We start from the raw sequence: 56,496 nt of genomic DNA on the forward strand, positions 1-56,496 counted from the left end.
CACTTGCGCTTACGATCTCTCGTTAGCGGGAGGCGAATTCTACAGCGTTACACGCTGCTGTCAACACCTCTTTTTCAACTTCCTTTTGGCTTCGATGAACTGAAGCAACTTGCTGCCGAAAACTTCGTAACTCGTTGTTTACCAAGGAGTTTTCCGTTTCGGCTGCGCCGGAAGTGGGGCGAATTATAGACAGATATAAAACGCCGTCAACACTTAATTTAGATTCTCTATCAAAAACCCCAAAAAGCCCTATCCCTTTCTATATAAAGAGGACAGCAACCAGAGCTGAGCAATATATTGCTCAAAAGCCGCCAGTTAAGCATCATAGCCGCTCTGCTTCTTTACCACGACTTCGGACACCCGCCCCAATGACCACTCCACCTCGCAGCCTGGCCTCGGCATTGTTCCCGGTCGGCCTGCTGTTGATCGCCATGGCCTCCATCCAGTCGGGTGCCTCGCTGGCCAAGAGCATGTTCCCCATCGTCGGCGCACAGGGCACTACTACTCTGCGGCTGATTTTCGCCAGTGTGATCATGCTGCTGCTGTTACGCCCATGGCGCGCCAAGCTCACGGCCAAGTCCCTGCGCACTGTCATCGTCTACGGCATGGCATTGGGCGGCATGAACTTCCTCTTCTATATGTCCTTGCGTACAGTCCCCCTGGGCATCGCAGTAGCGCTGGAATTCACCGGCCCGCTTGCCGTGGCTATCTATGCCTCGCGCAGGGCGGTGGACTTTGTATGGATCGGTCTCGCGGTCGCGGGCCTGCTGTTGTTGATCCCCACCGGAGAAACCAGCACCGGCATCGACTTGATCGGCGCCGCTTATGCACTGGGCGCTGGCGTTTGCTGGGCACTCTATATCCTGTTTGGGCAAAAAGCCGGCAACGACAACGGCGTGCAAACCGCCGCCCTCGGCGTGATGATCGCCGCTTTGTTCGTGGCGCCGATCGGCATCGTCCATGCCGGCGCCGCACTGCTGACGCCCTCGCTGATTCCCGTTGCTATCGGTGTAGCCATCCTGTCCACCGCTTTGCCCTATACCCTGGAAATGGTCGCGCTTACTCGCCTGCCCGCTCGCACCTTCGGCACCTTGATGAGCATTGAGCCCGCATTCGGCGCGCTCTCCGGTCTGTTCTTCCTGCAGGAGCACTTGTCCCTCGCGCAATGGCTGGCAATCACCTGCATTATCTTCGCCTCCGTCGGTGCCACACTGACGATGCGCAACGAATCCAAACCGTTGGTGCCAGCCGATTGATTCTCATCGCAGGCAGCTCTGGCATTTGCCGCTCATTTAGGCCATGTTTAAGCCGTAAACGAATGTCTTTCATGGAGAATTTCGACAGGGACAGCTGAACGCTACAATCGAGAGCGAGTTAAGCCTGCATCGAGCCTTTTTGCGACGCGGCTATAAGGATAGTAATGAAACGAATTTTGATACTGTTACTGGTCGTGGGCATTGCTGGCTGTGCTGCGACCACCAAGACAGAAGTGAAACGGGGCAAAAAAGGCATGCACATCAACTGTTCCGGCCTGTCCTCCTCCTGGGACCAGTGCTACACCAGTGCAGCCAACTCCTGCGGCGCCAAGGGCTACCGGGTTATCGCCAAGTCCGGTGACAATTCCGAAGAGCCAGGCGACTATCCTTTCGGTATCAACCCTGCCGGCTACACCAGCCGCAGTATGATCGTCATCTGTAAATGACCGCCCGAGCAGTCCTCTTCCGGCTGCTCCTTTCTCTTTACACGCCCTTCGCTCTGCTGCGGCTACACTCCTGCCCGACACTCGAGCAACGGAGTTCCCATGACACCCAACAAAAAAATCGTATTGGTGGTTGGTGCCGGTGATGCAACCGGTGGCGCCATTGCCCGACGCTTTGCCCGTGAAGGCTATGTAGCCTGCGTCACCCGTCGCAGTGCCGATAAACTACAGCCCTTGGTCGAGAGCATTCAGGCGGCGGGCGGAGAAGCCCACGGTTTTGCCTGTGATGCGCGCAAAGAAGATGAGGTGATCGCGCTGGTTGAGCAGATAGAAACCGAGCTTGGCCCCATCGAAGCTTTCGTCTTCAATATCGGCGCCAACGTGCCGTGCAGCATCCTCGAAGAAACCGCGCGCAAATATTTCAAAATCTGGGAGATGGCCTGCTTCTCCGGGTTCCTGAATGCCCGCGAAGTCGCCAAACGCATGGTCACCCGCGAACGCGGCACTATTGTGTTCACCGGCGCCACTGCCGGGCTGCGTGGCGGTGCAGGGTTTGCCGCATTTGCCGGCGCCAAACACGGTATCCGTGCGCTCGCGCAAAGCATGGCGCGGGAATTGGGGCCCAGGAACATCCATGTGGCCCACGTGGTGGTCGACGGCGCTATCGACACAGATTTTATTCGCGACAATTTCCCGCAAAAATACGCGCAGAAAGATCAGGACGGCATCCTCAACCCCGAACACATCGCCGACAACTATTGGTACCTGCATAGCCAACCACGCGACGCCTGGACCTTCGAACTGGACCTGCGCCCCTGGAATGAACCCTGGTAGGCACGCCGCCTCCGATCAAGAACAACAATAAGCAGCGAGAATCGACGATGAGTAAAACCCTGGAATTTTTTTTCGACCTCGGCAGCCCGGCCACTTACCTGGCCTATACACAATTGCCTGCGCTTTGCGCCGAGACCGGTGCACAACTGGTGTATCAACCCATGCTGCTGGGTGGCGTGTTCAAAGCCACCGGCAACGCCTCCCCCATCAGCGTGCCGGCCAAAGGTCGTTACATGTTTGATGACTTGGCGCGATACGCCAAACGCTACAACGTGGCGCTCAAGTTCAACCCGCACTTCCCGATCAATACCCTGGTGCTGATGCGTGCCGTCATGGGTATCCAGATGCGCCAGCCCGAGCGCTTCCAGGCCTTCATCGACTGCCTGTTTCGCGCCATTTGGGTCGAAGGTCGACATCTGGGCGACCCCGCCGTCGTGGCCGCCGTGCTGAGTGAGGCCGGTTTCGACCCAGAGGAAGTCCTGAACCTGGCCAACGATGAAAAGGTAAAAGCCGCCCTCAAGGACAAAACCGAACAGGCTGTTCAGCGCGGGGTATTCGGTGCACCCAGTATGTTTGTAGGCAATGACCTGTTCTTCGGTCAGGACCGTCTGGAATTTGTGCGCGAAGCGCTCCGCTAAAACTCGATCGCCAGGCGCCCCTGAGCGCCGCTTGCGAGCAAATCGCAAGCGGCGTTTACCGTATGCCGGTCGAAGCGGTGCGGATCCATGTCACGTTGCGTATCGGCGAATTAGGTGGTGTCGGCCCCCAATCGACGCCAGCCGGCCAGGGGCAAGGCCCCTGAACGGCAACCGATCAGATAGCGGCGGTACGCACCTGCAGCCATTCCAAGGCTGCACCACTGAGCAGCGGGCTCAGGCGTTCACGCACCTCGGCGTGGTAAGCGTTGAACCATTCGCGCTCATCCGCCGTCAGCAACGACGGCTGCAGGCAACGGGTGTCGATCGGGCACAGGGTCAGGGTTTCAAACCTGAGGAACTCACCGAACTCGGTCTTGCCCGCTTCGCGGTTCAACACCAGGTTCTCGATGCGCACGCCCCAGCGACCCGGGCGATAGGTACCTGGTTCAATCGAAGTAATCATCCCCGGCTGCATTGCGGTTTGCGGTGCGGTGGCGGCCTGGTAGGCGATCACCTGCGGACCTTCGTGCACATTCAGGAAATAGCCTACGCCATGACCTGTACCGTGGCCGTAGTCCACGCCTTCGGCCCAGATCGGCGCACGGGCGATGGCATCCAGCAATGGCGAGAGAATGCCCTTGGGGAAATGCGCACGCGACAAAGCAATCACGCCCTTGAGCACGCGCGTGCAGTCGCGTTTCTGCTCGTCGCTTGGCGTGCCGATGGGCACCATGCGCGTAATATCCGTGGTGCCGCCCAGGTACTGGCCGCCGGAGTCGATCAGCAACAGGCCATCGCCTTCGATCAACGCATGCTCTTCTTCGGTGGCGTGGTAATGCGGCATCGCACCGTTGGCGTTGAACGCTGCGATGGTGTTGAAACTCAGCGACACATAATCGGGGCGACGGGTACGCGCGGCGGTCAAGTGCTCGTCGATGGTCAGCTCGGTGATGCGCTCACGGCCCAACGCACTGTCCAGCCAGGCGAAGAATTCACACAGCGCCGCGCCGTCTTGCTCCATGGCTTGGCGGATATGTTCGGCGTCCGCCAGGCTTTTGCGCGACTTGGCCAGCGTGGTCGGGTTCAAGCCCTCGACCAGCTTCACGCCGGCATCGAGGTTTTCCAGCAAACCGGTGGTGACGCGTGCCGGATCAACTTGCAGGCTAACACCCGCCGGAACTGCACGCAGCGCATCCGTCACTTCGCTGTAGTCGCGCAAGGTCACGCCGTCCCGCTCCAGTACCGCGCGCAGCTCGGCATCGACCTTGCTCAGCGCCACAAACAGCGTGGCCTGCTGTTGATTGATCAAGGCAAAGGACACAAACACCGGGTTGAACGACACATCACCGCCGCGCAGGTTGAACAGCCAGGCGATGTCATCCAGGGTCGCGATGAAGTGCCAATCGGCGCCCTTCTCTTTCAAGCTGGCACGCAGGGCGGCGAGTTTGTCGCCACGGCTGACCGTCGCCTGCGGCGGCAGGTGTGGGTAGATCGGCTGGTTCGGCAAGGCCGGGCGGTCTTGCCAGACTTCATTCAACAGGTCGATATCGGTACGCAGGCTCGCACCGCGCTCGGCCAGCTTGGCGCCCAAGGTACGTGCCGAGGCCACGGCCATCACCGCGCCGTCCACTGCGACCACGCCGCCTTCCGGGGTTTGCTCGGCCAGCCATTCCAGCGGGCCGGGTTGGCCCGGTTGCAGCTTCACCAATTCGATGCCGCTGCCCTTGAGCTCCTTGGTCGCCTGTTCCCAGTAACGGCTGTCGGCCCACACGCCGGCAAAATCCGCGGTGACAATCAACGTGCCTACCGAGCCATAAAACCCCGACAGCCATTGCCGCCCCTGCCAGTAACCCGGCAAGTACTCGGACAGATGCGGGTCGGCCGACGGCACCAGCAGGGCATGGATGCCCTCGCGGCGCATCAGTTCGCGGGTATGCGCCAGGCGCTGGGGAACCGTTCCATGGGTCAAAGGCTGCGTGCTCATCATGTCTCCTGCTAACCACTCATAATTGTTATGTGTTGTGACTGAAAAATCAGACCGCCCAGAACGCCGGCGCACTGACCAGTGCGGCCTTGATCAACTGCACGGCTGCATCGATATCCTGCTCGGTGGTAAACCGGCCCAGGCTCAAGCGAATAGTTCGACCGGCGCTGCGTGCGTCATGGCCCAAAGCTAGAAGCACGTGTGACGGCGCATTACTCGCCGAATTGCACGCCGAGGTGGCCGAAAACGCGATACCTACGCTCAGGGCCTGGGAATTAAATTCACCCTCGGTGAACGTGAGGCTCAGTGTATGGGGAATGCGCTGGGTGGCGCTGCCATTGAGGCGCACGCCGGCAATCGTTTCCAACTGATTGAGCAGCCGCTGACGCAACGCGACGATAGCGGCTTTTTCTTCAGCAAAGGACTGCGCCGCCAAGGCGAAGGCAGTTCCCATACCGGCAATCTGGTGAGTCGCCAGGGTACCGGAGCGCAATCCGCCTTCGTGGCCGCCACCGTGAATCTGCGCCAGTACCTTCTGCTGCGCGCGCGGGCCAACATACAGCGCACCAATGCCCTTGGGGCCGTACAGCTTGTGCGCAGAAAACGACATCAGGTCCACCGGCCATTCAGCCAGGTCGATCGCGACCTTGCCCGCGCCTTGCGCCGCATCCACATGCAGCAGCGCGCCGTGCTCACGTACGCGCGCACCAATGGCGGGGATGTCATTGAGGGTGCCCAACTCGTTGTTTACCAGCATCAGCGACACCAGGAAGGTGTCTTCGCGCAAGGCTTCACTGACTGCCTCGGCGCTGATCAAGCCTTCAGCGTCCGGCACCAGGTAGGTCACGGCCACGCCGGCGTCCTGCAACTGCCGCGCGGTATCCAATGTGGCCTTGTGTTCGATCTGGCTGGTGATGATATGCCCACCTGCCACACCTCGCGCCTGGGCCACCCCCTTGATCGCCAGGTTGTTGGATTCTGTGGCACCGGAGGTCCAGACGATTTGTTCAGGTTGGGCGCCGACCAGTTCGGCCACTTGGCGCCGCGCCTGCTCGACCGTGTGCCGGGCCGCCTGGCCAAACGCATGGGAGCTGGACGCAGGGTTGCCGAAGTTGGCATTAAAACCCAGACACTCGACCATCACTTGAATGACCCGCTCATCCACCGGCGTGGTGGCGGCGTAGTCGAAATACAACGGACGTTTATTCATGACGTTAAGACTCGCAGAGCGTATTCCCCAGGACAGCGCCTCGGGAGGGCATCGACCGGAACAGAGGTCGTCAGGTTTAACCCGTCGGATGCCATAAAAGAAGGACCACTTTATGCAAATGTGCGTAGGAACGCTCCTGAAATTCAGCTTAACAGGCTGAAGTATCCCAATGGCAAACAAAAAGCCCGAGGTTCCTTAAGGGAATCCTCGGGCTTTTTGCCACTTGGCGCCGGCTCAACTGGGGCGACCGTGCATCACCACACTGCGTTCGGCGTTCATTTCGCCCTGGTGGTCGAAGCCGAACGGCTTCTGTGGCTGCCCGGTCAACGCGGCGCGCTGCTGTTGATATTCATCAAACGACAGGCCACGACGACTCAAGGCTTCAAGGGCCAATTGCCTGGTTTCTTCGGCGGTATAAGGACGCGACTCAGGCGAAGGATGGGTCGCACATCCGGCAAGGACAGCGCTGACAACTATTAAGGAAACAGCCAGAAAGTGGTTCATGGTGAAGGCCCTGCGAAGGAGGTTTGTAGTCAATGAACACAGGCTACTCCCGCCCTCGCACAGTGAAAAATCATCCGCCGTGATAGTCGCTATCAACCGTTCCGGCATGCTTGATAGCCGCCCACTCATATTCATTTAAGATCTATAAATATGGAAATACGTTCATTTACGGCATAACCATAACCTTCTATAAATGGCCCTGCGCGCAACCAACACTGTTCGCCACGCAACTGTTGCCCAGGCAACAGTCATTCAACAAAACCGCAACCAGGCAACAGCTCCTTTTTCAACAGTTCGTCTGCAGCCCTCGCCAATCAAGGCTTGCAGCCATTGGTACAGCTCTTGCTCAACACGCTCCACTTAACCTGCTACCCACCCCTGTTGAAAAAGGAACTGTTCTATGTCCCGTCCCCTGAATGTCGTTGCCCTCTCTGGCGGAACCTGGCGCCCATCGCGCACCTTGGTATTGACCCAGGCCGTGCTGGCCGAACTGGCCACGTTGCTGCCGATCCAGACCACCCTGATCGAATTGGGTGACATTGCCCGCCCCTTGGGCGGCGCACTCTCACGCGATGAACTGCCGGCCGAGGTCGAAACGCAACTGTTGGCCATCGAACAGGCCGACCTGCTGATCGTTGCCGCGCCGGTGTATCGCGGCTCCTATCCTGGCCTGCTCAAGCACCTGTTTGACCTGGTAGGCCTCAACGCCTTGATCAACACTCCGGTGTTGCTCGCGGCCACCGGCGGCAGCGAGCGCCATGCACTGGTCCTCGATCACCAGTTACGTCCGCTGTTCAGCTTCTTCCAGGCCTTGACCCTGCCGATCGGTGTGTACGCCACCGAAGCTGACTTCACCGACTACCAAATAACCAGCGAGTTATTAAAAGCCCGCATTCAACTGGCTGCAGAACGCGCAGCGCCGTTGTTTGCCGCGCACTCCCCCTCTCTGCTGAAAATCGCTTAAGGATTTGTCATGGATGTTTTCTGGTTTCTGCCCACACATGGCGACGGCCATTTCCTCGGCACCACCCAAGGTGCGCGCCCGGTCACCCTCAATTATCTGAAGCAGGTGGCGCAAGCGGCTGACAGCCTCGGTTACTTCGGCGTGCTGATTCCTACCGGGCGCTCGTGTGAAGATTCCTGGGTAATCGCCTCGGCGCTGGTACCGCTGACGGAACGCCTGCGTTATCTGGTGGCGATTCGCCCGGGGATCATCTCGCCCACGGTGTCGGCGCGCATGGCCGCGACCCTGGACCGCTTGTCCAACGGCCGATTGCTGATCAACGTGGTCACCGGTGGCGACCCCGACGAAAACCGTGGCGACGGCAGCTTCCTCGACCACAGTGAACGCTACGAAGTCTCCGACGAATTCCTACAGATCTGGCGCCGTGTGTTGCAGGGCGAGTCGGTGGATTTTGAAGGCAAGCACCTGCGTGTGCAGAACGCCAAAGCGCTTTACCCGCCGGTGCAGAAGCCGTATCCGCCGCTGTATTTCGGCGGTTCGTCGGATGCTGCCCACGACCTGGCCGCCGAGCAGGTCGACGTGTACCTGACCTGGGGCGAGCCGCCCGCCGCCGTTGCGCAAAAACTTGCCGACGTGCGTGAACGCGCAGCGCGCCATGGGCGCACCGTCAAGTTCGGCATTCGCCTGCATGTAATCGTGCGCGAAACCGAAGAAGACGCCTGGAAAGCCGCCGCCAAACTGATCGAACACATCAGCGATGAAACCATCGCCGCGGCGCAAAAATCCTTCTCGCGCTTTGATTCCGAAGGCCAGCGGCGCATGGCGGCGCTGCATGACGGGCGCCGCGACAACCTGGAAATCGCCCCCAACCTGTGGGCCGGTGTCGGCCTGGTACGCGGCGGTGCCGGCACCGCGTTGGTGGGCAACCCGCAGCAGGTGGCCGAACGCATCCAGGAATACGCCGACCTTGGCATCGAGAGTTTCATCTTCTCCGGCTACCCGCACCTGGAAGAAGCCTATCGCTTTGCCGAGCTGGTGTTCCCGCTGTTGCCGGAACCTTACGCCAGCCTCGCCGGGCGCGGCATCACCAACCTCACGGGGCCGTTTGGCGAAATGATTGCCAATGATGTGTTGCCGAACACCAAAGCCTGAGCGCGCTGAAATCCCCCCCTATGTGGACACTGCTCTCCTGTGGGAACCGGGCTTGCCCGCGATGCAAACGACGCGGCGTTTCAGTTGCACCACAGCGATGCTATCGCAGGCAAGCCAGCTCCCACATTTGAACGTGATTGCCAGACAGACATTGAGGAACCCCGCGTGACAGCCAACCCCCACAGCGTCCTGCCTTCACCCTTGCAGACCGCCAAGCTGCTGGCCGCCGAATTTGCCCTCACCGCCGTTGAACGCGATGAGCGCGGCGGCACGCCCAAGGCCGAACGGGACGCGCTGCGCCAAAGCGGCCTGCTGGCCCTGAGCATCCCCACGCAATACGGCGGCCTCGGCGCGCGCTGGAGTGAAACCCTGGGCATCGTGCGCGAGTTCGCCAAGGTCGACAGCTCCATCGCCCATGTCTTCGGCTTTCACCACCTGATGCTCGCCACTGTGCGCCTGTTTGCGCGCCCGGACCAATGGCAGCCGTGGTTCGAACAAACTGCGCGTAAAAACTGGTTCTGGGGCAACGCCCTCAACCCGCTGGACACGCGCACGGTGGTCAAGGATTTCGGCGGCTGGCGAGAGTTTTCCGGCAAGAAGAGCTTCTGCTCCGGCGCCAGCGATTCGGAAATGCTCATCGCCTCGGCCGTGGACGAAAGCGCCGGCGGCAAACTGCTGATCGCCGCGATTCCCAGCGGGCGCAGCGGCATTACGTTGCACAGCGACTGGAACAACATCGGCCAGCGCCAAACCGACAGCGGCAGCGCCAGCTTTGAACGGGTGCGCGTCGAAGAGTCCGAGTTGCTGCTCGATCCCGGCCCGTTGAGCACGCCCTTCGCCTGCCTGCGCCCGCTGATCGCGCAGTTGACGTTCACGTATATGTTTCTCGGGATTGCCGAAGGCGCCTTTGAAGAAGCGCGCAACTACACCCGCACCGAAACCCGTGCGTGGCACAAATCCTCGGCGGGCGATGTGCGCCAGGACCCTTACGTGCTGCACCACTACGGCGAATTCTGGGTGGCCCTGGAAGGCGTGCGCCTGCTGGTCGAACGCGCAGGCGAATTGCTCGACCAGGCCTGGGCCAAAGGTGCCAGCTTAAGCGAACAGCAACGTGGCGAACTGGCCATCGCCATCGCCACCGCCAAAGTCGCCGCCACCCGCCAAGGCCTGGACCTGTGCAGCCGCCTGTTTGAAGTCACCGGCGCGCGCTCGACCCATGCCTCACTGCGCCTGGATCGCCACTGGCGCAACTTGCGCACGCAAACCCTGCACGACCCGGTGGATTACAAACTCCACGAACTGGGGGACTGGGCGTTGAACCAGTCCCTGCCGATCCCGACGTTCTACTCCTGAGAGAGGTGCCCATGCAGCTGTTAACCTTACCGCCCTCGCCCGCCCTCGCGACCTCGATTCGCGCTACGGCCCAGGTCTTCGAAGACCCCAAATCCCAGGCGCTGCTCGACCATATCCAGCAAGTGGCGCCCAGCGAAGCGAGTGTGCTGATCATCGGCGAGACCGGCACCGGCAAAGAGCTGGTGGCACGCCATATTCATAACCTCAGTGCGCGGCGCAACCGACCCTTTGTGGCGGTGAACTGCGGCGCGTTCTCCGAATCCCTGGTGGAAGCCGAATTGTTCGGGCATGAAAAAGGTGCGTTTACCGGCGCCCTCAGCGCCAAGGCCGGCTGGTTCGAAGAGGCCGACGGCGGCACCTTGTTCCTCGATGAGATCGGCGATTTGCCGATGGCGATCCAGGTCAAACTGTTGCGCGTACTACAGGAGCGCGAAGTGGTGCGCCTGGGTTCGCGCAAGAGCATTGCGATTGATGTGCGCGTGCTGGCGGCCACCAACGTGCAGCTGGAAAAAGCCATCAACGCGGGGCACTTTCGCGAAGACCTCTACTACCGCCTGGATGTGGTCAGCCTCGAACTCAGCCCATTGCGCGAGCGCCCCGGCGATATCCTGCCGCTGACCCGGCATTTTATCGAAGCCTATAGCCAGCGCCTGGGCTACGGCCCGATCACCATCAGCCGCGAGGCCGAGCACAAGCTCAAAAGCTACAGCTGGCCGGGCAATATCCGCGAGCTGGAAAACGTGATTCACCACACCTTGCTGATCTGCCGTAATGGCGTGATCGAGCGTGATGATCTGCGCCTGTCGAACATGCGCATCGAGCGCCAGGACGACAGCCAGCACGGCACCGACAACAGCGCCGAAGCCTTGCTGGCCCGCGCCTTTCAAAAGCTCTTCGAAGAACAGGCCGGCGCCCTGCATGAAAAGGTCGAAGACGCGCTATTGCGCGCCGCTTACCGTTTCAGCCATTACAACCAGGTGCACACCGCGAACCTGCTGGGTTTGAGCCGCAACGTCACGCGCACGCGCCTGATCAAGATCGGCGAGTTGGCGGTAAACAAACGCCGCCCCGGCGAAAATGTGCAGGGCGAGCGCATGCTGCATTTATCCATTTAGGCGGCAGTGCAACGCGTTGTCATGGCTGCGCTCGAAGCTGCGCAGCACCTGGAACGAACCGAAGGTCACCGCCGTGGCCTGGTGGGCGCGAATCAGCATCCAGAAGTCTTCCTCGCCGTGCTCAAAACACTTGAACGCCGCCTCGCCGTCCTCACGCGAGCGCCATTGCAGGTAATTGAGCACCCGCCGCCCGTCGTCGCTGACTTGCACACTGGCATTGATAAAACCGCCATGGCCCTGGGCCAGACGCTCGCTCTGGGTGGACAAGGCCGCTACCAGGGCAAATTGCTGCCGGGGCTCGATCTGAAACTCGATCAACTGAGTGAAGCTGCGATTTTTCTCTGATACCTGCATGAACACTCCCCTCTCTCTGTAGGCAGAATCTTGCGATTCGATGCCACGCAGGGTAAAACCTCTAGTTAAGTCAAGGTCAAGCGCTTATCTGGAGTTTTTTATGCTTACCAAGGAACTCACCGTTGGCCAACTCGCCGCTCGCAGTGGCGTGGCGGTTACGGCGCTGCACTTTTATGAGTCCAAGGGGTTGATCAAGAGCAACCGCAACGCCGGTAACCAACGGCGCTACCCACGGGATGTGTTGCGGCGCGTGGTGGTGATCAAAATCGCACAACGTTTGGGGATTCCATTGGCGACCATTGGCGAGGCGTTGCAGACCTTGCCGGACGGGCGCACGCCCACTGCACAGGACTGGGAACGCTTGTCGGCGCTGTGGCGCGAGGATCTGGATGAACGCATTAACAAGCTGATGCTGCTGCGCGACAAACTCAGTGGTTGTATTGGTTGCGGGTGTTTATCGCTGGAGGCGTGTCCCCTGCGTAATCAGGATGACAAGCTGGGGGAATGTGGGCCCGGCGCGCAATTACTTGAGCCCAGCCCCGAAACCTGACCTGAAAACCCAATCAATGTGGGCGCTGGCTTGCCTGCGATGCAGACAACCCGGCCTGTCAGTTAAACCGAGTTGCCAACACCTCGTCGGTTACCTGCAAGCCACGGCGGGCGTGGCCTATAGTGAAAAGGCCGGACCTTCACAACCCCACCTGAGGAGAACGATATGAGCGTTAAGCCAATCCCTGAGGGTTATCACAGCGTCACGCCGTATATGGGCATCGATAACGCCGCCGAGGCTATCGAGTTCTACCAGAAAGCCTTTGGCGCTACCCAGGTCATGCGCCTGGACATGCCCGATGGCAAGGTCGGCCACGCCGAGCTGCGCATCGGTGACTCGGCGATCATGCTCGGCTCGCCTTGCCCCGAAATGGCCTTGCGCAACCCTGACGAACACACCAGCGTCGGTTTGCACCTGTATGTGAGAGACGTGGATGCGCAGTACCAACAGGCCATTGATGCAGGCGCCCTTTCGGTGTCTGAGCCAAAAGATCAGTTTTACGGCGACCGCTCGGCTAGCGTGAAAGACCCCTTCGGTCATCTGTGGTTTTTGGCTACGCGCAAGGAGGACCTGACTGAAGCGCAGATTCGCGAGCGAGCCACGGAAATGTTCAAGCAAGGCTGAAGTTTCAATAACCCTGCACATCCAATGTGGGAGCTGGCTTGCCTGCGATAGCATCAACTCTGTGTGCCTGATACACCAAGGTGTCTGCATCGCAGGCAAGCCAGCTCCCACAGAAAAGCAGATCTTCGGTGTATGCGGATCCGCTTTAGCTTTTGATCTAACCACTCAGGTCGGCTTTCAGGCCGCTGTGCTCTGCTTTTGATCTGAGGCGCCCCGTTAACCACGATGGCCGAACGCAGGCTTGAATCCGTGACCCGCCGTAAGGGCGGAACCCTAAGTAGCCGTTACCGCAGCAACGGATATGTACCCCGCTCCTACACACTTCATGAACAACCCCTCCACGCTTTCCCCCTTGCCCCGAACCCCACGTGATTCCACGATGCAAGCACTTACAAAGAGGAGTCATTCCATGTTCGCCGGATTCCAAAAAGACCAGTGCCACGTCAACGGCGTGGACATCAGTTACCGCAAAGGCGGTACAGGTCCCGGTCTGCTCCTGCTGCACGGGCACCCGCAAACCCACGTCATCTGGCACAAAGTCGCCGAACAGTTAGCCGAACAATTCACCGTGGTCGCCGCCGACCTGCGCGGCTATGGCGACAGCAGCAAACCACCCGCCAACGACCACCACACCAACTACTCCAAACGCGAAATGGCCCGCGACGGCGTCAAGCTGATGCAAGCTCTGGGCTTTGACACCTTCTCGGTACTGGCCCACGACCGTGGCGCTCGTGTGGCCCACCGCCTGGCCCTGGACCACCCCGCCGCCGTTCAGCGCATGGTGCTGCTGGATATCGCGCCCACCTTGTCGATGTACGCCCAGACCGACGAAGCTTTCGCCCGCGCCTACTGGCACTGGTTCTTCCTGATCCGTCCGGCGCCATTGCCTGAAGCGCTGATCGAGAGCAACCCCGAGTTGTACCTGCGCAGCGTCATGGGCAGCCGCAGTGCCGGGCTCAAACCGTTTACCGATGAAGCCTTCGCCGAATACCTGCGTTGCCTGCAACTGCCAGGCACCGCTCGCGGTATCTGCGAGGACTACCGCGCCGCCGCCGGTATAGACCTGGAGCACGACCAGGCCGACATCGACGCCGGCAACCACCTGAACCTGCCGTTGCTGGTGATGTGGGGCGCCGAAGGTACCGTCGGCCGCTGCTTCGAGCCACTCAAGGAATGGCAGAAAGTCGCCACCGACGTGCGTGGCAAGGCGCTGCCGGCCGGGCACTACATTGCCGAAGAAGCCCCTGAGTTGTTGCTGGGCGAAGTCCTGGCCTTCCTGCGCTGAATGCACTGACACACTGATCTGAAACACCCGCCTCGCAGGCTGCCAATGGCCTGCGACGGGTTCGCTTTGCCCAAAAAACATCCCGAGATAATAACAATGACAATCCGAAAACTGCTGGGAACCCTGTATATCCAGGTGCTCATCGCCATCGCGCTGGGTGTGTTGATCGGCCATGTCTGGCCGCCAATCGGTATCGACCTCAAGCCGCTGGGCGACGGGTTTATCAAGCTGATCAAGATGATCATCGGCCCGATCATCTTCTGCACGGTGGTGTCCGGCATCACCAGCATGCACGATGTAAAACAGGTGGGCCGGGTCGGCGGCAAGGCGCTGCTGTACTTCGAGATCGTTTCCACCATCGCCCTGCTGATCGGCCTCCTCGCCGCGCACCTGCTGCAACCGGGCGTGGGTTTCAACATTGACGTGAAGACCCTCGACAGCTCGGCCATCGCCGGTTTTGTCGGCCAGGCCGAACATGGCGAAGGCATCACCGGGTTCCTGCTGCACGTGATACCCACCACGTTTTTTGATGCGTTCTCCAAGGGCGAAATCCTGCCGGTCCTGTTTGTCTCGGTACTGTTCGGTGTCGGCCTGGTGATGGTCGGGGAAAAAGGCCGGCCACTGGTGGGCGTGATCAACCAGGCCAGCGAAGTGTTCTTTCGCATCGTCGGCATCATCAGCCGCGTGGCGCCCATCGGTGCGTTTGGGGCGATTGCCTTCACCATCGGCAAATACGGCGTGGGCTCGTTGCTGCCGCTGCTGAAGCTGGTGGGTACGTTCTACCTCACCGCGTTTTTCTTTGTGGCCGTGGTGCTGGGCAGCATCGCGCGCTACGCCGGCTTCAGCATTTTCAAGCTGATGGGCTATATCAAATCGGAGCTGTTGATTGTGCTCGGCACCAGTTCGTCGGAGTCGGCGCTGCCGCAACTGATCCAGAAACTCGAAAGCCTGGGTGCGTCCAAAGGCGTGGTGGGCATCGTGGTGCCGACCGGCTACACCTTCAACCTCGACGGCACCAACATCTACATGACCCTGGCGGTGTTGTTCCTGGCGCAGGCCACCAATATCCACTTGCCGCTGGAGCAACAATTGACCTTGCTGGCGGTGGCCATGCTCACCTCCAAGGGCGCCGGTGCGGTGGTCGGTGCAGGTTTTGTGGCGCTGGCCGCGAGCCTGGCCGTGGTGCCCACGGTGCCGGTGGCGGCGATGGTGCTGATCCTGGGTGTCGACCGTTTTATGGCCGAGTGCCGCTCGCTGACCAACATCATCGGCAATGCCGTCGCGGCATTGGTGGTAGCCGCATGGGAGGGTGAGTTGGACCGCGAAAAAATGGCCCCTATCGCCCTCAAGCATGGCCGCCATGCGCGGGCTGCCGCGCAGGCGAAGATCGCCGCCGAGTAAGCTTTAAAGACAATCACCTTGCTCCCGCTGGGCTGCGCAGCAGCCCCAGAATCCTGGGCACACCCACCAGGTCCAGCGGCACCAAGCTCCCTCACCACACCGGTGCTATTCTGGCGGCTCATGCCGCCACGTCTGTCTCTGATGACTCATAAGAAAGATACCGTGCCTCTACCCGAAGACCTGCGGGTGTTCCTCACCGTGATCCGCAAGGCCGGCTTCGCAGCCGCCGCCGATGAACTGGGGCTGTCGCCTGCGTATGTGAGCAAGCGCATTCAGATCCTCGAATCCACACTGGCCACGCGCCTGCTGCACCGCACCAGCCGCCGCATCGCACTGACCGAAGACGGCGAGCGAGTACAACGCTGGGCTGTGCGTATCCTCGAAGATTTCCAGCAACTGTCCGATGAACTCAGCGATGCCCACGACAGCCCGCGCGGGCATCTGCACCTGTGCAGCAGCTTCGGTTTCGGCCGCAATCATGTGGCGCCGGCCCTGTCGTTGCTGGCCGAGCAGTACCCGGACCTGGAAATCCGCCTGGACCTGTTCGACCGCGTGGTGGATATCGTCAGTGAAGGGTTTGACCTGGAGATTCGCGTCGGCGATGACATCCCCGGCCAGCACATCGGCAGGCGGCTGGTGAGCAATCGCCGCGTGCTGTGCGCGGCACCGGAATACCTGCAACGCAAAGGCACGCCGCAACAGTTGAGCGACCTGGAGCAGCACGACTGCCTGGTGCTCAAGGAGCGCGACAACGCCTTCGGTATCTGGAACCTGGAGCGTGACGGCGCGCCCGAAAGCGTGCGCGTGCGCGGGCCGCTGTCATCGAACAATGGCGAGATCGTGTTGCAGTGGGCTTTGGACGGGCGCGGTGTGTTATTGCGCTCGATGTGGGACGTAAAACCGCTGCTGGAACAGGGCAAGCTGGTGCAGGTGCTGCACACCTACACACAGAGTGCCAACGTGTGGGCGGTGTACCCGACACGTTTGGCCTACTCCGGTAAATTGCGCGCCTGCGTGGAGTTTTTGCAGGAGCACTTCAAGGGGTTGTCGATCTGACGCCCCGCGTGGCGCTGACACCCAGCCATACCGTCATGATCACCAGGGCCGTCAATGGCAACCCGTGGAACAGCACGATCACCTGGGCAGGCGTCCACGTCAGGTAGAACGGCCCCACCACCAGCATGCCCACGCCAAAGCCGGCCATCTGGATCAGCGTCAACAAGCTGAACAGCGGCAGGCGCAAGCTATCGGGTTCGCTTTGTGCGCGGGAAACCAGCGCCACCTCGGAGATGCCATCGCCCAGCCCGGCCCACACCACCAGCAGCAGCGCCAGCCACAGTTCGGTTTGCTGGAAGGTCAGGATAAAGCCGCTGGACATCAGCGCCACACCCGCCATGAACCAGCGCTCCATGCCTTGGGTGCCACGGCCCTTGAGCAACGCACTGGCCAGGCGCGCGCCGATGAACTTGCCGCAGGCCCACACCGCCAGCAGGTAGCCCATGACGGTTTTCGCGGTGTCCGGCGAAATGTATTGCGACAACACCGGCCAGCCGACGTTATGTGCCGCGCTGCCGAGGGTGTCGAGCATGCTGATCAACAACATCGCCGCCAACACCGGTGCACCGCGCAGGCCTTTGGTCAACTCATGCCATTCGGCCGCAAGCCCACGATGCGCGGCCACGGCGACTGAATACAAGGCGCGCAACGGCAGGATCAGGCAAGCCGCCACCACGTAAGTGCCGATGTTGACGGCAAACACCGCCTCGAATCCGCCCGTGGCGATCAGCACACCGGAAAGCAAGCTGCCAAACACCGCACCGGTAGCCGCCGCCGAGGTGATCCAGGCATTGGTGCCCACCCGCTGTTCAAGCGCCACCCAGGTCGGCAACTGGCTGTTCAGGCCAATGGCAAACAGCGAATTGCACAGGCCGATGCCGAACGCGATAAACGGCAGCACGTTAAGTTGATGCGCCGGGATCAGCACCAGCAGCGGCACCAGTAACAGCGCGCGGGCCAGGTCCAGCCCGGCCAAGGTACTGCGCCCCGGGAAGCGCCGGAAAAACGGGATGCCGAACAGGCTGGCGACAATCCCGCCCGTGACCCGGCACGCCAGGAACACACTGACAAACACCACGCTTTGGCTGAGCCAGTAAACGTAGGTCGAGAGCGCCACCATGTTGAGGAATGCGCCGAAGTCCGACACGCCCCGCGCAAAGATGATCAAGCGGGCGTTGCGGGTCGACAGGCCCAAGGGCTGAACGTCGCTCATGCCGGTTGTACCTCGTCTTCTACCCGTGCGTCATCAGCCGCCACGCCGCGCAGGCTCACCAGCAGCACATCGCGCCAGGCCGGTGCCGAATCGGCCTGCGCCCGCACGGCGCCGGCGCGGTGATATAGCCCACGGTCGTTGATCACGATGGTTTCCAGGAACTGCTCCATCGCCAGGTCCAGCACGCGGCTATGCTCCGCCTCACCGGTAAACACCTCGGACACCACCGGCACCGTGTTGCTCTGGCCAATGAAGTGCATGAACACCCAGTCCAGGCCATCCTGATGAATACCCGAGGTGGTGGGGCTGGCTGATGGCCCCTCTGCACGCACGCGAAACTGGTGGATATCAATGGTGTAGGCATGCGGGCCAAGGTGCGGTTCGAGCACCGCCAGGTCGGTGGCGAGCAATTTCTGCATCAGTGGGTGCTCGATAAAGCCCTCCTCGCTGTAGCTCAAGTGGTTCACGCCCTGGCGATAGTTGACCGCATAGGTGACCGGCGACTTGAACGCGCTATTGCGATCGATCTGCAACTGCCGCGTCGGGGATAAACGATAGCGCAGGATCCGCCGTTCGCGATGCGTATATGCCTTGAACGCCTCATCGCGCACCAGGTTCGCCCAGTAGGCGCGAAAGCTTTGCTCCTCGCCGGGCTCAACCTTGAGCAACTGGCCAAAGTCCCGACGGTGACAATAGTGGTGCTCGCGCAAGTACGCGCCAATCTGTGGGATATCCATATCGCTAACCCTTATTGTCGATAATCACGCGCAGATTGTGCCGTATTGCATCATGCACCGCATGGGCGTGGGCAGCATCGTCGACCCTGGCCCAGCACTTGAGCAAGTAATGCTCTTCTATATCGGCATCAATAGAGTGACCGGACTCCTGTTGGGCATATTCCAGCACCGCCGGCTGTTGAGCGAGCCATTCAAGGCCTTCAATACCCTTGAAGTGGCCACTGTGCTCCGGATAGATCGCCAGCATCGAGTAGTGTTGCGAGGCCTGCGCGACCTGGCGTGCGCCGGCGTCCAACTGCGCATTCACACCTGGCTCACCCAGCAGCAGCGACAGATACAGCTGGTACGGGTCAATACCCGCCAAGTCACGGAACGCGGCATTGACGTACAGCCCGCCGACGCGTGGGTTGATTTCGATCACCACCGGCCCCGCGTCCGTCATGCGGAACTCGAAATGCACCACGGCATTGGTCAGGCCCACCGCGCGCAGGCACTCCACGGCGTACTGGCGGATCTGCTCACACTGGGCGTCGGTAAAGGACGTCGGCGGCGAAATCAGCAGGTTCTCCAGGACGGTGCCACTGCGCTCGGTCAACATCAGTTTTTCATTGATCAGCAGCGGGTGAACCTGCTCGCCCACCACCACACACTCCACGCTGCCTTCAATACCTGGGATGAACCCTTCAAGCAAAAGGCTACGCCCCGGCAGGTATTCTCGTCGCTGCCCACCCTCTTCCGGCAGCGTGTGGGCGCAGCCGTAGAAATCCGCATAGGCTGCGCTGGCATGATCTGCCAGGAAATGCGCGTAGTGGCTGCGCAACTGCGCCCAGTCAGAGCATTTCTTGATAAACGCCGATGCGCCGCCAAAGGGTGGCTTGGCGATCAGCGGGTAACCCACTTGCTCGGCACCTTCGCGCAGTTGCTGTTCGTTGTTGCACAACGCAAACGGCACCGAACGCACGCCGTGTTTTTTCAGCGCTCGGCGCATCAGGAACTTGTTGTTACACGCAGCAATGGCAAGTGGGTCGCTGTGCACCAGGCCCAGCCGCCGACAGGCCTGCGCCACGATGCAGCCGACTTCGCCCTGCGCAGACGGGTGGCCGGCCTGGCAGAAGATTGCGCGGATCTGGTACTGCCCATCCAGCCGCCCCACCAAATCCAGAATCGATTGTTCATTCAACGCGTCGAGCAGGAACACTGCATCACTGTCGTCCCGCAGCCGCTGCAGGTGCTTGCGTCCGGCCACACCCGCCGTCAAGCAGGCCAGGCCTTGGGCACGGGCCGCCGCGAAGTGCGGCTCGCGGTAGCAATAGCGAACAGAGGCACTGTCATCAATATCAATAAAAAGAATGGCATCTTGTTTCATCATTAATACCGCCTCATGCGTCAGTCACTTCAGGCATCCTGCCAACTGCACCACTGCCCTTCCCAATTACGGAAGCGGTAATGACGTTGCCCATCGCGCACTTCAAAGTGCGGCAAGTCTTGTGGCTTTTCAAAGTCCAGCAGCGGCACGGTAAACTTGCCCTGTGCATGCGGCAGCACATATTCCGGCATGGCTATATTGGACACGCGCCGCTTGAGGCGATCCATAATAGCGATGGCGTGGCTGATCGATGCTTTATATTCCGACGCCCCCGGAGAAAACGGCATGAAGTGGTACAAGTAATATGGCTTTACGCCCAACCGATAAAGATCAATAAACAGTTTATGCAAGGTGGCTTCATCATCATTCACGCCCCGCAACAGCGGCATGTTGGAGAACACAATCGGCACCACACTTTGGATACGTTTAACCGCCACGGCAAAGTCCGCACTCAGTTCCAGCGGGTGGCACACATGTACGCCAAACGCATTGACCTTGTACTTCTCCAGCATCGCCAGTAACTCATCGGTGACGCGAAACGGGTTAAAGCTCAAGGCCCGTGTGTGCAGGCGAATCAGCAGGTCGTCGCGGATGCCACGCAGGGCGGCGAGGTTCTCTTCGAGCTTGCGGTCGGCGAGCATCAACGGGTCACCACCGCTGAGAATCACCTCTTCGATGGCCGGGTTGTTGCGGATGTACTCGAGCGAGTCCTTGAACGAGTCGGCGCTGGCATTGGCCTTCTCGGTACCCACTTGCAGGGTGCGCAGCGCTTCGAAGCAAAACTGGCAATAGGCGTTGCAGGTGTTGGTCATGCGCAGGATCACGCGGTTGTCGTATTTGTGCTGGCAAATCGGCGTTTTCATTTCGTGGCCAAGTTCCCAGTTCTCCGAGGTGCCGTCGTAATCGCCAGCGACCTGTTCGCTCCAGTAGGGCACTACTTGGCGCCACAGCGGATGGTCCATCACCTCGCCATCGGTGAGAGAGCGCTTGATCAAGTCAATGTAATAAGGGGTTATCTGCAGCTTGCGGTCTTGCAAGTTGTGTTCGATATGCGCGCTGGTTTCCTCGCTCCAGCCACCGCAGGCAGCCCGCAATGCCGGTTCATCGCGGATGGCATTCTTCTGCTGCCAACGCCAATCCTGCCACTGTACCGAACGGTGGATCGCTTGATCAAAAATCGACATGAGTTTGAACTCTCTGTGTTCTGAACGAATGTTAAGGCATCGGCATACGTGCCTTTTCACACTGGAAAAGACCGTAATATCCGCAACAACGACAACTGATTGACAGGTGGCAGAAGTCGATCAAGTTACCCACTCGATCACCGGCACCAGAGAGATATAAATGACCACTAATTCACGGGGCATGGCATCAACTTCCTTTTCTTATAATGTGCGACTTTCCAAGTCAGCATCCACTTAAGCCGATGACCTACAAGGTGTCAACAAATACCCTTGTATTTTTTCAGGGCTTCATCCACTAACGCTACACCGCCCTTGCAATCACTGAGGTTACGCGGTGCAACCGGCGTTATTTGAAAAGTAAATAGCCCCCCAAAAAAAACGCCCCCCAATAACTGGAGGGCGTTTGCTCTACTTATATAACTACGTAGTTACCCCATTAAGGTTTTCAACCAAGCCAGGGGTTGGCCGCCAGATGCTGGCGCTCGAAGGTTTTGATCTGCTCACTGCGTTGCAACGTGCTGCCAATCGCATCCAGGCCGAGCAACAACGCGGTCTTGCGCAAGGTGTCGATCTGGAACGAGATCACCTGGCCATCGGCCAAGCGAATCTGTTGCGCCTCAAGGTCCACGCTGATCTGCGCCTGCGCAGGCTGGCTGACCGTCTGCCCGAGTGTGTGCAGCACCGCCTCGTCCAAGGTAATCAGCAACACTCCGTTGCGCTGGCAGTTGTCATAAAAGATCCCGGCAAAGCTGCTGCCGATCAGCGCGCGAATGCCCATCTGCTTCAAGCCCCACACCGCGTGTTCGCGGCTGGAACCACAGCCGAAGTTGGGCCCCACCACCATAAAACTCGCGCCCTGCCAGGCCGGCTGGTTCAATACGAATTCGGGGTTGGGTGCGCCATTGGGCAAAAAGCGCAGGTCAAAAAACAGCCCGCGATCGAGGCCGGCGCGGTCGATGCCTTTGAGAAATTGCTTGGGCATGATCACGTCAGTGTCGATATTCGCCGCCAGCATCGGCGCGGCCTGGCCGGTGACCTGGGTAAACGGTTGCAGGCTCATGGGCGGTCTCCAAAATGACGGATATCGGTGAGGCGGCCGGTGATGGCCGCGGCGGCGACCATCGCCGGGCTCATCAAGTGAGTGCGCGCCCCGGCGCCCTGGCGACCTTCGAAGTTGCGGTTGGTGCTGGACGCGCAGCGATCACCGGGCGCCAGCACGTCATCGTTCATCGCCAGGCACATCGAGCAGCCTGACTGGCGCCATTCGAAGCCGGCGTCGATAAAGATCGCCGCCAGCCCTTCGGCTTCGGCCTGGTCACGCACTTCGGTGGAGCCCGGCACGATCATCGCCCGCACATGCTCGGCCACCTGCTTGCCGCGCACCACACTGGCGGCGTCGCGCAGGTCTTCAATGCGCGCGTTGGTGCAAGAGCCGATAAACGCGTGGCTGATCACAATGTCGCTGAGCGGCATGCCGGCTTCCAGGCCCATGTAGTTGAGGGCGCGGCGCATGTCCTGGCGCAGGATCAGGTCGCTGACGTCTTGCGGGTCCGGCACGCGGGCACCGATGGGCGCGGCCTGGTCGGGGCTGGTGCCCCAGGTAACCATAGGCTCCAGGGTGCTGGCGTCCAGCTGCACTTCCTGGTCGAACACCGCGTCGGCGTCGGTGTGCAACGTGCGCCATTGCACCAGGGCTTGTTCCCACAACTCGCCCTTGGGCGCACGCGGCTTGCCTTTGAGGTAGGCGAAGACTTTTTCGTCGGGTGCCATAAACGCGCCCCGCGCGCCAGCTTCCACCGCCATGTTGCAGATGGTCATGCGCGCTTCAACACTCAGCGCATCAATGGTGGCGCCGCGAAACTCGATGGCGTAACCGGTGGCCCCGGACGCGCCGATCTTGCCGATCAGTGCCATGATCACGTCCTTGGAAGTCAGGCCGTTGCCCAGGGTGCCGTCTACCGTCACGCGCATGCTTTTCAGGCGTTTGTACACCAGGGTCTGCGAGGCCAGCAGGTGCTCGATTTCCGAGGTGCCGATGCCAAACCCGAAGGCGCCGAGGGCACCGTAGGTGGTGGTGTGGCTGTCGCCGGCGGCAATCACCATGCCCGGCAGGATAAAGCCCTGCTCCGGGGCAATCACGTGTTCGATGCCTTGGCGTTTGTCGAGGATGTCCAGCAGCTCGATACCGAAGTCCTGGCAGTTTTCCGCCAGGTACGAGACTTGCCGCGCGCCGCCTGCGTCAGGCATCGCGGCAATGCGCATGGGCGTGGTGGGGTTTACGTGGTCGACCACCGCCAGCGCGGTGCCGGGGCGCCATACGCCACGCTTGGCCTCGCGCAGGCCGCTGAACGCCTGGGGGCTGGTGTATTCGTTGATCACCTGGCGGTCTATATACAGCAGCACATGGCCCTGGTCATCCAGGGCGCACACCGTGTGGGAGTCGATGTGTTTGTCGTAGAGGGTTCTGGCAGTCATGTTTGTGGACTCACTTTTATAAGCGCTCGCTCAACGGTATGACCCCATCCTACGCAGCCCCCCGGCCCCATCAATGGCACCTGGGTGATGGCTTGGAACATGTTTCGTGTTCAATCCGGCAACGCTGAAACATTTTCTTTCATATCCCGCTTAGGGATTTCTCATTCTCATCCGTCTTAACTTAGATACAGCCCGTCGCGTCAGCAAAAGCTACGACTGGCCTTTTCCGGGCCTCCTTCGCCCTCCTCCGATCAAGACCCGCATTCACATGTCGAAGAAGTCACGCTCAAAACTCTGGTTTCTGGTTCATAGCTGGTTGGCGTTGCCCATCTGGTTTTTTGTACTGATCGTCTGCGTCACCGGCACCCTGGCGGTGGTCAGCCAGGAAATCGTCTGGCTGGCCAACCCGGACATCCGCGCCAGCAAGCCGTCGGACGATGCCGAACGGCTGAGTTACGACCAGGTCATCGGCGCCATCAAGCGCAACGAACCCCAGGCAATCGTGCAGTCGATCACCCGCCCGGACGAGTCGCACTTCGCGCTGAGTGTCGACCTCAGTTACCCCGACGGGCGCTCGGTGGAGGTCTACGTCAACCCGTATACCGGCGTGATCCAGGGCATCAGCCCAGCGTTCAACTTCCAGCAATTTACCCGTGCCTTGCACGGTTGGTGGCTGGTGCCGTTTACCAATGGCTACAGCTGGGGTTGGTACCTGGTGTCGGCGCTTGGCATACCGCTGCTGGCATCCCTGGTCACCGGGCTGGTGGTGTACAAGCGTTTCTGGAAAGGGTTTCTGCGCCCGACCCTGCGAATCCGCCATGGCGCGCGGATCTTCTGGGGTGACTTCCATCGTTTGAGCGGTATCTGGTCGATCTGGTTTATCGCGGTAATTTCCATCACCGGCATCTGGTTCCTGATCCGGGCAATTCTGGGCGACAACCAGATTTCCATCTCCAGTGAGCCCATCGTGCCGGTAATTGCCCGGGAGAAGGTGCCTGTGTCAGCACCGGGCGTACCGGCTCCAATGATCCCGATCGATCGGGCCATCGAGATCGCCACGCAGCGCATTCCCGGGCTGGAGGCCAGTTTTGTGTTCCTGCCCAGCAACGCCTATAGCCACCTGCAGATCGGCGGGCGCGGCTGGTACCCGTTGATGTTCCAGACGGCGCAGCTCAACCCGTACGACGGTGAAATTGCCGTGTCGCACCTGCTGTCCGACCGCTCGACACTGGAGTTCGTCACCGAATCCATGCGTCCGCTGCACACCGGCGACTTTGGCGGCCTGTGGGTCAAACTGATCTGGGCATTCTTCGGCCTGATCATGAGCATGATGGTGTTGAGCGGTCTGCTGATCTGGACCAAACGCACCGCACTGGCCACCCTCAACGCCTTCAAGCGCGAGGCCAAGACGCAACGCGCGCCGGCCCCCGCCACGGCCAGGCAGGCTGAAACCTCGGAGGCCAATTGATGAGCAAACGTGCGACCACCACACCACCTTCGCCGCTGCGGGCCTTTTGGCTCAAGTGGCGCTTCCACATCAATGTCCTGCTGTTGCTGGTGCCCCTGGGGTTCATGCCCAAGTACTTTGCCGACGCTGCACTGTTTCGCGGTGACAGCGGCATTGGCGAGCGCGTGGCCGGCGAAGTGCAGGTGGGGCCGTGGAGCCTGACCCTCGCAGAGTTTCGCAACGAAGGCCCGCGCCCGGACCCGGCCGGCCCGATGAAATTTTTCAACGCCGCCCTGTGCGACACCTGCGCCGAGCAGGTCAAGGCCACTTACCTGCGTATCGGCAAACCGCGCAGCCTGCGCGCGGCCGGGGTGATTTTCTTCGGCACGCCGTACCGCATGGGTGCGGTGTTGCCGGTGCCGGAACGCACACCCGTGGATGCCGAAGTGTGGGTGACCATGGAAGGCTGGGACGGCTCCATGCACCAGGGTTCCATTCCGCTGAGCCAGGCCTCGCCTGCCACCATTGCCTGGCTGAACAAGCAAGGAGTTAAACCATGACGTTAATGCGCCTGACTCGCGCCGTTTTATTGCTCTGCGCCGGCTTCAGTAGCGTCGCCCTGGCCCATAACCCGATGTGCGAATGCAAGGAAATCCCCGGCGAACAGATCCAGTGCACCGGCGGCTTTTCCGACGGCAGCGGCGCGCCGGGCGTGACCCTGGACGTGATCGGCTACGACGAAACCATCCTGCTGCCCGGCAAGCTTGGCCAGGACTCGACCCTGACGTTCAAAAAGCCCTCCGCCGAGTTCTATGTGCTGTTTGATGCAGGCCCCGGCCACGTGGTGGAAATCGACCAAGCGGATATCCAGCCCCAATGAGCACCACACAGGTTGTACGCCCGGCCGGAGCCGGCCATGAAACCCTCTACGTGTTGCTGCTGTGCCTGATCATCCTCGCGGTGGCTGGCACGGTGGTGGCGCTGCACGGTGAAACCCAGGAGGTCGCCGCCGTGCCCAGCCACCAACTGGACGCACGCCGTGACCTGAGCGCTGCCGAGCAAGGCATCTACGCCGACCTGCGCGTGACCCTGGATGAAATCCAGCTGTTGCAGCAGGAGCAAAACGCCCTGCCGACGCCCACGCAACTGGCCGAAGAAGGCTTCGCACCGTTTGCCCAGGACGCCAGTTCGGTGAGCCGTGGCGACCATCGCTGGCAGCTGCTTGAGCCTGTGGCCTACCTGGGTTTGAGCCAAGCGCCAAGCACCAGCGGCTCGGTGCTGATGCGCGTGCAAGGTGACGAGCCGGATGTGTGGCTCAACCGCCAGGCCAACCTCGCCGCCCCTGCCGACCTCACCGACGCGGCGCTGATCGCCGCCGGCTGGCGCCAGGTGGTCACGCAATTCGATGCCGGCGTGACCCGCCAGCACCGTCACTGAACCAGAAGACCGAGTGCCCATGTCTATTTCATCGCCCCTGTTACGCCTGTTGCTGGTTGGCCTGTTCAGCCTGATGCTCGCCCCGCTCGCGAATGCCGAAGCGGCCAAGCGCCTGCGCATCGGCATCACCCTGCACCCGTATTACAGCTACGTGGCCAATATCGTCGGCGACAAGGCCGAGGTGGTGCCGCTGATTCCCGCCGGTTTCAACCCCCACGCCTACGAACCGCGCGCCGAAGACATCAAGCGCATCGGCACCCTGGACGTGATCGTGCTCAATGGCGTCGGCCATGATGATTTTGCCGACCGCATGATCGCCACCAGCGAGCGCCCGGACATCCCGGTGATCGAAGCCAACGCCAACGTACCGCTGCTGGCCGCCACCGGTAACGCCGCGCGCGGTGCGGGCAAGGTGGTCAATCCGCACACCTTCCTGTCGATCAGTGCGTCGATTGCCCAGGTCAACAACATCGCCCGCGAACTGGGCAAGCTCGACCCGGACAACGCCAAGACTTACACCCAAAACGCCCGCGCCTACGGCAAGCGCCTGCGCCAGATGCGTGCCGATGCCCTCGCCAAGCTGACCAGCGCGCCGAACCCGGACCTGCGCGTTGCGACCGTGCACGCGGCCTACGACTACCTGCTGCGCGAATTTGGCCTGGAAGTCACCGCCGTGGTCGAGCCCGCCCATGGCATCGAGCCCAGCCCCAGCCAGTTGAAAAAGACCATCGATGAACTGCGCGCACTGGATGTGAAGGTGATCTTCTCGGAGATGGATTTCCCGTCTACCTACGTCGAGACCATCCAGCGTGAATCCGGGGTCAAGCTATACCCGCTGTCGCATATTTCCTACGGCGAATACACGCCAGAGAAATACGAAGTGGAAATGACTGGCAACCTCAACACCGTGGTACGGGCGATTCAGGAGTCAGGGGCATGACGGCAGCGCAGCAATTGAAAGTCGCCAGCATTGGCCCGACCCTTGAGTTCGACACGATCTCCCTGACCTTGGGCCGCACAGTGATTCTCGACGCGGTGAGTTTTGAGGTCGAACCAGGCAGCATCCACGCCCTGGTCGGCCCGAACGGCGGCGGCAAAAGCTCGCTGATCAAGACCTTGCTGGGGCAGACCCCGCACCAGGGCCAATTGCGCCTGCACTGGCCGAACACGCCAGGCACGGTCGGCTATGTGCCCCAGGCGCTGGAGTTTGATCGGGGCTTGCCGATGACCGTCGACGATTTCATGGCCGCCATGTGCCAGCGACGCCCGGCATTTCTCGGCCTGTCCCGGCATTACGCCGCTGCGATTGGCGAAGCACTGGAACGGGTCGGCATGCAGGACAAACGCAAGCGCCGCATGGGCGCGTTGTCCGGCGGTGAGCGTCAGCGCGTGCTGTTGGCCCAAGGCCTGATTCCGACGCCGCAGTTGCTGGTGCTGGATGAACCGATGTCGGCACTCGATGAAGCCGGTATCCAGGTGTTCGAACGGCTGCTCAATGACTGGCGCCTGGCCGGGATCACCGTGCTGTGGATCGAGCATGACCTGGAAGCTGTGGGCCGCCTGGCCGATCGCGTCACCGGCCTGAACCGTCGCGTGCTGTTCGACGCCACGCCGAAAGAAGCGCTGACCCCGGACCGCCTGCTGACCCTGTTTTCCACCCATCCTCGGAGCGCGGCGTAATGAGTTATGAAGCCTTTCGTTTGATGGTCCAGGGCTGGGCTTCATCCGGGTACCTGCCGGAAGCACTGGCCTATGGGTTTGTGGTGAACGCCTTGCTCGCCGGCTTGCTGATCGGCCCGGTGCTGGGGGGCCTGGGTACACTGGTAGTGGTCAAGCGCTTTGCGTTCTTCTCTGAAGCCGTCGGGCACGCCGCGTTGACCGGCGTGGCCGTGGGCATTCTGCTCGGCGAGCCCTATACCGGGCCTTACGGCAGCCTGTTCGGCTACTGCCTGTTGTTCGGCATCCTGCTCAATTACCTGCGCAACCGCACCGGCTTGGCGCCAGACACCCTGATCGGCGTGTTCCTCTCGGTGTCCCTGGCGCTGGGTGCGAGCCTGCTGTTGATTCTGGCGGGCAAGATCAATGTGCACATTCTGGAAAACGTACTGTTTGGCTCGGTGCTGACGGTTAACGGCAATGACCTGCTGGTGTTGGCGGTCGTCGGCTCACTGGTGATGGCCCTGGCGTTGCCGCTGTACAACCGCATCATGCTGGCCAGCTTCAACCCGCAATTGGCCGCTGTGCGTGGCGTGGCCGTCAAAACCCTGGATTACCTGTTCGTGATCCTGGTGACCTTGATCACCGTGGCGGCGGTCAAGGTGATCGGCGCCATTTTGGTCGGCGCCCTGCTGGTGATTCCGGCGGCGGCAGCGCGCCTGTTGAGCCAGTCGCTCAAGGGTTTTTTCTGGGTCTCGGTGGTGATCGCCACGCTCAGCACGCTGTGCGGCATTCTGCTGCCGATCATCTTCGACCTGCCCATCCCGTCCGGTGCCGCGATCATTCTGGTGGCCGGTATCGCCTTCGCCGTTGCCGCCATCGCGCGCGGCATCGTGCCCAGCCTCAAAGGGAATCTTGGATAATGCGCTCTGTTTTTCATCCGCTGGCCCTGGCCATTGCCTGTTTATTCACTGCGCCGTTGATGGCCGCTGAAGCTGCAAAACCTGCGGTTCACGCCGCCAAACCGGTGAAAGTGCTGGCCTCGCTGCCCATCACCTACGGCCTGGCCGAGGTGCTGCTCAAAGGCACCGATGTACAGCTTGAGCGCGCAGCACCGGCCAACCTGCCCGGTTCGCGGCAGGTGTCCTACTTCACCGGCCGGGGTGCGCCGGCCTTGGGCAGTTTGGCCCAGGACGCCGACGCGGCTATCGGCCTGCGCTCGCTGTGGGCGGATGACCCGCTCTACCCCGTGGCGCGGCGCAGCAATATCCGTATCGTCGAAGTGGACGCCGCGCGCCCGGTGGACGGCGGCTTGCCGGGTATTGCTGTGCAACCGGGCGGTGCCGATGGCCTGAACAGCCAGCCGTGGCAGTCGAGCAACAATATGGGGCGCATGGCCGATGTGATGGCGGCCGACCTGAGCCGCCTGGCGCCCGCGGCCAAACCCAGGATCGACGCCAACCTCGCGGCGCTCAAACAGCGCCTGCTCAAGCTCAGCGCCGACAGCGAAGCAAGACTGGCCAAGGCGGACAACCTGAGTGTGGTCAGCTTGAGTGATCACTTTGCTTATCTGGTCAGCAGCTTGAACCTGGAAGTGCTCAGCACCGATGCCCGGCCGGATGCGCAGTGGACGCCTGAGGCCTTGCACACCCTCAGTGCCGACTTGAAAAGCAACGACGTGGCCGTGGTGCTGCATCACCGCCAACCGAGTGAGGCCGTTAAAACGGCGGTGACGGCAGGCGGTGCGCAATTGCTGGTATTAAATGTCGACGGAGCTGACCCGGTGGCGGAGCTGGAAGGCAATGTGGATCAGGTGATCAAGGCACTGACGCCCTGAATGTGGGAGCTGGCTTGCCTGCGATGCGGGCAACTCGGTATCACTGTCAGATCGCGGTGATGCTATCGCAGGCAAGCCAGCTCCCACATTCAGTGTGTGGTGCATCCGTTGAATGTCCGGCGGTCAAACCACATCCACACCCACGTGAATCGCATCATGGCGCCAGAATTCCAGGTCGCAGTCGATCAAGCGCTCATGCTGGTCATAGTTGACCCGGGCGATCCGCAAGCCGGGGCTGCCCACCGACACACGTAATGCGCCAGCAGCCTCCACCGGCAGTGAAGTCGGCACAATCTCGAAACGCACGCGGCCGTAGTGCAGGTCGTACTTGCGTGCATACAACTCGGTCATCGACTGGTTAAGGTCGCACGCCAGAATCCCCGGAAAATATTGCGGGTTCAGGTAATGCTCCACATACAGCACCAACCGCCCATCGATCCGCCGGCCCCGGCAGATCTGGATCACACTCGACAACGCCGGCAACTGCAACCATGCACACACCGCTGCCGATGCCGGCTGCAGCCGCGCCGAAATCACTTCGGTCGAGGCTACGCGCCCTTGCTCACTGACCATCGCGTGAAAATGGCTGCGTTGCATCAGGTTATAAGCCAGGCGCGGCGGCGAGACGAACCAGCCACGCCGCTCCTCGCGATAGATCTGGCCCTGGGCCTCCAGTTGTAACAAGGCTTCCCGCACCGTAATACGCGTGGTACCAAACAACTCGCTGAGCTTGCGCTCGGCGGGCAGTTTGCTCGCGGGTGGCAACAGCCCGTGGCCGATCTGCTCTTGCAGTGCCAGGCCGATGGATGTCACCGCCTTGATTGCCTCATCACGCATCAACGTTACCTATCTGGACTAGACCAGCACCGTTCAGGTGCACAAACCGCGCTGTATTCGGGCGTCTGCCGTTACCTGCCAGCCTAGGCATTACAGATGACCGACAGATGACAGCCCGTGCCGCCGCCCCACTCCACACCCTGCAATACATCGGCCAAGTCCAGGGCCTGCGGGCGCTTGGGCATGGTCTACGCTGAGTCTGAAGTCAGCGACATAAACGATTTAAAAACGACATCGACATGAAACTGTCATCCACCGAGCCTAAATTGGCTCAGGTATTGCTGACCTAGACCAACACCACCGCAAACGTCGATAAAAACGCAGCGTTGAAAACGCCCAAAGGAGCTTCGGATGAAACAGCTTTTCCTGGCATCACTGTTAGGCTCGACCATTGCCATGTGCACCGCCGCCATGGCTGCTGATACCGATCTAAAAACTCTGGAAGCCGCCGCGAAAGCGGAAGGCGCCGTCAACAGCGTCGGCATGCCCGATGACTGGGCTAACTGGAAAGGCACCTGGGACGACCTGGCCAAGACCTACGGCCTCAAGCACATCGATACCGACATGAGCTCGGCCCAGGAAATCGCCAAGTTCGCCGCCGAAAAAGACAACGCCAGCGCCGATATCGGTGACGTCGGCGCTGCCTTCGGCCCGATTGCGGTGAAACAGGGCGTGGCACAGCCGTACAAACCGACCACTTGGGCACAAGTGCCGGATTGGGCCAAAGATAAAGACGGCAACTGGGCCCTGGCCTACACCGGCACCATCGCCTTTATCGTCAACAAAAAACTGCTGCACGGCTCTGAAGCGCCAAAAAGCTGGGCTGATCTTAAAACCGGCAAATACAAAGTCTCTATTGGTGATGTGAGCACCGCCGCCCAAGCCGCCAATGGCGTGCTGGCTGCCGCCCTGGCCAACGGTGGCGACGAGAAGAACATCCAGCCTGCACTGCTGATGTTCGCCGAGATCGCCAAGCAAGGCCGCCTGTCACTGGCCAACCCGACCATCGCCACCATGGAAAAAGGCGAAGTCGAAGTGGGCGTGGTCTGGGACTTCAACGGCCTGAGCTACAAAGCCAAAATGGCCAACCCGGATGACTACGTGGTGCTGATCCCGTCGGACGGCTCGGTAATTTCCGGCTACACCACCATCATCAACAAATACGCCAAGCACCCGAACGCCGCCAAGCTGACCCGTGAGTACATTTTCAGCGACGCCGGCCAGACCAACCTGGCACGTGGCAACGCACGTCCAATCCGCGCCGAGCACCTGACCCTGCCAGCCGATGTACAGGCCAAACTGCTGCCGAACGAGCAGTACAAGAAAGTCACGCCGATCAAAGATGCCGACGCGTGGGAGAAAACCTCCAAGGCACTGCCGCAGAAGTGGCAGGAAGAAGTCATCATCAATATGCAGTAAGGCTCCCGGGTCTTATTTAGACCCAGAGCTGTGAAAGCGGTCAGTGTGGGAGCCAGCTCCCACACAATCCCGCTCCCACAGTTTTGACCCCGTTCCCCAAGTGAAATTGAGTCAAGCCTATCGTCGCGGAGCGTCTCCCCCTATGAAGCACAACGTCATCCTTGTGGTGCTCGACGGCCTTAACTACGAGGTTGCCCGACATGCCATGGGGCATCTCCAGGCCTACATCGGCGCAGGACGCGCAGCGCTTTACAAACTGGAATGTGAACTGCCGGCCCTGTCCCGGCCGTTGTATGAATGCATCCTCACCGGCGTGCCCCCGATCGACAGCGGCATTGTCCACAACCATGTCTCGCGCCTGTCCAACCAGCGCAGCATTTTCCATTACGCCACCGATGCGGGCCTCACCACCGCAGCGGCGGCTTACCACTGGGTCAGCGAGTTGTATAACCGCACGCCCTTTGTCGCCGCGCGTGATCGTCATACCGACGACCAGGCCCTGGCGATCCAGCACGGTCATTTCTACTGGAATGACCACTACCCGGATTCCCATCTGTTCGCCGACGCCGAAAGCCTGCGCCGCAAACACGCGCCGAATTTCCTGGTGGTACACCCGATGAACATTGATGACGCCGGCCACAAGCATGGCCTGGATACCGCGCAATACCGCAACAGCGCGCGCTCGGCCGACATCATCCTCGCCGACTACCTGCAAGGCTGGCTCGACGCCGGCTACCAGGTGCTGGTGACTGCCGATCACGGCATGAATAACGACCGCTCCCATAACGGTGTGCTGCCGGAAGAACGCGAAGTGCCGTTGTTCGTAATGGGCTCGGCCTTCACCTTCGACCCAGGCGCCATCCCGAAGCAAACCGACCTGTGCGGCACCGTCTGCGAACTGCTCGGTGTGCCCCACGACAAACCTGTATGCCGGGAGCTGCTCAAGTGAACGCCATAACCCGTGGCAAATGGCTGGCGATCCTGTGCCTGGTGCCGTTTGCGCTGTTCTTTATCGTGTTTGAAATCGCCCCGCTGCTGTGGGTAATGATCAACAGCCTGCAGTCGGAGGAGTTCGGCTGGGGCCTGGCCAACTTCACCAAAATCTTCAGTTCGAAGTTCTACCTGCAAGCCATCCAGTACAGCCTGGAGATCAGCTTCTACTCCAGCGTGTTCGGGATCATCATCTCGGTGCTCGGCAGCTACTCATTGCGCCGTGTGGATGGGCCACTGCGTAACTTCGTGACGGCTTTCGCCAACATGACCAGCAACTTTGCCGGCGTGCCCCTGGCCTTCGCGTTCATCATTTTGCTGGGCTTTAACGGCAGCATCACCATCATGCTCAAGCAGGCGGAGATCATTCAGGACTTCAACCTGTACTCCAAGACTGGCCTGATCATTCTGTACACCTACTTCCAGATTCCGCTGGGTGTGCTGCTGCTCTACCCGGCCTTCGACGCCTTGCGCGAAGACTGGCGCGAATCGGCCTCGCTGCTCGGCGCCAGCAGCTGGCAGTTCTGGCGGCACATCGGCCTGCCGGTGCTCACTCCGGCCCTGCTGGGCACTTTTGTGATCCTGCTGGCCAACGCCCTCGGCGCCTATGCCACGGTGTATGCATTGACCACCGGCAACTTCAACGTGCTGCCCATTCGTATCGCGGCAATGGTTTCCGGCGACATCTCCCTGGACCCGAACATGGCCAGCGCCCTGGCCGTAGTGCTGGTGGCGCTGATGACGGTGGTCACCGTCGTCCATCAACTGCTGCTCAAGAGGAGCTATCATGTCTCGCGCTGAAGCTGGCTCGACCTCCCTCTACCATCGGGCAGTGGTGTACCTGTTGTTTGCGATCCTGGTATTGCCGCTGGTGGGCACCTTTGTATACTCCATTGCCAGCAGTTGGTCGGCCACCATCCTGCCCGCCGGTTTTACCCTGAAGTGGTACGTGCAGCTGTGGAGTGACCCGCGCTTTCTGGCCGCCTTCGGTCAGTCACTGCTGGTGTGCGTCGGTGCGCTGATCCTCTCGGTGGTGCTGATTCTGCCGCTGCTGTTCGTGGTGCATTACCACTTTCCCAAGCTCGACGCGCTGATGAACATCCTGATCCTGCTGCCCTTCGCGGTGCCGCCGGTGGTGTCATCGGTGGGCTTGTTGCAACTCTACGGCTCCGGGCCATTTGCGATGGTGGGCACACCGTGGATCCTGATCGGCTGCTACTTCACCGTGGCCTTGCCGTTCATGTACCGCGCGATCACCAACAACCTGCAAGCGATCAACCTGCGTGACCTGATGGACGCCTCGCAGCTGTTGGGCGCCAGCACCTGGCAGGCCGCAATTTTTGTCGTGCTGCCAAACCTGCGCAAAGGCCTGATGGTGGCGCTGCTGTTGTCGTTCTCGTTCCTGTTCGGTGAGTTCGTGTTCGCCAACATCCTCGTGGGCACTCGCTACGAGACCCTGCAGGTGTACCTGAACAACATGCGCAACACGAGCGGCCACTTCACCAGTGCCATCGTCATTTCCTATTTCTTCTTTGTGCTGGTGCTGACCTGGGCCGCCAATATCTTGAACAAGGACAAAAGCCAATGAGCTTCGTCAGCGTCCAACACCTGCAAAAAGGCTACGCCGGCACGCCGGTATTCAGTGACATCAACTGCGAAATCGCCAAGGGTGAATTCGTCACCCTGCTCGGCCCGTCGGGTTGCGGCAAGTCGACCCTGCTGCGCTGCATCGCCGGGCTGACCTCGGTGGACAGCGGCAAGATTCTGCTGGATGGCCAGGACATCGTGCCCTTGAGCCCGCAGAAACGGCACATCGGCATGGTGTTCCAGAGCTACGCCCTGTTCCCCAACATGACCGTGGAACAGAACGTCGCCTTCGGCCTGCGCATGCAAAAGGTCAACGCCGACGACAGCCACAAGCGCGTGCAGGAAGTGCTGCAACTGGTGGAGCTCAAAGAACTCGCCGGCCGCTACCCGCACCAGATGTCCGGCGGCCAGTGCCAGCGTGTGGCCCTCGCCCGCTCGCTGGTGACGCGTCCGCGCCTGTTGTTGCTGGATGAGCCGCTGTCGGCGCTGGATGCACGGATTCGCAAGCACCTGCGCGAGCAGATCCGCCAGATCCAGCGCGAACTGGGCCTGACCACGATTTTCGTGACCCATGACCAGGAAGAAGCGCTGACCATGTCAGACCGCATTTTCCTCATGAACCAGGGCAAGATCGTACAAAGCGGTGATGCCGAGACCCTTTACACTGCGCCCGTGGATGTATTTGCCGCCGGCTTTATCGGCAACTACAACCTGCTTGACGCCGACAAGGCCAGCCAGTTGCTGCAACGGCCTATCAGCGGGCGCATCGCGATTCGCCCGGAAGCCATCGAACTGAGTCGCAGCGGCGAACTCGACGCGCTGGTACGCAGCCACAGTTTGTTGGGCAACGTGATCCGCTATCGCATCGAAGCGCGTGGCGTGGAATTGGTGGTGGACGTGCTCAACCGCTCGGCCGACGATCTGCACCCGGATGGTCAGCGCCTGGCACTTTCCATCGACCCCAGTGCCTTGTGTGAAGTAGCCTGACGCAACGATTGATTTGAGAGAGCGTGACAGATGGCATTGGTAATTTTTGATCTGGACGACACCTTGATCCACGGCGACTGCGCCACCTTGTGGAGCGAACAGATGGGCCGCCTGGGCTGGGTTGACCCGGAGTCGTTCATGCGCCAGAACGACGAACTCATGGCCGCCTACAGCCGCGGCGAGCTGGCCATGGAAGACTTCATGGACTTCAGCCTGGAGCCGATGATCGGGCGCACGCCGGAAGAGATCGCGCATCTGGTCGAACCGTGGGTAGAAGGCATCATCGAGCCGCTGATCTACAGCGACGCCACCAAGACCATCGCCCGCCACCGCGCGAAGGGTGACCGGATCCTGGTGATCTCTGCCTCGGGCACGCACCTGGTCACGCCGATTGCGGCACGTATCGGGATTGATGAAGTGCTGGGCATTGACCTGGACCTCAGCCATGGTGTGTACAGCGGCAAGACCGTGGGGGTACTGACTTACCGTGAAGGCAAGATCACGCGGTTGCTGGAATGGTTGAAGCAGGAAGGTGAAAGCCTGGAGGGCGCGTATTTCTACTCGGATTCGCGCAATGATTTGCCGCTGTTGCTGAAGGTGGATCATCCACAGGTGGTGAACCCGGATCCGGTGTTGCGCGAGCATGCTGAAAAGGCTGGCTGGCCGATTCATCATTGGGTCTGACAGTTTGAATTGAAACCCAATCAACGGTGGGAGCTGGCTTGCCTGCGATAGCGGTGTATCAGATGAAACATTCTTCATTGATGCACCGCTATCGCAGGCAAGCCAGCTCCCACAGTGGCTGTATTTCAACTTGAGATCAGACCAGGGTCTCGTCAATCACCAACACCAACTTGCCGGAAATCTGGTTAGTCGCCAGCTCCGCAAATGCTGCCTCGGCATCCTTGATCGCAAACGTCCTGGCCAGTTGCGGGCTCAGGCGACCTTCAACAAACAGCGGCCACACATGCTGGCTCAAGTCGCTGAACAGGTCGGCCTTGAACTGATCGCTGCGGCTGCGCAGGGTCGAGCCCAGCAGCTGGATGCGCTTGCCCAGCACCTGCGCCAGGTCCAGTTGCGCATCACGGCCGCCCATCAAGCCGATCAATACCCAACGCCCATCGAGGGCCAGCAGCTTCAGATCCATCGCCGCATAACTGCCGCCGACCGGGTCGAGGATCACGTCGAACGGCCCGAAATCGCGCAGCCCTTCAATGCCGTCGGTACGCACCACGCCGCCCTGGGCGCCGATTGCTTCGCAGTAAGCCAGGCGTTCTGCCGAGCCGACGCTGACCCAGCACGGGCTGCCAAACGCCTTGCACAACTGGATCGCTGCCGAGCCCACGCCGCTGGCGCCGGCATGCAGCAAGACTTTTTCGCCGGGCTTGAGGCCCGCCAACTGGAACAGATTCAGCCACGCAGTGCTGTACACCTCGGGCAACGCCGCCGCTTCGGTCAACGTCAAACCTTCAGGCACCGGCAGCACATGGCGGGCATCCACCACCACTTCTTCGGCCATGCCGCCCCCGGCCAGCAGCGCACAGACGCGGTCGCCGACTTGCCAGGAAGAACCCGCGCCTACCTCGCTGATCACCCCGGAACACTCCAGGCCCAGCACTTGGCTGGCGCCAGGAGGTGGCGGATAGAGCCCCGCACGTTGTAATAAATCGGCGCGATTAAGGCCCGCTGCCGCCACCCGAATGCGAACTTGGCCTACATCGCAAGTAGGACTGGGTTCTTCCATCCACTCCACATGACCTTCAACGCCTTGCAATGCTTTCACAGTGCCTCCATAGTGAGTCTGGACTGAGCCCGTAGCTGTAGCGCCGGGCTTTTTGCATTATGCGACCGGATCATATGGAACCGGCTCCCTCAAAGACGGCCTAATATGCGTTATCAATTGCCCCCGCGTCGAATCAGCATGAAGCATTTGTTCCCCAGTACCGCCCTCGCTTTTTTCATTGGTCTCGGCTTTGCGTCGATGTCGACCAATACGTTCGCAGCCAATAGCTGGGACAATCTTCAGCCTGATCGCGATGAGGTGATTGCCAGCCTTAACGTCGTCGAGTTGCTCAAGCGCCATCACTACAGCAAGCCGCCGCTGGACGACGCGCGCTCGGTGATCATCTACGACAGCTACCTCAAGCTGCTGGACCCGTCGCGCAGCTACTTCATGGCCAGCGATATCGCTGAGTTCGACAAGTGGAAGACCCAGTTCGACGACTTCCTCAAGAGCGGCGACCTGCAGCCTGCGTTCACCATCTACAAGCGCTACCTGGATCGCGTCAAAGCGCGTCTGGACTTCGCCTTGGGTGAGCTGAACAAAGGCGTCGACAAGCTCGACTTCACCCAGAAGGAAACCCTTCTGGTGGATCGCAAGGACGCGCCTTGGCTGACCAGTACCGCCGCCCTCGACGACCTGTGGCGCAAACGCGTCAAGGACGAAGTGCTGCGCCTGAAGATCGCTGGCAAAGAGCCCAAGGCCATTCAAGAGCTGTTGACCAAGCGCTACAAGAATCAGTTGGCACGTCTGGATCAGACCCGCGCCGAAGATATCTTCCAGGCCTACATCAACACCTTCGCGATGTCCTACGACCCGCACACCAATTATCTGTCGCCAGATAACGCCGAGAACTTTGATATCAACATGAGTCTGTCGCTGGAAGGCATCGGTGCCGTCCTGCAAAGCGACAATGACCAGGTCAAGATCGTGCGTCTGGTGCCGGCAGGTCCGGCCGACAAGACCAAGCAGGTCGCACCGGCCGACAAGATCATCGGCGTCGCCCAGGGTGACAAAGAGATGGTCGACGTGGTCGGCTGGCGCCTGGACGAAGTGGTCAAGCTGATCCGTGGGCCGAAAGGCAGCGTGGTGCGCCTGGAAGTGATTCCACACACCAATGCGCCGAACGACCAGACCAGCAAGATCGTGTCCATCACCCGTGAAGCGGTGAAACTCGAAGACCAGGCCGTTCAGAAACAAGTCCTCAACCTCAAGCAGGATGGCAAGGACTACAAACTGGGCGTGGTGGTGATTCCTGCGTTCTACCTGGACTTCAAAGCGTTCCGTGCCGGTGACCCGGACTACAAGTCCACCACCCGTGACGTGAAGAAAATCCTGACAGAACTGCAGAAAGAGAAAGTCGACGGCGTGGTCATTGACCTGCGCAACAACGGCGGCGGTTCCCTGCAGGAAGCCACCGAGCTGACCAGCCTGTTTATCGACAAAGGCCCAACCGTGTTGGTCCGCAACGCGGACGGCCGTGTCGACGTGCTCGAAGACGAGAACCCGGGCGCGTTCTACAAAGGCCCGATGGCGCTGCTGGTCAACCGCCTCTCGGCCTCGGCTTCGGAGATTTTCGCCGGCGCCATGCAGGACTACCACCGCGCGTTGATCGTTGGCGGCCAGACCTTCGGTAAAGGCACCGTGCAGACCATTCAGCCGCTGAACCATGGCGAACTGAAGCTGACCATTGCCAAGTTCTACCGGGTTTCCGGGCAGAGCACCCAGCACCAGGGCGTATTGCCGGATGTGGACTTCCCGTCGATCATCGATACCAAGGAAATCGGCGAAAGCGCGCTGCCTGAGGCAATGCCATGGGACACCATCCGCCCTGCGATCAAGCCGGCTTCGGACCCGTTCAAGCCGTACCTGACGCAGTTGAAGGCTGACCACGAGACCCGCTCCGCCAAGGATGCCGAGTTCGTGTTTATCCGCGACAAACTGGCCCTGGCCAAGAAGCTGATGGAAGAAAAAACCGTCAGCCTCAACGAAGTCGATCGTCGTGCGCAGCACACCAGCATCGAAAATCAGCAGCTTGTACTGGAAAACGCTCGCCGCAAGGCCAAAGGCGAAGATCCGCTCAAAGAGCTGAAGAAAGAAGATGAAGATGCGCTGCCGGCCGAGCCGGAAAAAACCAAGCCGGAAGACGACGCCTATCTGTCCGAGACAGGCCGGGTTCTGCTGGACTACCTGAAAATCAGCAAGCAGGTGGCCAAGCAGTAAATGATGGCAATTTAATGTGAGCGCTCCACGGAGTGTCATCATATAGACATCATTCTGTCGTGAAATGAAGGGACCGCAGGCGTTAGCCTGCGGTCCTTTTTTTTCGATCGAGATCGCCATGACCATGACCGAACAGCTGAATGCATTGGGCTCAATCCTGGCTCAAGGCAGTTTACACAGCCTGTTCCAACCGATCATTTGCCTGTCCGAGCGACGAATCCTCGGCTACGAAGCGCTCAGCCGTGGCCCATCCAATAGCCCCTTGCACTCCCCCGTCGCCCTGTTCAGCGTGGCCAGCCATGCCGGGCGCCTCAGCGAACTGGAAATGGCCTGCCGCGAAAGTGCCTGCCGACGCTTCAGCGAGCAAAAGTTGCCGGGCAAGCTGTTCCTGAACATCTCGCCGGAGTCCTTGATGGAGACGGCGCATCAACCGGGCCGCACCTTACAGTTGTTGCGCGACTTCGGCATCCCGCCAAGCCAGGTGGTGATCGAACTCACCGAGCAAACGCCCACCGACGACTTCGACCTGCTGCAAACCGCGCTGCATCATTACCGCGACATGGGTTTTGCCATCGCTCTGGATGACTTGGGCGCCGGGTATTCCAGCCTGCGTTTATGGTCTGAGCTACGCCCGGACTACGTGAAAATCGACCGGCACTTTATCGACGGTATCCATCAGGATGCGCTCAAGCGCGAGTTCGTCGGCTCCATCCTGCAAATCGCCAAGGCATCCCGCGCCCAGGTGATTGCCGAAGGTATCGAGCTGCCGGAGGAGTTGGCGGTGTTGACGGAAATGGGCGTTGACCTGGTCCAGGGCTACCTGCTTTGCCGCCCCCAGGAACAACCGCCCCAGGAAGCGCGGCTGATGTTGCCCAAGCAGGACCACACCAACATCACCCTCAACGAAGAAGGCAGCGACCTCAGCGCCTTGCTCAACGAGCAACCGGCGGTGGATCAGGACACCGCCACCGCCCAGGTGCTCGAATCCTTCCGCCGTCAGGCCAACCTCAACTCGCTGGCCGTGCTGGATGGGCGCGGTCACCCGGTCGGCATCGTGCACCGGCATTCGTTGTCGGATGCGCTGCTCAAACCGTTCGCCACCGACCTGTTCGCGCGCAAACCCATCAGCCGCTTGATGAGCGATGACTTCCTGGCGGTGGAGTTGAGCCAGTCCCTGCAACAGGTCAGCCGCCTGCTCACCAGCCGCGCGCGGCAACGGATCGAGGAAGACTTCATCATCACCCTCAACGGTGACTACCTGGGCCTGGGTAGGGTGATCGATGTGCTCAAGTTGATCACTGAGCTGAAGATCCAGCAGGCACGCTATGCCAACCCACTGACGCTGCTGCCGGGCAATGTGCCGATCCAGCAATGCCTGACGCGGTTGCTGCAGCAACAGCGCGAGTCGGTGATCTGCTACGTGGATATCGACAGCTTCAAGCCGTTCAACGATATCTACGGCTACGGGCGTGGGGATGAGGTGTTGTTGTGCCTGGCGCAGTGCCTGAACGATCGGGTTGACCCTAGCCGTGATTTTGTCGGGCATATCGGCGGTGATGATTTTTTGCTGGTGCTCGGCCCGCAGGATTGGCGCAAGCGGCTCAACCAGTTGCTGGATGACTTCCACACCCAATGCCGACGCTTCTATCGTGCCGAGCACTTGGACGCCGGTTGCTTCGTGGCCTTGAACCGTCAGGGCGTGCGCCAGGAATTCGCTTTGCTGTCGTTGTCGATCGGCGTGGTGCATTTATATCCACAGGCCTGTGCACAACTGGATGCCAGCCAGTTAGCGGAGCTGGCCTCGCAAGCCAAGCACCACGCCAAAGACATCGCCGGCTACAGCATCCATGTGATCGACAGCATGGACAACCTGCCCGCTTAGGCCTCGGCGGACTCCGGATACTCGTACTCGAACACCCGCACCACTTCCGAAGCATGCCAGGACGCAGCAGCCACACCATCGGACGGCCCGCTGAAACGCCCCAGGCGCTCCACACACTCAAAGAAACCGGTACGCGGCAAGCGGCTGGCGCCCTGGCTGATCACCAGCGAGCTGCGCAACGGCTGCTCGGCCTTGGCGTCCAACGCGGCCAGGTGCTCAAGGGCAGCGGCCAGGGTTTGCATGGCCGGCGTGGGAAATTGCAGGCGCTCCAGCAGCGCGCGGTAGGTGAGCAAATGGCGCTGGCGGCGCGCCTGGTCCAGTTCGTTGAGTAACCCATCCCAGTGTTGACGACTGATTCGTAGACTCAAGATTCATCCCTCCAACCTGCAACGCCCAATTCCCAGGCCAGGCTGCGGCGGATGGCGGCATCCGGCTGGCGTTCACCACTTTCAATCAATCCGAGGTACGAAGGGCTGATGCCCACGGTGCGGGCCAGGCTTTCAATGGCCAAGCCCTTGGCCTCACGCAGGCCGCGCAGGTCCGCGAGCGGGCGTAAAGCCTGATCGGGCGCGACCTGAGCGGTAGAAGAAGGAGTGGCGACAGGCTGTTGCTGACCGGCTGCTTTTAGTAGCGCCTGGTACTGGTCCCATGGCAGCACCGCATACTCGGGTGCGCCATCGCGTGAAATTATCTGAATATCCATGACTGCCCCGTAGGATAACAACACTTACTAAGTAAGTTCTTTCCTTAGAAGTGTAATCCTAACAGCCACAAAGGTCGCAGGGGGATATAAGCGTGTTCAGTTTTTTTGCGGGTTTTCCTGGGCCAGCAGCGCAGGCGTCGCAGGCAGCCGCTCAACCACCGCGAGTTTTTCCGGGCGCTGGGCGTCACGCCAGGCGCGAAACGCGCTCAGTTCGCCGTCCAGGGTCTTCATGACCCATGCCAGCACGGCAATGTCATCGAGCATGCCGAACACCGGGATAAAGTCCGGGATCGCGTCAATCGGGCTGAGGAAGTACATCAGCCCCGCCACTACCGAGATCAGCGCCTTGGGGCTTATGGCGCGATACTCACCGCGCCAGTAAGCCAGGCACAAGGCCTGGAGCAATTTGAGATCATCCTTGAGTTTACCCAGCCGATTGCCCTGGCTTGAGCCTTTGGCGGCCACGGCGAACAGCAGGGTCGGCAACCGGCCACGACCAAGCAAGCGTGCGGCCATGGGCAGGAAACGGGTGAAATTGAAGGGTGGTTTCATCGGTCACTCCAGTTCCAGGCGACATAAAAGGTTATCCACACAAATTGTGGATAACCTTGTGAACAGAGCCTGTTTTATCGGCTGAAAGCCGCGATTTACAAGGCTTGCAGTCAGATCGGGCGTTTTTTGCGCACATAAAAAAAACCCAAGAATTCATTGACTTGGCATTGATGTGCGGCTACCCGTGCTCGAGTCTTATATCAGACTGTGACAGTTTCCAGGGGTTCGGTCGGATTTGCGATCCTTACCACGCTCTGGGTGGGAATGCCGCCCCAAGGCACATGTGACGCAGAGCGTCACCGGATGTGTTCCCACGCAGAGCGTGGGAACAATCATGCAAACGCCAGAAACAACAACGCCCCGTAAAAACGGGGCGTTGTGTGTTCAGGTGCCGATTACTTCTTGGCAGCTGGCGCCGCAGGTGCGTCAGGGGCTTCAGCCTTGGCTGGGTCCTTGATGGCCAGCAGTTCCAGGTCGAATACCAGCACGGAGTTGGCTGGAATCGCCGGGCTCGGGCTCTGTGCGCCGTAGGCCAGGTCGGACGGGATGTACAACTCGACCTTCTCGCCCACGTGCATCAGTTGCAGGCCTTCGACCCAACCCGGGATCACGCCGCTGACCGGCAGGTCAATCGGGCTGCCGCGATCTACGGAGCTGTCAAAGGTGGTGCCGTTGGTGAGCTTGCCGGTGTAGTGAACAGTCACTACGTCGGTCGGCTTAGGCTGAGCGCCGTCGGCCTTCTTCACGATCTTGTATTGCAGACCGGAAGCGGTAGTGACTACGCCGTCTTTCTTGGCGTTGTCTTCGAGGAATTTCTTGCCGGCGGCTGCCGACTCTTCGCTCATTTTAGTCATGCGTTCTTCAGCACGCTTTTGCAGTGCGGCAAACGCTTCAACCAGTTCGTCGTCCTTCAGCTTCTGTTCTTTCTTGCCGACGGCATCTTCGATGCCTTGGGCTACCGCTTTGGAGTCCAGGTCATCCATGCCTTCTTGAGCAAGGCTTTTGCCCATGTTCAGGCCGATGCCGTAGGAAGCTTTCTGCGCCGGGGTTTTCAGCTCTACGCTGGTCTGCGAATCACAACCCGCAAGTACCAGGCTAACCAGGGCCACCGCCGCCGCCAACCGATGCTGTTTCATGCTATTTCCTTGTTCGTGCGCCAAAAGGGCATTCGAGTAAAGTCGCGAGCTTATCAGGCGGCCACGACCAATGGCTACCGGCATGTGAGCAGGAAACTTCTGATAAGTTCACGTGTTTAAAAGCATTTTCATTCATTATGGAGGCCCGCGAAGGATCGCGGGACCATTCGCAACCAGGCTGCTGGCCACTTGCCGCACCTGTGACGCAATGGCATAAGAACGCTACAACTCGACAAGGCCGAGACAAGGATAGCCATCTTGCGCATTTTTTCCCGTGTTTTACTTCTGATATTGCTCGCCCTGGGTTTGCTGCTGGGCGTGGTCCTCTATTACACCCTCAACCCCAAGCTGCCGGACTACGTGCCCGTGGAGCAGGTGCACTATCAGCAACAATGGAGCGAAGCCGATCGCCAGACCTACTACTTCACGCCCCAGGGCACCCAGGTAAAAGGCCTGCATTACGACTGGTTCACCGCCCTCGAACTGCCCTTTTCGGACCGGCGTTTTGCCACACCCGACTACCTCGCACGCTTCGGCTTTCTGGTCGATCCCAAGCAGGTGCCCAGCGCACAAAACCCCGGCAACCTGCCGGTGGGTTTCGCCCGGCACCAGAACGCCGGCAGCCAGGTGCAGTACCTGGACATCACCTGCGCCGCCTGCCACACCGGCGAGCTGCACTTCAAAAACCAGGCGCTGCGCATCGACGGCGGTTCGGCCCAGCATGTGCTGCCGTCCAGCGTACCGACCCTGCGCGGAGGCAGCTTCGGCCAGGCGCTGGTGGCCAGCCTCGCCGCCACCTATTACCTGCCCTGGAAGTTCGATCGCTTCGCCCACAACGTGCTCGGCCACGACTATGACGATCACAACAAGCAACAACTGCGTCAGGACTTCAAGCAGTCGCTGAACCAGTTCCTTAAAGTTACCTGGAACGACACGCACCGTGGCCTCTACCCCACCGAAGAAGGCCCGGGCCGCACTGACGCATTTGGCCGCATCGCCAATGCCAGCTTCGGCGACGCTATCTCGCCGACTAACTACCGGGTCGCCAATGCGCCGGTGGACTACCCGCACCTGTGGGATATCTGGACCTTCGACTGGGTGCAATGGAACGGTTCGGCCCAGCAGCCCATGGCACGTAACATCGGCGAGGCCTTGGGCGTGGGTGCGACCCTGGCCTTTTTCGACGCGGCCGGCCAACCCCTCCAGGGCGATGCCCGTTACCCTTCCAGCGTGCGCGTGCGCGACCTCAACCGGATCGAAGAAACCCTGCAACGCCTCAAGCCGCCGACCTGGCCGCAAGACCTGTTCGGCGCCATCGACAAGCCCCTCGCCGCCCAAGGCCGCGCGCTGTTCGCCGAGAACTGCGCCGGTTGCCATGTGCCTGCAGTCACGCAGGAAAACGGCCGCCCGGTGCAGCAACTGAAGATGTTGCCCGTGGACTACATCGGTACCGACCCAGGCACGGCCAATAACATCGCCGACCAGCGCTATGACCTCAGCGCCCTGCAGTGGGATCCGGCCGAACTGGCCAGGCTCAATGTCGAGCTGCACCCCACGCCCACCGCGCCGCTGGACCTGCACAACCTGTCGGTGGCCCAAGGCCTGGCCTACGTCACTGCCTTCGTCGAAGCACACGCCTACCACGCCGCCGGTGTAACCCCGGCCGAACGCCCAGGCCTGGATGGTTTTGGCCTGCCCATCGGTGTGCGTGAATTGCGCGCCTACAAGGCCCGACCGCTGGCCGGCGTATGGGCCGCACCACCATTCCTGCACAACGGCTCGGTGCCGACGATCTATCAATTGCTCTCGCCCCAGGACGAGCGCAGCACCACCTTCTACAAAGGCACGTTCAATTACGACCCGCGTCACCTGGGCTTTGAAACGGGTGCGTTCAAAAACGCCTTTTTGTTCGATACCAAAATAACCGGCAACCACAACAGCGGTCACGAATTCCGTGATGGCAAGCGTGGCAATGGCGTGATCGGCCGTGGCTTGCTGCCGCAGGAACGCTGGGCGCTGCTGGAATACCTCAAAGTGCTGGGCGGCCCGCTGGAGCAACCACTGCCATGATTATCCGATCTCAATACAACCAACGTTCGCTGCTCGCACGCCTCTGGCTACGCCTGGGCGCCTTTCTCGGTAAAACCCTGCTGTGGCTGCTGGGTTTGGGGCTGCTGGGCTGGCTGTTCGCCACGGCCTGGTTCGCCTGGCAACACAGCGGCCCGGTGTCGCCGGATGAACAGATCCCACCCGGCGAAACAGCCATGACCCAAGGCATCATCCAGACGGCAGTGCGCATCGTCGATCAGCATCGCGAAGGCACGCGCTACCTGCGTGACGCGCATGCCAAGGCCCACGGCTGCGTGAAGGCCGAAGTCAGCGTGCTGACGGACCTCGACCCGGCGCTGCGCCAAGGCGTATTCGCTGAACCTGGCAAGACCTGGCAGGCGCAGATGCGCCTGTCCAACGGCAACGCCTACCCGCAGTTCGACAGCATCCGCGATGCGCGGGGCATGGCGATCAAGCTGCTGGATGTGCCAGGCAAACAATTGATGGCCGACCAACAGACGCGCACCGAACAAGACTTTGTGATGTTCAGCCACCCGAACTTTTTTGTCAGCGATGTGGCCGAATACGCGCAGAACATCGGTGCCCAGGCTGACGGCAAAAAGGTGTTGGCGTTCTTCCCTAAAGCCGACCCGCGCAGTTGGCAAGTGCGCCACCTGTTTATCGCCCTGGCCACCCTGGCGCCCGCTCCGGCGAGCCCGACGCAGACGACGTACTTTTCGGTTTCCCCCTACAAATTTGGCGCGGCAAATGCCAAGTTTCGTGTAGCACCCGACCCGCAGAGTTGCCCGGAATATGTGTTGCCCAAGCAGAATCAGGACCTGCCGAACTTTCTGCGCAGCGCACTGAACCAGCAACTGTCCACCGACCGTGTACCGGCGTGTTTTGTGTTGCAGATTCAGCGGCAAAATCCGCAGAAATTCATGCCGATCGAAGACACCAGCATCGAATGGAAGGAAAGTGATGCGCCCTATGAGACAGTGGCCAAGGTGCGGATTCCTGCGCAGGACTTTGATACGCCCGCGTTGAATCTTGCCTGTGATAACCAGTCGTTCAACCCGTGGTTCGGTCTGGAGGCGCATCGGCCGATTGGTGGGATTAACCGGTTGCGCAAGGCGGTATATGAGGCGGTGAGCGACTATCGGCATAGTCGGAATTTGTGAGGTTATGATCGTTCCCACGCTCCGCGTCGGAATGCCGTCTTGGACGCTCTGCGTCCGCAGTTAAGGGGCGTGACGCGGAGCGTCACAGGATGCATTCCCACGCAAAGCGTGGGAACGATCGAACAGAAAAGCCAATCACCGTAAAGAATCCGTATAAATCCCAAGTTCCCCATAACGATTACGTCGCCTCTATTGAACAACTAAGCCCTAAACTTTACCGTCACTTCCTACCTCCAAAACCCGTAGGAAGTCATCGTGGAAAGTTCAACTTTAGGCATGGTCGTCCTGTCAATGATTGCGCTCTTCGGCACCGCCGCGTTTTGCTTCGAACACCTCGCCACCCGCAGCGAGAAGAAAAAGAAAGCCAAATAAGCTGGTCAACGAAATCAGCAGAACCCCAGACTTTCAAGGGATCAGCCACCCGCGGGCTATCCCTTGTTTTCGTGTGCCCAGCCTAAAATCTTCTATATACCGTCTTAATACCGCCCGCCGTAATCAGTGCCCGAGCTTGATACAAGAGCGCCTAACCTCCCCGGCTTACTCAACAAGGGGAGTTACACCGTGCTGACACTAACGTTCATTTATGTGGCCAGCGGCTTATGCGCCGTGGGGCTGTTCGCTTACTTGGGCTACGCCCTCATTCGCGCCGAAAAGTTCTAGGGAGCCCGCCATGTACGACGTGATGTTTATGGGCCTCTCCCTGGTGTTTTTTGTTGCGACTGCCATGGCCATTGTCGCCATGGGCAAGCTTTGAACGGAGCCACGACATGCTAAGCACTTTGCTGGAATTTGCGCTGGTCCTGGGGTTGATGACCGCGCTTGCCGTGCTCATGGGCAAGTGGCTGACCCGGGTATTCACCGGGAACCGCCATGCCCTGCCGGAACGTTTTACCTACCGCCTGCTGGGCATCAACCCATTGGAAACCATGAGCTGGGGCCGCTACGGTTCAGCGCTGTTGCTGTCGAACGCGGCGATGATGCTGCTGGGCTACAGCATCCTGCGCCTGCAGGCGGTAACGCCGATCAACCCCCTGGGGTTGGCTGCGCAAACCCCGGACCTGGCGTTCAACACCGCCGTGTCCTTTATCACCAACACCAACTGGCAGGCGTATTCGGGCGAAACCAGCCTGTCGAACTTCAGCCAGATGGCGGTCATTACCTTTTTGATGTTTGTCGGTGCCACCTCCGGCGTGGTGGCGGCCGCCGGTTTTATACGTGGCTTGAGCCGCTCAAGCGCGGCCGATATCGGCAATTTCTGGGTCGACTTCACCCGCACCCTCTACCGCGTGATGCTGCCGCTGTGCGTGGGCATGGCGCTGGTGTATGTATGGCAAGGCATGCCGCAAACCTTAGCCTCCCAAGCCCTGGCGACAACATTGGAAGGCGCGCAACAACAGCTGATCGTCGGCGCGGTTGCCAGCTTTGAATCGATCAAGCACATCGGCACCAACGGCGGCGGTTTCTTCAGCATGAACGCCGCGCACCCGTTCGAAAACCCGACGCCGCTGACCAACATCCTGCACATCCTCAGCATGCTGTTGATCCCCTCGGCGCTGACCTACACCTTTGGCAGCATGCTGTTGCAACGCCGTCAGGGCTGGGTGTTTTTCGGCACCTTCCTGGTGATGTTTATCGGCTTTCTTGCGCTGGTGTATGGCGCCGAGCAAACCGGCAACCCGTTGCTGACCCAGGCCGGCGCCAACCAGGTGCTGTCGATCGAGCAAAGCGGCGGCAACATGGAAGGCAAGGAACTGCGTTTCGGCATTGCCGACAGCAGCTTGTTTATCGCCACCACCACGGCAGCCACCACCGGCTCGGTCAATACCATGCACGACTCGCTGACGCCCATGGGCGGCTTCGTGCCCCTGGCGCAGATGATGCTCAACTGCGTGTTCGGCGGTGACGGCGTGGGCTTTATCAACCTGATCCAGTACGCGCTGCTCACGGTGTTTCTGGTGGGCATGATGATCGGCCGCAGCCCGGAATTTCTTGGCAAGAAAATCGAGGCCCGCGAGATGAAACTGGTGATGCTCTCGGTGCTCGCGCACCCGGTCAGTATCCTGGGTTTCACCGCCCTCGCCGCCCTGTGGCCAGACACCCTGGCCAGTCTCAACAACCTTGGCCCGCACGGTTTCAGCGAGGTGCTGTACGCCTACACCTCCGGCACCGCCAACAACGGTTCGGCGTTCGCCGGGCTGAATGCCAATACACCGTTTTTTAACACCACCATTGGCCTTGCGATGCTGATCGGGCGCTTCTTCACGATGCTGCCGATGCTCGCCGTGGCCGGTTCCCTGGCGATGAAAAAAACCGTGCCGGCCGGCGCAGGCACCATTCCTACCGCGACCCCGCTGTTCATGTTGCTGGTGGTGTTCGTGGTGCTGGTGGTCGGTGGCCTGACCTTCTTGCCCGCGCTCGCGCTTGGCCCGCTGGTGGAGCAACTGCAGTTGCTGTCCGGCCAGACCTACAACTAAGGACATGTTGATGACCACTCAATCGATCTTCAAAGGGCTGCTGCGCCCGGTGCTGGTGTCGGCGGTGTTTTTCATGCTGCTGACCGGGCTGGCTTACCCGGCGCTCACCACCGTGGCGGCGCAATTGCTGTTCCCGTTTCAGGCTCAAGGTTCGCTGATTGAACGCGATGGGCGGGTGATCGGCTCGGTGCTGATCGGCCAGAATTTCACCAAGCCGGAGTACTTCCAGGGCCGCCCCAGCATGACCCTCGGCGCTGATCCGCAGGACCCGAGCAAAAGCGTGCTGCAGCCCTACAACGCAGGCGCAAGCGGCGCCAGCAACCTCGGCCCCACCAGCCAAAAACTGCTCGACCAGGTGGCCGCACGCGCCAAAACCTATCGCCAGGATAACGGCCTGGCCGCTGACGCCCCGGTGCCGGTGGACGCAGTCACCGCCTCAGCCTCTGGCCTCGACCCGCATATCTCGGTGGCCAACGCCCGGCTGCAGTTGGCACGGGTGGCGCGCTTGCGGCACATCGCCGAACCCGAACTGCTGCAACTGCTCAACGACCACACCGCCGCACGCACCTTCGGCCTGCTCGGCGAGCCCCGGGTGAATGTGCTGCAACTCAACGTGGCGCTGGATGCGCGTCAGCCCTCTATTGCGCTCAGTGAGTAAGAGATTCCTTCATGAAAAATGCTCGTTTACCTCTGTTTGACCGGCGCATCGTGCTCACTGCCGGCGTCGATGCACTGAAGAAATTGCTGCCCCAGGCCCAGTGGAAAAACCCGGTGATGTTCGTGGTGTACCTGGGCAGCATTCTCACCACCTTGCTGTGGTTCCAGTCCCTGGGCGGCAAGGGTGAAGCGCCCAGCGGTTTTATCCTCAGCATCACCTTGTGGCTGTGGTTTACCGTGCTGTTCGCCAACTTCGCCGAAGCCCTGGCCGAAGGGCGCAGCCGTGCCCAGGCCGCGAGCCTGCGCGGCATGAAACGCCAGACCCTGGCCAAATTGCTGCAGCAACCGCGCCACGGTGCAGCGTGGCTGCCGCTGGAGGCGAGCCTGCTGCGCAAGGACAACGTAGTGTTGATCGAAGCCGGTGATCTGGTGCCGCTCGACGGCGTGGTGATTGAAGGCGTGGCGTCGGTGGATGAAAGCGCAATTACCGGCGAATCGGCGCCGGTGATCCGCGAGGCCGGTGGCGACTTTTCGTCGGTCACCGGCGGCACGCGGGTGCTGTCGGACTGGCTGGTGGTGCGCATCAGCGTCAACCCCGGCGAATCGTTCCTGGACCGCATGATCTCGATGGTCGAATCGGCCAAGCGCCAGAAGACGCCGAATGAAGTCGCGCTGACGATTCTGCTGGTGGGCCTGACCCTGTTGTTCCTGCTGGTGATCGCCACGCTGAGCCCCTACTCGATCTTCGCCGTGGCCATGAGCGGCAATGGCAGCGTGATCAGCGCCACGGTGTTGGTGGCGTTGCTGGTGTGCCTGATCCCCACCACCATCGGCGGCCTGCTCTCGGCCATCGGCGTGGCGGGCATGAGCCGCATGATGTCGGCCAATGTGATTGCCACCTCCGGCCGTGCCGTCGAGGCGGCGGGTGATGTCGACGTGTTGCTGCTGGACAAGACCGGCACCATCACCTTGGGCAATCGCCAGGCAAGCAGCTTTTTGCCGGCACCCGGCGTGAAGGAAGCTGAACTGGCTGACGCCGCGCAACTCGCCTCACTGGCAGACGAAACCCCGGAAGGCCGCAGCATTGTGGTACTGGCCAAGCAAAAATTCGACATCCGTGCGCGGGACATCAACGCCCTGGGCGCACGCTTTGTGCACTTCACCGCGCAAACCCGCATGAGCGGCGTCGACCTGGCCGAAGGCCGGGCGATTCGCAAAGGCGCGGCGGATGCGATTCGCAGCCATATCGAAACCCTGGGCGGGAGTTTCCCGGCGGCATTGCAGGCCAAGGTCGATGAAGTCTCGCGGCGCGGCAGCACACCGCTGGTGGTCAGCGACGGTGCCAAGGCCTTGGGCGTGGTTGAGCTTAAGGACGTGGTGAAAGGCGGCATCAAGGAGCGCTTCGCCGAGTTGCGGCGCATGGGCATCAAGACCGTGATGATCACCGGCGACAACCGCCTGACCGCCGCTGCGATTGCGGTGGAAGCCGGTGTCGATGACTTCCTCGCCGAAGCCCGCCCGGAAGACAAGCTGCAACTGATCCGCGACTACCAGGCCCAGGGCAAGCTGGTAGCCATGACCGGCGACGGCACCAACGACGCACCTGCGCTGGCCCAGGCCGACGTGGCCGTGGCGATGAACAGCGGCACCCAGGCGGCCAAAGAGGCCGGCAACATGGTCGACCTCGACAGCAACCCGACCAAGCTGATCGAAGTGGTCGAGGTCGGCAAACAGATGCTCATGACCCGTGGCGCGCTCACCACGTTCAGCGTGGCCAATGACGTGGCGAAGTACTTCGCAATCATCCCGGCGGCGTTTGTCGCCACCTACCCACAGCTGGGCGCCTTGAACGTGATGCACCTGAGCAGCCCCAATTCGGCAATTTTGAGCGCGGTGATTTTTAACGCGCTGATCATTGTCGCGTTGATTCCGCTGGCCTTGCGCGGTGTGAAGTACCGGGCCATCGGCGCGGCGGCGTTGCTTAACCGCAACCTGTTGATCTACGGCCTGGGCGGCGTGCTGGTGCCGTTTGCGGGGATCAAGGTGATCGACATGCTGCTGAGTGGATTGGGCTTGGTGTAACACCACAAACCCAATGTGGGAGCTGGCTTTTTGGGGGTGCTTCGCACCCCAGCGCAAGCAAGCTTGCTCGCCACAACAAGCCAGCTCCCACAGTTAATCGTGTTGTATTCAACAGGAAGAACATGCCCGCACTCAACCACGAACGCCCCGACCCCGACGCCTTGCTCGCGCGGGTACAGCTCGAAGAACAGGCCGCCTTGCGCGGCAAATTGCGTATTTACTTCGGCTCAAATGCCGGGGTGGGCAAGACCTGCGCCATGCTCGCGGCGGCGCAACGCGAAGTCGCCCTGGGCCGTGATGTGCTTGCCGGCGTAGTAGAAACCCACGGCCGCACGGAGACTGCCGAGCGGCTCGACGGCCTGGAGCAACTGCCCCGCGCTGCCTTGCTGCACCACGATTTTTCGCTCAGCGAATTCGACCTAGACGCCGCGTTGCGCAGGCAGCCCGCCGTATTGCTGGTGGACGAGTTGGCCCACAGCAACGCGCCTGGCTCGCGGCATCCCAAACGCTGGCAAGACGTTGAAGAACTGCTCAGCGCCGGCATCGACGTGTGGACCACGCTCAACGTCCAGCACCTGGAAAGCCTGAATGATCTGGTCAGCGGCATCATCGGCATTCGCGTGCGCGAAACCGTACCGGACCACGTGTTTGATAACGCCCATGACGTGGTGGTGATCGACCTGCCGCCCGACGATTTGCTGCAACGTTTGAAGGACGGCAAGGTCTATCTCGGCCCGCAAGCAGAACGCGCCGCACAGCATTTTTTCCGCAAGGGCAACCTGTTGGCCCTGCGCGAGCTGGCGCTGCGGCGCACGGCGGATCGGGTCGACGCGCAAATGCGCGTGTACCGTCGCGAACAGTCGATCAAAGCCTTGTGGCCAGCCCGCGAACGCTTGCTGGTGGGTGTGGCGGGCGACGCCGGTGATGAACGCCTGGTGCGCGAAGCTGCACGATTGGCGCAAAAGCTCGAAGCTGACTGGATCGTCGTGCATGTCGCAACGGCCCAAGGCAGCGGCGCCAAGCGTTACCTCACGGCGATGAAAACCCTGAGCCTGGCCAGCGAATTCGGCGCTGATACCGCGACGCTGCCGGGCATGGACGTGGCTGAAGCCCTAGCCGCCTGCGCCCGCGAACACAACGCCAATCGCCTGGTGCTCGGCCATCATCCGCGCCAGGCGTGGCGCTTCTGGCATCAGTCGGTCAGCGACCGGATCAGCCGACATCACCCGCAGATCGATCAGATCGTGATCGCTCACAGCGTCTTGCCCGGGCCTGCGCCTACCCTCGAAAAACCCTCGCTGCCCCCCGGCCGCGCCTTGGCCTACCTGTGGGCCACGCTTGCCTGTTTCAGTGCCAGCGCCGTCGCTGCATTGCTGCTGCAAGTGTTCGACCTGGCCAACGTGGTCATGCTGTTTTTGCTCACCGTGGTGCTGGTGGCCTTGCGTTATGGGCGCGGCCCCGGTGTGTGGGCGGCAATGCTGGCGGTGCTGTGTTTCGACTTCTTTTTCGTACAGCCGCGCTACTCGTTCACCGTCAATGACACTCAGTATTTCTTCACCTTTGCGCTGATGCTCGGCATTGCCTTGATCACCGGGCAACTCACCGCCCGCCTGCGCCATGAAGCACGCACGGCGGCCGCGCGCGAACGGCGCGCTACCTCTTTGGCGCGGCTGGCTCGCGACTTGTCGGCGGCACTGACCGTAGAGCACATCAGCGAAGTCGCGCTGCGCACCTTCAGTGGCGTGTTCGAAGCACGGGTCGGCTTGGCGTTGCCGGACGCCGCCGATGGCGTGCACAGCGTGAGTGCCAGCGGCTTGCCGATTGACGAAAGCATCGCCCAATGGACTTACGACCATGGCCAAGCCGCAGGTCATGGCACCGACACCTTGTCAGCAGCCAAAGGTTGTTACTTACCGCTCAAAGCGCCGATGCGCGTGCGCGGCGTGCTGGTACTGGAACTGGCCCAGAGCGAGCGCCTGAACGACCCGCAGGAGCGCCGTCTGCTGGAAGCCTGCATGAGCCAATTGGCGATTGCGCTGGAGCGCGTGCATTTCGTCGAAGTGGCGCAAAGCACGCTTGTGCAGATGGAAGGCGAGAAGATGCGCAACACCCTGCTCGCCGCTATTTCCCACGACTTGCGCACGCCCCTGACCACCCTGATCGGCGCCGCCGACACCGCCCTGCCCCATGCCCCGCCAGGTCCGCTGACCGAATTGCTGCACGGCATCCATGAACAAGCTACATCGATGCAGCGGCTGATCGAAAACCTGCTGGACATGGCGCGCATGCAAGAGCGCGGCGTGCGCCTGAACCGGCAGTGGCATTCGCTGGAAGAAATCCTCGGCAGCGCCCTGCGCCAGTTGCGTGAGCCGTTGGCACACCACCGCGTGCAAACCCTGTTGGATTCACAGTTGCCGCTGGTGGATATCGACGCCCTGCTGATCGAGCGGGTGCTGGTCAACCTGCTGGATAACGCCGCCAAGTACACGCCGGCGGGCACCCTCATTACCGTCACTGGCAGCAAAGTTTCGGACAGCATCGTGCTGGAAGTCAGCGACAACGGCCCGGGCAAGGCTCCCGCCAACCTGTTCGAACCTTTCGCACGTGGCCAGCAGGAATCTTCCATCACGGGCATCGGCCTGGGCCTGGCGCTGGCCAAACGCATCGTTGAAGCCCATGGCGGGCATATCCACACCCACCCGCTTGAGACGTGCGGCATGCACTTCATCATCACCTTACCGGCCGGCACCCCGCCAGCCATGGAAAACCTATGAGCACTGCACGCATTTTGATTGTTGAAGACGAAGCCAATATCCGCCGCTTTGTCGGGATCGCCCTGCAAGATGAAGGCTTTCAGGTGTTCGAAGCCGACAGCGTCAAACGTGCGCTGATTCATGCCGCCAGCCGTCAACCGGACCTGGTGATCGTCGACCTCGGCTTGCCCGATGGCGATGGCAAGCAACTGATCAGTGAGTTGCGTGGTTGGCTGGCGGTGCCGATTCTGGTGTTGTCGGCGCGTGATCGCGAAGAAGAGAAAGTCGCCGCTTTGGACGCAGGGGCCGATGATTACCTGACCAAGCCGTTCGGCGTGCCCGAATTGCTCGCTCGCATCCGCGCACAACTGCGCCGGCACGGGCAGACCGGCGCCGTGGCGGCGACCAGCAAGGTGGCGTTTGGCGAAATTGAAGTCGACCTGTCGACCCACGAAGTGTGGCGCCAGAGCCAGCCGGTGCACCTCACACCCATCGAGTACCGCCTGCTCTGCGCAATGATTCGCGGCCAGAGCCGGGTGCTGACACATCGGCAGTTATTGCTCGAAGTGTGGGGGCTGGACTACATCGACCGCCCGCACTATCTGCGTGTACACATGGCGCACTTGCGGCAAAAACTGGAGGCGGATCCGGCGCAGCCGCAGCATTTTATTACCGAGTTGCAGGTGGGGTATCGGTTGATGGGGCTGTGAACAGGCGTTCAGCAACAAAGTCCACAAACACCCGGATCTTTGGCGACAGGTGCCGGCTGGAAGGCCACAGCGCCCAGAATTGGCCTTGGTCATCAGAGTGCCCGTCCAACACGGTTTCCAACTGCGCCTGGGCCAGCGCCTCACGGGCCAGGAAGTCCGGCACGTAAGCGATGCCATGGCCATCGATTGCGGCCCGAAGCATCGCTTCCATATTGTTCAACGTCAGCGCCGTGGGCAGCCGTAATTGGGTGATCGCCGGGTTGGCGGATAAGGTCCACTCCATGATTTTGCCGGTGGTGGCGAAGCGATAACGCAGGCATTGGTGGCGCTCAAGGTCACTGAGGGTTGCTGGCCGACCGTTCGCACGCAGGTACTCAGGCGATGCACACAACACAAAGCGAAATGGCCCGAGTCGGCGC

The 56,496-nt window shown here is 60.7% G+C and carries 54 protein-coding genes (1 of these 54 only partly in view); 37 read left to right on the forward strand and 17 right to left on the reverse strand.

The window, feature by feature from the left end:
* The first annotated feature begins 368 nt into the window (after positions 1-368).
* The 4 genes from rhtA (at position 369) to GIW28_RS19390 (ending at position 3,171) form a co-directional block, all read left to right on the forward strand.
* Positions 369-1,256, forward strand: coding sequence for a threonine/homoserine exporter RhtA (gene rhtA, locus GIW28_RS19375; protein ID WP_017136336.1), 888 nt, complete (start codon positions 369-371; stop codon positions 1,254-1,256).
* Between the two features lie 164 nt (positions 1,257-1,420).
* Positions 1,421-1,702: a hypothetical protein gene (locus GIW28_RS19380; RefSeq protein ID WP_017136337.1), complete on the forward strand. Its 282-nt coding sequence runs from the start codon at positions 1,421-1,423 to the stop codon at positions 1,700-1,702.
* 99 nt (positions 1,703-1,801) lie between these two features.
* Positions 1,802-2,533, forward strand: coding sequence for an SDR family oxidoreductase (locus GIW28_RS19385; RefSeq protein WP_017136338.1), 732 nt, complete (start codon positions 1,802-1,804; stop codon positions 2,531-2,533).
* A 47-nt stretch (positions 2,534-2,580) separates the two neighbouring features.
* Positions 2,581-3,171, forward strand: a complete 591-nt coding sequence (locus GIW28_RS19390; protein ID WP_017136339.1) for a 2-hydroxychromene-2-carboxylate isomerase — start codon at positions 2,581-2,583, stop codon at positions 3,169-3,171.
* Positions 3,172-3,346: 175 nt separating this feature from the next.
* Here GIW28_RS19390 and GIW28_RS19395 read toward each other — a convergent pair whose 3' ends face one another.
* The 3 genes from GIW28_RS19395 to GIW28_RS19405 all read right to left on the reverse strand — a co-directional run bounded on the left by GIW28_RS19395 (position 3,347) and on the right by GIW28_RS19405 (position 6,869).
* On the reverse strand, positions 3,347-5,155 hold the full coding sequence (locus GIW28_RS19395) for an aminopeptidase P family protein (RefSeq protein WP_236447886.1): 1,809 nt from the start codon (positions 5,153-5,155) through the stop codon (positions 3,347-3,349).
* Between the two features lie 49 nt (positions 5,156-5,204).
* Positions 5,205-6,365, reverse strand: coding sequence for a cysteine desulfurase family protein (locus GIW28_RS19400; RefSeq protein WP_236447885.1), 1,161 nt, complete (start codon positions 6,363-6,365; stop codon positions 5,205-5,207).
* Between the two features lie 234 nt (positions 6,366-6,599).
* Entirely contained in the window at positions 6,600-6,869 is a 270-nt protein-coding gene (locus GIW28_RS19405; RefSeq protein ID WP_138453707.1) for a hypothetical protein, read from the reverse strand.
* Between the two features lie 400 nt (positions 6,870-7,269).
* Between GIW28_RS19405 and msuE the strand changes: the two genes are divergently transcribed.
* The 4 genes from msuE (at position 7,270) to GIW28_RS19425 (ending at position 11,453) form a co-directional block, all read left to right on the forward strand.
* Positions 7,270-7,833: an FMN reductase gene (gene msuE, locus GIW28_RS19410; protein ID WP_017136343.1), complete on the forward strand. Its 564-nt coding sequence runs from the start codon at positions 7,270-7,272 to the stop codon at positions 7,831-7,833.
* A 9-nt stretch (positions 7,834-7,842) separates the two neighbouring features.
* Positions 7,843-8,985, forward strand: coding sequence for an FMNH2-dependent alkanesulfonate monooxygenase (gene ssuD / locus GIW28_RS19415; RefSeq protein WP_017136344.1), 1,143 nt, complete (start codon positions 7,843-7,845; stop codon positions 8,983-8,985).
* Positions 8,986-9,150: 165 nt separating this feature from the next.
* Positions 9,151-10,338, forward strand: coding sequence for an acyl-CoA dehydrogenase family protein (locus GIW28_RS19420; RefSeq protein WP_169985832.1), 1,188 nt, complete (start codon positions 9,151-9,153; stop codon positions 10,336-10,338).
* Between the two features lie 11 nt (positions 10,339-10,349).
* Positions 10,350-11,453: a sigma-54 interaction domain-containing protein gene (locus tag GIW28_RS19425; protein WP_099547894.1), complete on the forward strand. Its 1,104-nt coding sequence runs from the start codon at positions 10,350-10,352 to the stop codon at positions 11,451-11,453.
* On the opposite strand, the gene GIW28_RS19430 is transcribed toward GIW28_RS19425, so the two are convergent.
* Positions 11,442-11,807 (reverse strand): antibiotic biosynthesis monooxygenase, encoded by a 366-nt coding sequence (locus GIW28_RS19430; RefSeq protein WP_099547893.1) that lies wholly within the window; start codon positions 11,805-11,807, stop codon positions 11,442-11,444. The genes GIW28_RS19425 and GIW28_RS19430 overlap by 12 nt on opposite strands.
* A gap of 100 nt (positions 11,808-11,907) precedes the next feature.
* On the opposite strand from GIW28_RS19430, the gene soxR reads away from it, so the two are divergent.
* From soxR to GIW28_RS19455, 5 genes are all read left to right on the forward strand, one after another.
* Entirely contained in the window at positions 11,908-12,357 is a 450-nt protein-coding gene (gene soxR / locus GIW28_RS19435; protein WP_099547892.1) for a redox-sensitive transcriptional activator SoxR, read from the forward strand.
* A gap of 165 nt (positions 12,358-12,522) precedes the next feature.
* Positions 12,523-12,981 (forward strand): VOC family protein, encoded by a 459-nt coding sequence (locus GIW28_RS19440; protein ID WP_236448255.1) that lies wholly within the window; start codon positions 12,523-12,525, stop codon positions 12,979-12,981.
* 409 nt (positions 12,982-13,390) lie between these two features.
* A complete protein-coding gene (locus GIW28_RS19445; protein WP_099547890.1) occupies positions 13,391-14,266 on the forward strand; it encodes an alpha/beta fold hydrolase in 876 nt (291 codons plus the stop codon).
* A gap of 96 nt (positions 14,267-14,362) precedes the next feature.
* Positions 14,363-15,667 carry a dicarboxylate/amino acid:cation symporter gene (locus GIW28_RS19450; RefSeq protein WP_169985830.1) on the forward strand — a complete coding sequence of 435 codons (1,305 nt, stop codon included), beginning with the start codon at positions 14,363-14,365 and terminating at the stop codon, positions 15,665-15,667.
* 141 nt (positions 15,668-15,808) lie between these two features.
* Entirely contained in the window at positions 15,809-16,723 is a 915-nt protein-coding gene (locus GIW28_RS19455; RefSeq protein WP_222933963.1) for a LysR substrate-binding domain-containing protein, read from the forward strand.
* Here GIW28_RS19455 and GIW28_RS19460 read toward each other — a convergent pair.
* From GIW28_RS19460 to leuC, 6 genes are all read right to left on the reverse strand, one after another.
* Positions 16,704-17,936 (reverse strand): MFS transporter, encoded by a 1,233-nt coding sequence (locus GIW28_RS19460; protein WP_017136352.1) that lies wholly within the window; start codon positions 17,934-17,936, stop codon positions 16,704-16,706. The two genes, GIW28_RS19455 and GIW28_RS19460, sit on opposite strands and share 20 nt — an antisense overlap.
* Positions 17,933-18,673: a 2OG-Fe dioxygenase family protein gene (locus GIW28_RS19465; protein ID WP_099547886.1), complete on the reverse strand. Its 741-nt coding sequence runs from the start codon at positions 18,671-18,673 to the stop codon at positions 17,933-17,935. The genes GIW28_RS19460 and GIW28_RS19465 overlap by 4 nt, the downstream gene beginning before the upstream one ends.
* A 4-nt stretch (positions 18,674-18,677) precedes the next feature.
* Positions 18,678-20,042, reverse strand: a complete 1,365-nt coding sequence (locus GIW28_RS19470; protein ID WP_236447051.1) for an ATP-grasp domain-containing protein — start codon at positions 20,040-20,042, stop codon at positions 18,678-18,680.
* Between the two features lie 26 nt (positions 20,043-20,068).
* Positions 20,069-21,223, reverse strand: coding sequence for a KamA family radical SAM protein (locus GIW28_RS19475; RefSeq protein WP_169985824.1), 1,155 nt, complete (start codon positions 21,221-21,223; stop codon positions 20,069-20,071).
* A gap of 445 nt (positions 21,224-21,668) precedes the next feature.
* Positions 21,669-22,283, reverse strand: coding sequence for a 3-isopropylmalate dehydratase small subunit (leuD, locus tag GIW28_RS19480; RefSeq protein ID WP_099547884.1), 615 nt, complete (start codon positions 22,281-22,283; stop codon positions 21,669-21,671).
* Positions 22,280-23,698 carry a 3-isopropylmalate dehydratase large subunit gene (gene leuC, locus GIW28_RS19485; protein WP_099547883.1) on the reverse strand — a complete coding sequence of 473 codons (1,419 nt, stop codon included), beginning with the start codon at positions 23,696-23,698 and terminating at the stop codon, positions 22,280-22,282. Before leuC ends, leuD begins: the two co-directional genes overlap by 4 nt.
* Positions 23,699-23,966: 268 nt before the next feature.
* Between leuC and GIW28_RS19490 the strand changes: the two genes are divergently transcribed.
* The 8 genes from GIW28_RS19490 to GIW28_RS19525 are packed head-to-tail and all read left to right on the forward strand — an operon-like array spanning position 23,967 to position 30,075.
* The gene (locus tag GIW28_RS19490) at positions 23,967-25,166 is read left to right on the forward strand and encodes a PepSY-associated TM helix domain-containing protein (RefSeq protein WP_017136358.1); all 1,200 of its coding nucleotides are present in this window, start codon (positions 23,967-23,969) and stop codon (positions 25,164-25,166) included.
* Positions 25,166-25,705, forward strand: a complete 540-nt coding sequence (locus tag GIW28_RS19495) for a hypothetical protein (protein ID WP_017136359.1) — start codon at positions 25,166-25,168, stop codon at positions 25,703-25,705. Before GIW28_RS19490 ends, GIW28_RS19495 begins: the two co-directional genes overlap by 1 nt.
* A complete protein-coding gene (locus GIW28_RS19500; protein WP_017136360.1) occupies positions 25,702-26,025 on the forward strand; it encodes a hypothetical protein in 324 nt (107 codons plus the stop codon). The genes GIW28_RS19495 and GIW28_RS19500 overlap by 4 nt, the downstream gene beginning before the upstream one ends.
* The gene (locus GIW28_RS19505) at positions 26,022-26,582 is read left to right on the forward strand and encodes a DUF6162 family protein (RefSeq protein WP_017136361.1); all 561 of its coding nucleotides are present in this window, start codon (positions 26,022-26,024) and stop codon (positions 26,580-26,582) included. Before GIW28_RS19500 ends, GIW28_RS19505 begins: the two co-directional genes overlap by 4 nt.
* A gap of 19 nt (positions 26,583-26,601) precedes the next feature.
* Positions 26,602-27,522: a metal ABC transporter substrate-binding protein gene (locus GIW28_RS19510; RefSeq protein ID WP_017136362.1), complete on the forward strand. Its 921-nt coding sequence runs from the start codon at positions 26,602-26,604 to the stop codon at positions 27,520-27,522.
* Positions 27,519-28,262, forward strand: a complete 744-nt coding sequence (locus tag GIW28_RS19515; RefSeq protein ID WP_017136363.1) for a metal ABC transporter ATP-binding protein — start codon at positions 27,519-27,521, stop codon at positions 28,260-28,262. Before GIW28_RS19510 ends, GIW28_RS19515 begins: the two co-directional genes overlap by 4 nt.
* Positions 28,262-29,161: a metal ABC transporter permease gene (locus tag GIW28_RS19520; protein ID WP_017136364.1), complete on the forward strand. Its 900-nt coding sequence runs from the start codon at positions 28,262-28,264 to the stop codon at positions 29,159-29,161. Before GIW28_RS19515 ends, GIW28_RS19520 begins: the two co-directional genes overlap by 1 nt.
* Positions 29,161-30,075 (forward strand): metal ABC transporter substrate-binding protein, encoded by a 915-nt coding sequence (locus GIW28_RS19525; protein WP_017136365.1) that lies wholly within the window; start codon positions 29,161-29,163, stop codon positions 30,073-30,075. Before GIW28_RS19520 ends, GIW28_RS19525 begins: the two co-directional genes overlap by 1 nt.
* Before the next feature lie 123 nt (positions 30,076-30,198).
* Here GIW28_RS19525 and GIW28_RS19530 read toward each other — a convergent pair whose 3' ends face one another.
* Positions 30,199-30,912, reverse strand: coding sequence for a UTRA domain-containing protein (locus tag GIW28_RS19530; protein WP_017136366.1), 714 nt, complete (start codon positions 30,910-30,912; stop codon positions 30,199-30,201).
* 351 nt (positions 30,913-31,263) lie between these two features.
* Here GIW28_RS19530 and GIW28_RS19535 point away from each other — a divergent pair, with 351 nt between their 5' ends.
* From GIW28_RS19535 to GIW28_RS19560, 6 genes are all read left to right on the forward strand, one after another.
* A complete protein-coding gene (locus tag GIW28_RS19535; protein ID WP_017136367.1) occupies positions 31,264-32,331 on the forward strand; it encodes an ABC transporter substrate-binding protein in 1,068 nt (355 codons plus the stop codon).
* Positions 32,332-32,473: 142 nt separating this feature from the next.
* Positions 32,474-33,280, forward strand: coding sequence for an alkaline phosphatase family protein (locus GIW28_RS19540; protein ID WP_236447049.1), 807 nt, complete (start codon positions 32,474-32,476; stop codon positions 33,278-33,280).
* Positions 33,277-34,122 carry an ABC transporter permease gene (locus GIW28_RS19545; RefSeq protein ID WP_236447048.1) on the forward strand — a complete coding sequence of 282 codons (846 nt, stop codon included), beginning with the start codon at positions 33,277-33,279 and terminating at the stop codon, positions 34,120-34,122. Before GIW28_RS19540 ends, GIW28_RS19545 begins: the two co-directional genes overlap by 4 nt.
* Positions 34,109-34,909 (forward strand): ABC transporter permease, encoded by an 801-nt coding sequence (locus GIW28_RS19550; RefSeq protein WP_017136370.1) that lies wholly within the window; start codon positions 34,109-34,111, stop codon positions 34,907-34,909. The genes GIW28_RS19545 and GIW28_RS19550 overlap by 14 nt, the downstream gene beginning before the upstream one ends.
* Positions 34,906-35,895: an ABC transporter ATP-binding protein gene (locus GIW28_RS19555; RefSeq protein WP_010565203.1), complete on the forward strand. Its 990-nt coding sequence runs from the start codon at positions 34,906-34,908 to the stop codon at positions 35,893-35,895. Before GIW28_RS19550 ends, GIW28_RS19555 begins: the two co-directional genes overlap by 4 nt.
* A 30-nt stretch (positions 35,896-35,925) precedes the next feature.
* Positions 35,926-36,579, forward strand: a complete 654-nt coding sequence (locus tag GIW28_RS19560; protein ID WP_017136371.1) for an HAD family hydrolase — start codon at positions 35,926-35,928, stop codon at positions 36,577-36,579.
* A gap of 136 nt (positions 36,580-36,715) precedes the next feature.
* On the opposite strand, the gene GIW28_RS19565 is transcribed toward GIW28_RS19560, so the two are convergent.
* Positions 36,716-37,678 carry a zinc-binding dehydrogenase gene (locus GIW28_RS19565; RefSeq protein WP_236447047.1) on the reverse strand — a complete coding sequence of 321 codons (963 nt, stop codon included), beginning with the start codon at positions 37,676-37,678 and terminating at the stop codon, positions 36,716-36,718.
* 138 nt (positions 37,679-37,816) lie between these two features.
* Here GIW28_RS19565 and GIW28_RS19570 point away from each other — a divergent pair, with 138 nt between their 5' ends.
* Together GIW28_RS19570 and GIW28_RS19575 are read left to right on the forward strand one after the other, a co-directional pair.
* Positions 37,817-39,898 carry a carboxy terminal-processing peptidase gene (locus GIW28_RS19570; protein WP_439899916.1) on the forward strand — a complete coding sequence of 694 codons (2,082 nt, stop codon included), beginning with the start codon at positions 37,817-37,819 and terminating at the stop codon, positions 39,896-39,898.
* 118 nt (positions 39,899-40,016) lie between these two features.
* Positions 40,017-41,780 (forward strand): bifunctional diguanylate cyclase/phosphodiesterase, encoded by a 1,764-nt coding sequence (locus GIW28_RS19575; protein WP_026013634.1) that lies wholly within the window; start codon positions 40,017-40,019, stop codon positions 41,778-41,780.
* Here GIW28_RS19575 and GIW28_RS19580 read toward each other — a convergent pair.
* From GIW28_RS19580 to GIW28_RS19595, 4 genes are all read right to left on the reverse strand, one after another.
* Complete coding sequence (locus tag GIW28_RS19580) at positions 41,777-42,148, reverse strand: hypothetical protein (RefSeq protein WP_005786715.1); 372 nt, start codon at positions 42,146-42,148, stop codon at positions 41,777-41,779. The genes GIW28_RS19575 and GIW28_RS19580 overlap by 4 nt on opposite strands.
* Positions 42,145-42,483 (reverse strand): helix-turn-helix domain-containing protein, encoded by a 339-nt coding sequence (locus tag GIW28_RS19585; protein ID WP_026013635.1) that lies wholly within the window; start codon positions 42,481-42,483, stop codon positions 42,145-42,147. Before GIW28_RS19585 ends, GIW28_RS19580 begins: the two co-directional genes overlap by 4 nt.
* A gap of 96 nt (positions 42,484-42,579) precedes the next feature.
* Entirely contained in the window at positions 42,580-43,035 is a 456-nt protein-coding gene (locus GIW28_RS19590; RefSeq protein WP_017136376.1) for a YkvA family protein, read from the reverse strand.
* Positions 43,036-43,430: 395 nt separating this feature from the next.
* Positions 43,431-44,171 (reverse strand): FKBP-type peptidyl-prolyl cis-trans isomerase, encoded by a 741-nt coding sequence (locus GIW28_RS19595; protein WP_017136377.1) that lies wholly within the window; start codon positions 44,169-44,171, stop codon positions 43,431-43,433.
* Positions 44,172-44,429: 258 nt separating this feature from the next.
* Here GIW28_RS19595 and GIW28_RS19600 point away from each other — a divergent pair, with 258 nt between their 5' ends.
* From GIW28_RS19600 to GIW28_RS19635, 8 genes are all read left to right on the forward strand, one after another.
* Positions 44,430-46,241, forward strand: coding sequence for a di-heme-cytochrome C peroxidase (locus GIW28_RS19600; protein WP_236447540.1), 1,812 nt, complete (start codon positions 44,430-44,432; stop codon positions 46,239-46,241).
* Positions 46,238-47,401, forward strand: coding sequence for a catalase family protein (locus tag GIW28_RS19605; protein ID WP_017136379.1), 1,164 nt, complete (start codon positions 46,238-46,240; stop codon positions 47,399-47,401). Before GIW28_RS19600 ends, GIW28_RS19605 begins: the two co-directional genes overlap by 4 nt.
* 585 nt (positions 47,402-47,986) lie before the next feature.
* Positions 47,987-48,061 (forward strand): K(+)-transporting ATPase subunit F, encoded by a 75-nt coding sequence (gene kdpF, locus GIW28_RS30615; RefSeq protein ID WP_225933057.1) that lies wholly within the window; start codon positions 47,987-47,989, stop codon positions 48,059-48,061.
* A 107-nt stretch (positions 48,062-48,168) separates the two neighbouring features.
* Positions 48,169-49,875: a potassium-transporting ATPase subunit KdpA gene (kdpA, locus tag GIW28_RS19615; protein ID WP_099547873.1), complete on the forward strand. Its 1,707-nt coding sequence runs from the start codon at positions 48,169-48,171 to the stop codon at positions 49,873-49,875.
* Positions 49,876-49,885: 10 nt separating this feature from the next.
* A complete protein-coding gene (kdpC, locus tag GIW28_RS19620; RefSeq protein WP_177033469.1) occupies positions 49,886-50,533 on the forward strand; it encodes a potassium-transporting ATPase subunit KdpC in 648 nt (215 codons plus the stop codon).
* A gap of 11 nt (positions 50,534-50,544) precedes the next feature.
* Entirely contained in the window at positions 50,545-52,614 is a 2,070-nt protein-coding gene (gene kdpB / locus GIW28_RS19625; protein ID WP_176991154.1) for a potassium-transporting ATPase subunit KdpB, read from the forward strand.
* Positions 52,615-52,736: 122 nt separating this feature from the next.
* Positions 52,737-55,388, forward strand: coding sequence for a sensor histidine kinase (locus GIW28_RS19630; RefSeq protein ID WP_236447541.1), 2,652 nt, complete (start codon positions 52,737-52,739; stop codon positions 55,386-55,388).
* Positions 55,385-56,077 carry a response regulator gene (locus GIW28_RS19635; protein WP_138450464.1) on the forward strand — a complete coding sequence of 231 codons (693 nt, stop codon included), beginning with the start codon at positions 55,385-55,387 and terminating at the stop codon, positions 56,075-56,077. The genes GIW28_RS19630 and GIW28_RS19635 overlap by 4 nt, the downstream gene beginning before the upstream one ends.
* Here GIW28_RS19635 and GIW28_RS19640 read toward each other — a convergent pair.
* Positions 56,037-56,496, reverse strand: the 3' portion of a protein-coding gene (locus GIW28_RS19640) for a LysR family transcriptional regulator (RefSeq protein ID WP_017136386.1). It continues 464 nt past the right edge of the window; 460 of the gene's 924 nt are visible here — the last part of the coding sequence; the start codon falls outside the window, past its right edge; the stop codon is at positions 56,037-56,039. The genes GIW28_RS19635 and GIW28_RS19640 overlap by 41 nt on opposite strands.

Origin of the sequence: Pseudomonas sp. PA-5-4B (assembly GCF_021606215.1) — a bacterium.
GTDB lineage: Bacteria > Pseudomonadota > Gammaproteobacteria > Pseudomonadales > Pseudomonadaceae > Aquipseudomonas > Aquipseudomonas edaphica.

What these genes read in the sequence shown, in the direction of transcription:
- rhtA (WP_017136336.1), top strand. Translation starts at nt 369, where the DNA reads ATGACCACTCCACCTCGCAGCCTGGCCTCGGCATTGTTCCCGGTCGGC.
- GIW28_RS19380 (WP_017136337.1), top strand. Translation starts at nt 1,421, where the DNA reads ATGAAACGAATTTTGATACTGTTACTGGTCGTGGGCATTGCTGGCTGT.
- GIW28_RS19385 (WP_017136338.1), top strand. Translation starts at nt 1,802, where the DNA reads ATGACACCCAACAAAAAAATCGTATTGGTGGTTGGTGCCGGTGATGCA.
- GIW28_RS19390 (WP_017136339.1), top strand. Translation starts at nt 2,581, where the DNA reads ATGAGTAAAACCCTGGAATTTTTTTTCGACCTCGGCAGCCCGGCCACT.
- GIW28_RS19395 (WP_236447886.1), bottom strand. Translation starts at nt 5,155, where the DNA reads ATGAGCACGCAGCCTTTGACCCATGGAACGGTTCCCCAGCGCCTGGCG.
- GIW28_RS19400 (WP_236447885.1), bottom strand. Translation starts at nt 6,365, where the DNA reads ATGAATAAACGTCCGTTGTATTTCGACTACGCCGCCACCACGCCGGTG.
- GIW28_RS19405 (WP_138453707.1), bottom strand. Translation starts at nt 6,869, where the DNA reads ATGAACCACTTTCTGGCTGTTTCCTTAATAGTTGTCAGCGCTGTCCTT.
- msuE (WP_017136343.1), top strand. Translation starts at nt 7,270, where the DNA reads ATGTCCCGTCCCCTGAATGTCGTTGCCCTCTCTGGCGGAACCTGGCGC.
- ssuD (WP_017136344.1), top strand. Translation starts at nt 7,843, where the DNA reads ATGGATGTTTTCTGGTTTCTGCCCACACATGGCGACGGCCATTTCCTC.
- GIW28_RS19425 (WP_099547894.1), top strand. Translation starts at nt 10,350, where the DNA reads ATGCAGCTGTTAACCTTACCGCCCTCGCCCGCCCTCGCGACCTCGATT.
- GIW28_RS19430 (WP_099547893.1), bottom strand. Translation starts at nt 11,807, where the DNA reads ATGCAGGTATCAGAGAAAAATCGCAGCTTCACTCAGTTGATCGAGTTT.
- soxR (WP_099547892.1), top strand. Translation starts at nt 11,908, where the DNA reads ATGCTTACCAAGGAACTCACCGTTGGCCAACTCGCCGCTCGCAGTGGC.
- GIW28_RS19440 (WP_236448255.1), top strand. Translation starts at nt 12,523, where the DNA reads ATGAGCGTTAAGCCAATCCCTGAGGGTTATCACAGCGTCACGCCGTAT.
- GIW28_RS19445 (WP_099547890.1), top strand. Translation starts at nt 13,391, where the DNA reads ATGTTCGCCGGATTCCAAAAAGACCAGTGCCACGTCAACGGCGTGGAC.
- GIW28_RS19450 (WP_169985830.1), top strand. Translation starts at nt 14,363, where the DNA reads ATGACAATCCGAAAACTGCTGGGAACCCTGTATATCCAGGTGCTCATC.
- GIW28_RS19455 (WP_222933963.1), top strand. Translation starts at nt 15,809, where the DNA reads ATGACTCATAAGAAAGATACCGTGCCTCTACCCGAAGACCTGCGGGTG.
- GIW28_RS19460 (WP_017136352.1), bottom strand. Translation starts at nt 17,936, where the DNA reads ATGAGCGACGTTCAGCCCTTGGGCCTGTCGACCCGCAACGCCCGCTTG.
- GIW28_RS19465 (WP_099547886.1), bottom strand. Translation starts at nt 18,673, where the DNA reads ATGGATATCCCACAGATTGGCGCGTACTTGCGCGAGCACCACTATTGT.
- GIW28_RS19470 (WP_236447051.1), bottom strand. Translation starts at nt 20,042, where the DNA reads ATGATGAAACAAGATGCCATTCTTTTTATTGATATTGATGACAGTGCC.
- GIW28_RS19475 (WP_169985824.1), bottom strand. Translation starts at nt 21,223, where the DNA reads ATGTCGATTTTTGATCAAGCGATCCACCGTTCGGTACAGTGGCAGGAT.
- leuD (WP_099547884.1), bottom strand. Translation starts at nt 22,283, where the DNA reads ATGAGCCTGCAACCGTTTACCCAGGTCACCGGCCAGGCCGCGCCGATG.
- leuC (WP_099547883.1), bottom strand. Translation starts at nt 23,698, where the DNA reads ATGACTGCCAGAACCCTCTACGACAAACACATCGACTCCCACACGGTG.
- GIW28_RS19490 (WP_017136358.1), top strand. Translation starts at nt 23,967, where the DNA reads ATGTCGAAGAAGTCACGCTCAAAACTCTGGTTTCTGGTTCATAGCTGG.
- GIW28_RS19495 (WP_017136359.1), top strand. Translation starts at nt 25,166, where the DNA reads ATGAGCAAACGTGCGACCACCACACCACCTTCGCCGCTGCGGGCCTTT.
- GIW28_RS19500 (WP_017136360.1), top strand. Translation starts at nt 25,702, where the DNA reads ATGACGTTAATGCGCCTGACTCGCGCCGTTTTATTGCTCTGCGCCGGC.
- GIW28_RS19505 (WP_017136361.1), top strand. Translation starts at nt 26,022, where the DNA reads ATGAGCACCACACAGGTTGTACGCCCGGCCGGAGCCGGCCATGAAACC.
- GIW28_RS19510 (WP_017136362.1), top strand. Translation starts at nt 26,602, where the DNA reads ATGTCTATTTCATCGCCCCTGTTACGCCTGTTGCTGGTTGGCCTGTTC.
- GIW28_RS19515 (WP_017136363.1), top strand. Translation starts at nt 27,519, where the DNA reads ATGACGGCAGCGCAGCAATTGAAAGTCGCCAGCATTGGCCCGACCCTT.
- GIW28_RS19520 (WP_017136364.1), top strand. Translation starts at nt 28,262, where the DNA reads ATGAGTTATGAAGCCTTTCGTTTGATGGTCCAGGGCTGGGCTTCATCC.
- GIW28_RS19525 (WP_017136365.1), top strand. Translation starts at nt 29,161, where the DNA reads ATGCGCTCTGTTTTTCATCCGCTGGCCCTGGCCATTGCCTGTTTATTC.
- GIW28_RS19530 (WP_017136366.1), bottom strand. Translation starts at nt 30,912, where the DNA reads ATGCGTGATGAGGCAATCAAGGCGGTGACATCCATCGGCCTGGCACTG.
- GIW28_RS19535 (WP_017136367.1), top strand. Translation starts at nt 31,264, where the DNA reads ATGAAACAGCTTTTCCTGGCATCACTGTTAGGCTCGACCATTGCCATG.
- GIW28_RS19540 (WP_236447049.1), top strand. Translation starts at nt 32,474, where the DNA reads ATGAAGCACAACGTCATCCTTGTGGTGCTCGACGGCCTTAACTACGAG.
- GIW28_RS19550 (WP_017136370.1), top strand. Translation starts at nt 34,109, where the DNA reads ATGTCTCGCGCTGAAGCTGGCTCGACCTCCCTCTACCATCGGGCAGTG.
- GIW28_RS19555 (WP_010565203.1), top strand. Translation starts at nt 34,906, where the DNA reads ATGAGCTTCGTCAGCGTCCAACACCTGCAAAAAGGCTACGCCGGCACG.
- GIW28_RS19560 (WP_017136371.1), top strand. Translation starts at nt 35,926, where the DNA reads ATGGCATTGGTAATTTTTGATCTGGACGACACCTTGATCCACGGCGAC.
- GIW28_RS19570 (WP_439899916.1), top strand. Translation starts at nt 37,817, where the DNA reads ATGAAGCATTTGTTCCCCAGTACCGCCCTCGCTTTTTTCATTGGTCTC.
- GIW28_RS19575 (WP_026013634.1), top strand. Translation starts at nt 40,017, where the DNA reads ATGACCATGACCGAACAGCTGAATGCATTGGGCTCAATCCTGGCTCAA.
- GIW28_RS19585 (WP_026013635.1), bottom strand. Translation starts at nt 42,483, where the DNA reads ATGGATATTCAGATAATTTCACGCGATGGCGCACCCGAGTATGCGGTG.
- GIW28_RS19590 (WP_017136376.1), bottom strand. Translation starts at nt 43,035, where the DNA reads ATGAAACCACCCTTCAATTTCACCCGTTTCCTGCCCATGGCCGCACGC.
- GIW28_RS19595 (WP_017136377.1), bottom strand. Translation starts at nt 44,171, where the DNA reads ATGAAACAGCATCGGTTGGCGGCGGCGGTGGCCCTGGTTAGCCTGGTA.
- GIW28_RS19605 (WP_017136379.1), top strand. Translation starts at nt 46,238, where the DNA reads ATGATTATCCGATCTCAATACAACCAACGTTCGCTGCTCGCACGCCTC.
- kdpA (WP_099547873.1), top strand. Translation starts at nt 48,169, where the DNA reads ATGCTAAGCACTTTGCTGGAATTTGCGCTGGTCCTGGGGTTGATGACC.
- kdpC (WP_177033469.1), top strand. Translation starts at nt 49,886, where the DNA reads ATGACCACTCAATCGATCTTCAAAGGGCTGCTGCGCCCGGTGCTGGTG.
- kdpB (WP_176991154.1), top strand. Translation starts at nt 50,545, where the DNA reads ATGAAAAATGCTCGTTTACCTCTGTTTGACCGGCGCATCGTGCTCACT.
- GIW28_RS19630 (WP_236447541.1), top strand. Translation starts at nt 52,737, where the DNA reads ATGCCCGCACTCAACCACGAACGCCCCGACCCCGACGCCTTGCTCGCG.
- GIW28_RS19635 (WP_138450464.1), top strand. Translation starts at nt 55,385, where the DNA reads ATGAGCACTGCACGCATTTTGATTGTTGAAGACGAAGCCAATATCCGC.